This is a genomic window from Blautia sp. OF09-25XD (assembly GCF_003482095.1).
Lineage (GTDB): Bacteria > Bacillota > Clostridia > Lachnospirales > Lachnospiraceae > Fusicatenibacter > Fusicatenibacter saccharivorans.
The window spans coordinates 57,672-114,537 of the sequence record NZ_QUMG01000010.1 but is presented as its reverse complement, the minus strand read 5'-3'; the positions used below and the strand labels follow the sequence as shown (position 1 = coordinate 114,537).

Genomic DNA, 56,866 nt, shown 5'->3' with positions numbered 1-56,866 from the left:
ACGGCTCAGAGCACTGAAACAGGCCGTAATCTCCCTGCGTGTAAAACAAACGGTTTTTATCAAATCCGGCTTTCTGGAAGCAGTGGTCTACATTTGTGGTGATGACAAAATAGCTCTTATTTTTCATCAGGCTGAGCAGTTTCTGGTAAACCGGTTTTGGCGCGTCCTGATAACGGTTGATGTAAATGTATCTGCTCCAGTACGCCCAGTATTCTTCCAGCGTATCGTAAGGGTAGAAGCCGCCAGAATACATATCGTGGAAACCGTATTTCTGTTCAAAATCTGCAAAATATTTCCGGAACCGCTCACCGCTGTAGGTAAATCCGGCCGATGTCGAAAGCCCAGCCCCGGCTCCTATTAAAATCGTGTTTTTTTCCTGCAGTGCGGTGCGAAAACGCTCCATCTTTTTTTCAAATTCTCTTTCTTTCCAACTTTCAAACATCACAAATTCACCTCTTCTTTTCTTTCTGCTTTTGTTCCCCATTCTTCAGCGATTACTTTTCTCCCAGCAGCTCCTCATAAATCTCCCGGTCGCGGTCCTTGAACACGTTGAAAATGACCTTCTCCACGCTCGTCTCTTTCTGCGCCAGAAACTCTTTCACCGTCGCAACGGCAATCTCCGCTGCTTTCTCGTTCGGAAAATGAAATTCTCCAGTGGAAATGCAGCAGAACGCCACGCTTTTCAGTCCGTTCTCCGCCGCAAGTGACAGGCACGACCGATAGCAGTCCGCCAGCTGCCGGCAGTGTGTTTCCGTCAGATGGCCGCCCACAATCGGTCCAACCGTGTGGAGCACATAGCGGCACGGCAGATTATACGCCGGCGTGATTTTCGCCTGCCCCGTCGGCTCCGCATGGCCCTGCGCTTCCATCATCTCCTCGCAGTACAGCCGAAGCTGCACACCCGCAAACGTATGGATGCAGTTGTCAATGCACCGGTGATTCGGCACGTAACAGCCAGTCATCCCGCTGTTCGCCGCATTCACAATCGCATCGCACCGGAGCGCGGTGATATCGCCCTGCCAGAGATACAGCCCCTGCTGCACCGGCGTAAGGTCGTCGACATTCGTCACGCCCTTTTTTGCCGTCTCCTCCTGCAGATACGCATCCTGAATGTTCAGAAATTCTGCACTGCTCTTTTTCACCATGCGCACATTCATCAGCCCCCGCAGAAGCTGTCTCTGCCCGGTGCTGTCAGACGGAATCTGCATTCCGCGGTACTCCCGGCTCTCTTCCAGCAATGACTGGATCAGAAAATTTCTTCGTTCACTCTGGTTCATGTTATTCCCTCATTTCCATCGTTTCTATAGACTTTATCTTATCACTATTCCCATAAAATCTGTAGCTAAAATAAGGGGACTACTGCCCTCTTTTGCGAATCGTTCCTCTCGGACACGTCTCCGCGCATCGGCCGCAGTGCAGGCACTGGTGCTGGTCGATGACGGCCGGGATGCGGGTGATGTCGATGCATTTCTGCGGACAGACTGAAAAACAGAGCTTGCAGCCAATGCATTCGTTTCCCACCTCGTACCCAGCCATCGACTGCTCTGCGCCGCCGATCAGGATCGTGTCCCGCACGATATGCGACGGATCGCTGATGTCGAAGTATTCTCCCTCGGCCTCGTACACGCGGAACACCTCAAGTGCCGCGCGTGTATCGCCGGGATAAATTTTCTGCATGTATGGATTTTTTCCGAAAATTTCATCCAGCTTTTCACTGTGGATGTTCTGGATTCTGCCGCGGAGAGAGACTGCTTTTTTATCTTTCGTCGCAGAAATTGCCACATAGCCCTGCTCCATGAGCTGTGCATAAAAGGCTTTTCCTTTTGCCGTCAGAAAATACACTCCTTTCTTGTCCCACAGCATCATATCGATCACACGGGTCTGTGGATGACCGTCTGCACCGATCGTCGCCATCGTGGTTGAGTGCATCTCCTCTACTAACATCTTCAGATAATCATTTCTCTCCATAGCGGCAGATTCCTTTCTCTTTTTACTTCAAATTCATAGCGACAGATTAAAACTCGTACGGCGGGTTTCCGGAAAAGTCTGCGATTACACCGTGTGCATTGTTCAGATAGAATACCTCGAAAATCGGGTTGTCAGCGGTTTGGTACTGGCCTTTTACAATCGGATTTCCCATGCACATTTCTTTTGCAGCCATATTGTTTTCAAATACAGCTTTTCCGTTCAGACGGATCCATGCATAGGATGGGCTGGAAGTGGAAATTTCAATTTCCGGATTTGCCAGCATATCTTTATAAACATCTTTTGTGTTGTTGGTACAAAACCACAGTTTTCCTTCCATTTCGCCAATAAACATAAACGGACGGCATTTTGCTTTTCCATCGCGTCCTACAGTTGCTAAATACTGTACTGGGTTTTCTTTTAAGAATTCTACTACTTTACTCATGATGATGTCCTCCATTTTCGTTTTTTGATTTTGTTTTTGAGCTTGTTTCTTATGATTTGGTTTCGGCCTTTTTCGAATGCGCTCCAGACCTTTTTTCTCGAAAGGATTGCTTTTTTCTTTCGATGGCTTTATAATAAGCCCAAAGCGTCTTAACGTAAAGTAAGCACAATATTATGCTGTAGTTACCAAAAGGAAACTATTGTGTAAATACAAGGTTTTCCGTGCTTACTTTTACAAGAAAATCTTTATGAAATGGAGGTTTTTTATGTCAGTTTCTGAAAAAAACGCAATATCTTTAGCCGATCTCCCGGCCTGCCCGGTAGAGACTACCTTAACCTTAATCAGTGATAAATGGAAAGTCCTGATTCTCCGTGATCTGATGCCGGGCACCAAACGTTTTGGCGAACTAAAAAAATCCATCGGTCACGTTTCCCAGAAGGTTCTGACGAGCCAGCTCCGTCAGATGGAACAGAGCGGGCTCGTCAGCCGTAAAGTTTATGCAGAAGTTCCGCCGCGGGTAGAATATACCCTCACCGACCTGGGCTACAGCCTACAGCCAATCATGGATGCCATGTGGAGCTGGGGAGAAAATTATAAGAAAAAACTCTCCGCCGAAGAATCCGAAACCGCCTGATATTCGTTTGTTTTTTGCAAAAAAAATGTCTCAAAACCAGTCTTTTGTTTTGAGACATTTTTATTTTCTATTTTTCCCGGAAATTCGGACTGTTTTCTTTCAGCACCACTGTTTCCCAGCTTCCGATTGTTCCATCATACTGTCCGTTCCACACCGGATACTGTTCGACCGGAAGTTTGATTTCCACGGCATTCCGATTAAAGTTCTGTACGAACACATACCGGATTCCATTCTTTTCGCGCGTTGTAACCTCCACGCCATCCGGAATCTCTTTCACCACCGATGTGACACCTGCTTCTTCTGCCAGTTTTCCGCAGAGCTCATCGTACAGACCCTGTTCAAAACCGGCACAGATCTGATATGCTTTTCCTGCGCCATACTGGTTTTCTGTCAGTGCAGGCATTCCTGCATAAAAATCTTTTCCATAAGTCATCAGCACTTCTGCTGTCGATGGTTTCACCAGTTCACAGAGATTGCTGCACCGGTACGTCCGGGTCAGATGCAGACGGTTTTGCGGGACCGGAACTCCTTCGTTCCATTCCCCATCGTACAGGCCGTCAATCTCCATGCTCCGAAGTCCCATTACATCCAGCAGTCCGTGCGGCGTTCCGCCAAGGAAACAAAGATCCGTCTCATCTACAATTCCGGACCAGTACGTTGCCAGGAAAGTGCCGCCTCCGGCCACAAACTGCCGTACTTTTTCCACCCATCCTTCCCGCTGCAGATAAACCACAGGCGCTGCCACGATCTGATAGTCCGAAAGACCCTGCGTTTCATCGATGACATCAACATCCAGGCCGAGTCTGCGGAAGGCGCGGTATGATTTTTCCACGGTTTCTTTGTAAAACAGGCCCTGATTCCGTGGCCCTGCCGCATCTTCCAGTGCCCACCGGTTTTCGGTGTCATAAATCACAGCCACTTTCGGACTGCAGATGGCACCGGAAAGTTCCTGCATCTGCGCCAGGGTTTCTCCTACCTTTGTCACTTCCCGGAATACACGGGTGTCATCTCCTCCATAATGGTCTATCACCGCTCCATGAAACTTTTCGGAAGCTCCACGGCTCTGGCGCATCTGGAAATACAGGACGCTGTCTGATCCGTGCGCCACGGCCTGCATGGATGCGGCGTGCAGCATGCCCGGCTTTTTCAGTTTGCTGACCGGCTGCCAGTTTGTTGCGGACGGACAGCTCTCCATCAGATAAAACGGCTTTTTCTGGATACTGCGCATGATATCATGCTGCATCGCCGTATCTGCTGCCGTAACTGCTTCCGCTTCTTTGTGCCAGGTCGGATAATTGTCCCAGGAAACAAAATCAACAATGTCGGCAAACTTGTGATAATCCAGTCCCTTGAAATCATACATCATATTGATGGTCGTAGGCTGTTTGGCACCGGCATCCCGCAGCGCGCTGATCTCCCATTTCACAAAATCGGCTGTCTGATCTGTTACAAATCGTTTCCAGTCCAGATTCAGTCCGTGCAGCGATGCGTCTCCTTTTGGCGACGGACTCTCCACCTGATCAAAACTCTGGTATGTATGACTCCAGAACGCCGTGTTCCATGCATGGTTTAAGGCCTGTAAACTGCCATATTTTCGTTTTACCCAGTTCCGAAATGCCTCCTGGCAGAGCGGACAATGGCACTCTCCGCCTAGTTCATTCGAAATATGCCATGCAATGACACCTGGATGATCCCTGAACGCTTCTGCCAGTTTTGTATTGATCTTTCTCGTTTTTTCCCGGTACACCGGCGAGGTATAGCAATGGTTATGACGCTCTCCGTACAGATTTCTCTGCCGCATCGCATCCATGCGGAGTACTTCCGGATATTTCTGTGCCATCCAGCGCGGTCTTGCCGCTGTCGGTGTAGCCATCATGACAGAAATTCCATTTTCATACAGGCGGTCTACCATTTTTTTGAGCCATTCCAGATCAAACACGCCTTCTTCCGGCTCCAGGAATGCCCAGGAAAAGATGCCGAGGGAAACTTCATTTATTTTCGCTTTTTTGAAATACGCAAGATCCTGTTCCAGAATTTCCGGATATTCCAGCCATTGTTCCGGATTGTAATCTCCGCCATGCAGAAGTTTTCCAAAATTTATATTCTGTCTCATGAAAATCTCCTTTTATTCTCAAATGCCTCGGAATGTAAAGGTAAATTCCAGTTGATATTTCACATATTTTAGGAAATTTAATAACTGTTATATTTGATTATCAAATTCTTCGCAAACCCTTGAAAATACTAAGTTTGTAGCAAGTGAACTTTCCCTTACTCTTTCCCTTGTGTTACATTTTCCCATTGCTTTTCATGAACCTTAATATGGGAAAAATTAAGGGAAAGAAAATTTCATAACACAATATAACATATAACAATAACGACATGGTGAACTGATTGAAATGTTTTCGATATTTAACTCTGTAACTGATTATCAAAAGAAAATGGAGATAAGATACGATGAGAACAATTTATGCAGAATATAATATAAACCACGATAGTATTGATGTTTACACAAGTGCTGGATATATGCTTCGCATTGATTGCTGGGAAGCTGAAAAAAATTTAAAAACCACATATGGATCAGAATGTGCGCTTACTTCATTGGCTGTGGATGAGCCTTTGGAATATGCAAGATTATATCTTGATGGCAATTTACAGATGTGGGTGGATACAGAAGATTCATTAGAACTTTATTAAGCAAGAAGTGAGATAGTGTTGTAGGGAGTTTCCTGTAGTTAAAGATACCACACCCGATATGATGAACCCACGCTTATACACTACCAGCTATGATAAAAGAAAGGACAGCAATTTGACACTGCTGTCCTTTCTTTTATAAAATTGCAGTACACAGAAAAAAGCTGTAAAATGAAAAATATATTTGTCCTTGTAACAATTCTCGGACATTTGCCTGTTATACTATCTGCAAAAAGAAAAGGAAGTGATAATATGAAGCATATTTTAATTGTCGAAGATGATAATCTTTTGAATAAAACGCTTACTTATAATTTGGAATTGGACGGTTACACAATAACTTCTGTTCTGAATGCAAGGACAGCCGCTGAATCATTAAAAACAAACATTTTTGATTTGGTATTGCTGGATATAAATTTACCAGACGGAAATGGTTATGACCTATGCCGTCTTATCAAGCCAGAGCATCCTGATACAGTAGTTATATTTCTAACTGCCAACGATCAGGAAAGCAATCAGATACGGGGATATGAAGCTGGTGCAGTGGATTATATCACGAAACCTTTTTCGATTAGTGCTTTGCAGCGAAAAATCAAAGCCATGTTCGCTATGTTGGAGCATCACAAACCAGCTAAGGATATTTACGAGGATGGTAGCTTGTTTCTGGATTTTTCGGAACAATTTGCAAGTTTGAACGGGAAACCATTAGCACTTTCTGCGATGGAATATAAAATGTTGAACCTATTTCTTAAAAATCCGAAGCAGGTACTTACTCGCCAACAATTTTTAGAAAAACTGTGGGATGTTGATGAAAAATATGTAGATGAACATACCCTTACTACTTCTATCAGCCGTATTCGCAGTAAGATTGAAGCGGATGGCGACACATATATCAAAACGGTTTATGGTATGGGGTATCAATGGACAGGAGGCGAAAAGAAATGAATCTGAATAACCTTTCTGCTAAGAAAATTTGTAGACTGGTTAGTGCTGGCATGGTTTTCTCTATGCTGGTAATTACCGGTATTTTCGGCGGTATAATGCAGGATATACGAATTTTTATAGTGGGTGGAACATTGACACTCTGTGCGTTTTTCTGGATTTGGCTATTGGTGCTGATTTTTGGAAAACGCCTTTCTCATTTTACTTCTAATTTGTGCCGGACGCTGGACAACATGATTGATGGAAACGAGGAATTACAAAAGTCAAATGATAGTGAAACTCTTTTTGCCCGTATCAACCACCGCTTAATTCGGTTGTATGAGATTATGCAGAAAAACCGGCACAAGGTAGACATGGAACGACAGGAGCTTCAAATGCTGATTTCTGATATTTCACATCAAGTTAAAACGCCTGTCAGCAATTTGCAAATGGTAACGGACACACTTTTAACAAAGCCTGTTTCAGAAGAAGAACGGATGGACTTTTTACAAGGCATACGTAGTCAGACTGATAAACTGGATTTTCTGTTCCAAGCACTGGTTAAAACGTCCCGGTTGGAAACCGGAGCAATACGATTAGAAAAGAAAGACAGCAGCTTATTCCATACGCTTGCACAAGCCATGAGCAGTATTGTATATGCCGCAGAGAAAAAAGAAATTGCTGTATCCGTGGATTGCCCGGAAAATTTGATAATCTCCCATGACAGCAAGTGGACAAGCGAAGCCCTTTTCAATCTGCTGGACAATGCAGTAAAATACACTCCGTCAGGTGGAAAGATTTCTGTATCAGTGGTTCAGTGGGAAATGTACGTAGAGGTCAAAGTGACCGACACCGGCAAGGGCATTTCAGAAAGCAATCAGGCTGCCATCTTCCGGCGCTTCTATCGTGAGGAAGAAGTACACGATCAACAGGGTGTGGGAATAGGTTTGTATTTGGCTCGTGAGATTGTAACAAGGCAAGGGGGCTATATCAAGGTTGTTTCAGAGCTGAGGCAAGGCTCAGAATTTTCTATTATGCTTCCTGTAAGGTAAGATATAACCACTTTTTTTGAAATGTCCGAGCGTTGTAACATTTCACTCTGATTTTCGATAAAAATTTTTTCTATCTCGGACATTTGTGTAACATTTGTGGTTTACAATGGCTTTATCAACAGATAGAAAGCCTTGAAAGGAGCATTTGAATATGAGCATTTTACAAACAATCGACTTAAAGAAGTATTACGGCACAGAACCAAATATTACTCGTGCCCTTAATGGTGTAAATTTTACTGTGGAACAGGGAGAATTTGTTGCCGTAGTTGGAACTTCCGGCAGCGGTAAGTCTACATTGCTTCACATGATGGGAGGACTTGATACCCCCACTTCCGGCAGCGTGATTGTACGGGGAGAAGAACTCGCAAAAAAGAATGATGATGAATTGACAATTTTCCGCCGTCGTAACATCGGATTTATCTTCCAAAATTATAATCTGGTTCCGATTTTGAATGTATATGAAAATATCGTCCTGCCTGTGGAACTGGATGGCGATACAGTAGACCAGAAATTTATGGACGAAGTTGTGTATATGTTGGCTTTAGAAGATAAACTGGAAAATATGCCGAACAATCTTTCAGGCGGTCAACAGCAACGTGTAGCGATTGCACGAGCTTTAATTACGAAGCCTGCGATTATCCTTGCTGATGAACCGACCGGAAATCTTGATAGCAAGACCAGTGCAGATGTGTTAGGGCTTTTGAAGCATACCAGCGGAGAATTTAATCAGACCATTGTAATGATTACTCACAACAACGAGATCGCTCAACTCGCAGACCGCATTGTACGGATTGAAGATGGTAAAATTGTTGGCTAAAGGAGGTGGGAATTATGAATTATCCTTTTGAAAATGATACCAGTGCAGTAATTAAAAAATTAGCACGAAAAAGTGTGCGTTTTGATAAGAAGAAAAACTTATTTTGCCTTTCGGCAATTATTGTAGCCGTTGCTATGATAATGATGTCGTTGCTCACAGTGCAAAATATCATTTATCAAAATCAGAAAGAAATCGAAGGATTACATCAAGGGATTTTCTTTGACATTACGCAGGACAGTAAAGAAAAGTTGTTAGCAAACGAAGAAGTAAAAAGTGTAGGACTTTCCTGTAATATCAAAACAGTGAAAGAAAATTCTAAAGAACTGTCTCTGATTTATTATGATGATGACATGCTTAGTTTGATTCCTGCCTTTGACGGAAAATATCCAGAGAAAGCAAGTGAAATTGCTGTTACAGATGCCTTTTTTGCCAGTGAAAATAAGTCTCCGGAAATCAACGCCATAGTTCAGTTGAATCTGGATGGTACTTTGAAGAATTATACTATTGTTGGTATTTATCATGATAAAACTTCTACCGCTTATCCTGTTTTTGTTTCACTTGAAAAATGCCGGGAATTACGTGGAAATAACCTGCTTAATGGATATGTTTGGCTTGAAAATGCAGATACCCTTACAAAAGACGAAGCAACAGAAATATTATCTCAAATTTCAGAGGAGACTGGACTGAATAATTGGACAGTCAGCAGTTACTATGATTATGTAAATACAACTTTGTCCTTCAGTAATTATGCGGTATATGGTGTAGTTGCTGCCATTTTGTTTTTAGCTGCCGCACTTGTAATTTACAGCATTTTCTATATTTCGGTTGGACAAAAAGTTGCTGAGTTCGGACAGCTTCGGACAATAGGGGCAAGTAAAAAGCAAATTTATAAAATAGTTCTTAAACAGGGTTATATGCTTGCAGTTCCGGGGATTTTAATTGGTAGTATCATGGGAACGATCATCAGCTATTGTCTGCAATCAAAAGGCTGGTCAGTATTTGCATTTATTGTTTCTCTATGTGGCGCATGCCTTTTTGGAATACTGCTTGTTTATATTAGTGTTCGTAAACCAGCAAAAATTGCAGCGAATACTTCTCCAATTTCCGCCCTGAAAAATCCAGTGGGAATTGTAAATTACCGCACTCACAAAAGACATCGTATTACGCCTGTATATTTAGCGAAAATCAGCTTTTCCAGAAACAGAAAAAAATCTCTATTGACCATTTTATCATTGGGACTGTGCGGAGTTATATTTTTCCTTGCAGCAAGTTATCAGAGTTCTTTTAATGCCGAGAGTATGGCTCGTTATTGGGATATGAAGTACGGAGATTTCAAAATCAGCATTGATTTAGAAAACGAAAGTGAAAATTTGGATGCTCTCTTGCAGAAAGAATATTTTTCTGATTATGTAAAGCGTGTTGGAGATATAGAGGGAGTTAGCAATATATTTACTTATGCTACCGTACCAGTTGATTTCTCAACAGACAATGATATTTCAGATAGCACCTTGATGCTCGGCTATAATGAAAAGGATTTGGCGTCGCTAAATGCAGCGGTTTTGTCTGGAAATATTACTGATGATACAGAATTAGTTGTAAGTGATCCCGAACGTATTTATGATGTTTACCATTGGAAACCTCAAATTGGGGATACTGTGACCTTTAATTTCAAAAATCATAGTGGTAAAACAATAACAAAAGCATTCAAAATTGGTGCAATCACTTCCAGCAATGATGGAATGGGTGGCTATATTTTCAGAATGCCGGAAAATATGCTCAAAGAACTTGCAGGTTATGACTGTACATACGCAATCGAAATACAAGCAGAAGCTGAATATCAGGAGATAATCGAGCAAGAACTCAAATTACTCGTTTCTGACAATAGGGATGTTCGCTTACAAACCCTTCAAGATTTTATTGTAGAACACCAATCAGACAATCGTGCAGGTTTTACATTAGCTTATGCGATTGCAGCCATCTTGTGGATATTTGCGGTCATCAATCAAATCAATCTTACTGTGACAAATCTTTTATCACAGAAACAGGAAATGGGCACACTAAAATCTATTGGTATGACAAATAAGCAGTTGAAGCAAGCATTTATGATGGAAGGTCTTTTTACTACTTTGATTGCATTGCTTATAACTGCTGTTGTTGGAATCCCCGGCGGATATGCAATCGGTATATTTTTGAAAAATGCAGGCATGTCTACGGGATTTGTATTTCCGGTTGTTGCTTTTACTCTTTTTGCTGTTGCTATGTTTATGCTTGAAAGTTTGATGACAATATTGCTTATTCATTCATGGAAGAAGCAATCTGTTATTGCAATAATGCGAAATTGATGATAGAAAGCTTTTCATATCTCGGTCAGCTCCACAATTACATTACTCTGCTGATACAGCCAGTCCGTAAATTCTTTCGGGCTGGCTGTTCCTGTTTTTACAGCCTTTTTTTCTCTGTAATACTTCTTTTCATACAGTAAATTTTCACTAGGCTGGTATGGAGTAATTTTACTGTCTATACAGTAAGTTGAAAATACTAATATGGTCTTTTTTCTAACCAAACTTTAAGATAACATCTAATTCCAACATATGCGCCCTGCGAAAGTACGAAAAGCAATAGAAGATTTACTGACAGTACTTTTTTGATTGATTCTCCAAAATAAATGACAATAGCAACACTTGTCAGTATCATTAGTAGAGTAATAACATCCCAACAGTTTTTCTTATATAATTCTATAACCTTTATTTCTATCAGTATCGCCAGCATCCCTGTTCCTGCCATACATATTCCTACAATCAATATTAGCAATAACCAATATACCATTCCGGCTATAAAAGCATTTGGAATTTTTGTACTAATCTGTGCCGCAGAATGCCCGGCATCAATCGTCCATCCGACAAAGGTTTGTATGAATGATGCTAAATCATTGAAGAATGATTTACAATCGACAAGGAACATATCTGACTGTACTGCCTGAAAAAGAGTGGTTGTCAACGAATACCATGCAAGAAGGAACAAGGTTGTTTGGAACATTACCGTTTTTGCTTTATACTGTCCTGCAAGTCGCTCTTTTTGTGTTTCGTATTTTGCTTTTGCATTCTGATAGGCTGTCCGGTTACAGGCTTCACATTTTTCATAGAGTACCGGCTTTTCTACCGGTATTTCTACGATTTTCTGATGTGTCCGGGCATAATCCCGTTCCTGTGTTAAATAGCATATTTTATCTTGACATTCCTCTATCATGACGTTTGCGCTTCGCAACTTCTCTTTCTCGATCCGCAATGCTCTGTCTGCCAGCTTCAAGTCGTTCTTTAATGCTTGAATATTCCCGGCTCTGTTCTCTTTGTTTAATTTCTCGTTCAAGGTCAGAGATTCGCTGAGCTGCGTCTTCAGTTCCACGATAAGCTGTTCTTTCTGTTCTAGTTCTTCTTGTATCTCCTCGGTCAAGAGCAGAAGTTCTTCCAACTGTTCGGCGTTCTTTGATTCTCTGGATTCGTTCATCTATATCACGTCCTTTCTCTATCTGCTGTTCCAGTTCAGCAATTCGGTGTTCTGTTTCAGTAATAAACTGTTTTCGCTGTTCAGCTTCTGTGCCAATTTCTGCCATTGCTGATTTTCGTTTTCCAAAAGCTCTATCTTCGTTTTCTGTTCTTCCATCTTGGAAAGCAGTTCCTCGGTATTTGGCAAAATGTTGAGCAGCTCGGATAACTCGTTGTTTAATTTTTGTAATTTCTGATTCTGTTTTTGCATAAGAGAGAGTTGAGTGTCCCGGTTCTGCATTTCCAGAATCATTTCTGCCATTAGGTTCTGCTGTTCTTCGATTTGACCAATCATGGATTCCATTAAGGGTATAATTTCCCGGCTTTCTTCTAATGTCATTTAATCGCTCCTTCCATAATGATAATGCACCCGATACTTTCCCAAAGGTGTTTAGTATCTTTTGCAATAACGTGTTTTGTTGTTTTATGATTTGATTTTCCGCTACTTTCCACGAGCCTTTTATTTCCTGCCCGGCAAGAAATTTTTGTTCAATCTTTCTTGCGTCAGCACCTTCATGGATGGTAGGAATCTGGAGTTTTCCCTGTTTTTCATAAGAACGGTGATCAACCTGATTATGCAAAGGAAGATGTTCATTACACACCTTTGCCCACTCACTCCGCCACAGCTCACAATTTTTGGGATTGTTCCATCCAGTAGCATCGGTCAGCACCCGTTTCCATTGCAGGCGGTTTCTTGCACCAATCTTCTGGATTCCGTTTTCGTCTAATACAGGGATACGGATTCCATGACGGTCAGGGTTTTTCTTATCCTGCCACCAGTCCGGGTGGGATTCGTCAATCACGATATTTCCGCTTTTATCTCTGACAAAATCCCAATCCTTGACTTCTTTCTTTCCCCAAGAATGATCCGGGTTAAAAGGTCGCATCGTCAGAAGCAGGTGGACATGGGGGTTGCCATCCCCTTTGTCGTGGATACTCCAATCAGCACACATTCCCTTATCCACAAATGTTTTTTGGATATAGTCGGCTGTATATTGAATCTGTTCCTGTCTGCTCCATTCTTTTGGGAGGGCAAATTCAAATGACCTGCCAAGTTGGGCATCCGCACTTTTTTCAATCTTCAATACCTCATTCCATAATCTTTGTTTCTGAAATGTGATTTTGAATTTTTCTAAAGCAGCTTCTTTATCTTCTGACCTTTTGTAGCGGACAGATTTTTGAAAGCGTTTTATATTTTCTTCTGGTACTATCTGCCATTCAGGAGGTGCGTTTTCACACATCATCAAACTGGTGTAGACCACTTCTTTTTTAGAAGTGTAATAACTGATTCTCCCGGTTTCCTCGTTTTTCATCACATCCCCATTGAGATATGCGGAAGCGGAGATAACAGATTTCCCTTTACTTCGTCCGACTATTTTGATTGTGTAATGAAAAATCGCCATATCTGGATTCCTCCTTTCTGCACATCCGGTATAGATTTCCGGCAACATTGCTTTCGATTTTAGAAAAGGCAGCATTGCCAGAACGCCCTCTGCGTAAGAGTGCCCTGCGCATAGCAGCCTGCATGGAATGCGCCTCTCTGGCGAAGAGTGCCTCCTGTGGCATGAGCAGGTCTGGCTGAAAGCCCCGCCGACGGAACGAGCCCGGCAAGCGTGAGCGCAGACCGGTTGCCACTTGTGGCAAACTTATTGGGACGACCTCTGGTTGTCCATAAGTGCGCCCTTCATGAAAAAGCAATGAAGGGAATGAAAAACTCATCCCCTCCGCCATTACACTTCCTCCATATCGGTATTTGTTTCTTTCTGCATTGCCTTTGAGAAAAATTTCCCATTGGCTTCCTGCTTTTTCAGAAAACCAATCAGCTTTGGGATGTCTTCCTCCTCAATAGTCGCACCAAGAACGGATTCCACCGCACCGCCAACCTGACAGAGCCTATGGGTTCGTTTTTTACTTTCTTCGGCTTTCTTTCGTTTTAGAAGTTCTTTCTTCTGTGCTGCATATCGTTTTGCTTTTTCAAGGCTTTCCTGTTCCTTCTTTTCCATTTCAAGCATTCGTTCTTCATAACTTTTTGTTGATTTTGCCATTCTTACATTCTCCTTTCCTTCACAAACATAAGTTCTCGGTTGCGTATCAGAAGAAGCACATGGTATAATCTTCTTGCGTGTAGGTATATCATGGCTTCGGTCTGATAGAACCTTTGGCGGTTTCTTCGGAAGCCGCCTTTTTAATTTGCCGCAGTTCTTGTTACGGCTTTTACATTTCCTCTATCCCTCAAATCACGACCTTCATTAGCTTCCATAAACATTTCCAGAATATCGGTTTTAATCAGGACTTTGCGACCAACCTTTAATACTGGAAGTTTCTTCCATTCTACAAGCTGTCTTAAGGTATTTCTGCCGATTCCCGTATAGTCAGCAGCTTCTTCGATGGATAATGCAATTTTTCTTTGCGTCATATAATCACCTCCTTATAAATTGCATTATGCAATTCTTGTGATGTAAGTATATCCTTTTCATATCTTTTTGTCAAGCGTTACGAAATATCAAAAACAAACTTTATGTTGCATATTGCAATTTTAGAAAAACAATGCTATAATTCATACATACCGAAAAAGGAGGCAGTCAGCATGAAAGATAAAGAACTACGCAAGCTGATAGGCAGCAGAGTAAAACAGCGCCGTCTGGAATTGAATCTGACACAGCCTTATGTCGCAGAAAAGATGGGGGTTACCGCTTCTACAATCCTGCGTTATGAGAATGGTTCGATTGACAATACGAAAAAAATGGTGCTGGAAGGTCTTTCGGAAGCACTCCATGTATCTGTGGAATGGCTCAAAGGGGAAACAGATGAATATGAAACCGACATTACGGATAAGAGAGAGTTACAGATTCGTGATGCGATGGGAGATATTCTGGAACAGTTACCGCTTGCCCTTACCAAAGAAGAAGATGCTTTTTCAAAAGATTTATTACTGCTGATGTTAAAACAATATGGTCTGTTTTTGGATTCCTTCCAGTTCGCCTGCAAAAATTTCAAGGGGAATGCTGGTCAGACGGATATTGCCAAAACAATAGGGTTTGAATCGAATGAGGAATATAATGAGATTATGTTCTTAAGGGAAATCACTCCTACCATCAATGCTCTTAATGAGATGGCAGACGTTGTAAGGCTCTATTCCAAGAAACCAAAAACAGCAGAACAAAGGCTTGCAAATCTTTTATCAGAAGTCTTATACGAAGATTCCGAATCGGTATAGTAAGACAACCGGAGTTATGATATACTTACACGCACGAAGCATTTCATCAGTTCCGATTGTCTAATATCGAAAGGAGATATACGATTATGGCAAAAGGATCTGTAAGAAAAAAAGGAAAGAAATGGTACTACCGCTTCTATGTAGAGGACGCAAGCGGCAATCTTGTTCAAAAAGAATGCGTTGGAACAGAAAGCAAAAGTGAAACTGAAAAGCTGCTCCGTCAGGCAATGGATGATTATGAAAAAAAGAAATTTGTTGCCAAAGCGGAAAATCTCACAGTCGGACAACTTCTGGATGTGTGGGCAGAGGAGGAATTAAAAACAGGTACGCTCAGCAATGGTACTGTGGAGAATTACCTCGGAACAATCCGAAATATCAAGAAACACCCATTGGCAGAACGGAAATTAAAAAATGTAACCTCTGAGCATTTGCAATCCTTCTTTGATTTGCTTTCCTTTGGGGGAGTTCATCCCGATGGAAAAGAGAAAAAGGGTTACAGCAAAGATTACATCCATTCTTTTTCCGCAGTCATGCAGCAGTCCTTCCGCTTTGCAGTATTTCCAAAACAGTATATTACGTTCAATCCCATGCAGTATATTAAACTGCGGTATCAGACGGACGAAGTTGATTTGTTTTCGGATGAGGACATGGACGGAAATATCCAACCAATTTCACGAGAAGATTATGAAAGACTGCTTACGTATCTTCAAAAAAAGAACCCAGCCGCAATACTTCCAATCCAGATAGCCTATTATGCCGGGCTTCGTATTGGAGAAGCCTGTGGTTTGGCATGGCAGGACGTAAATCTGGAAGAACAATGCCTTACCATAAGACGCAGCATCCGATATGATGGCTCAAAACGCAAATATATCATCGGACCAACCAAGCGGAAAAAAGTGAGGATTGTTGATTTTGGAGATACGCTGGTAGAGATTTTCCGTAATGCCCGGAAAGAGCAGTTAAAAAATCGAATGCAGTATGGAGAACTTTATCACACGAACTACTACAAAGAGGTCAAAGAGAAAAACAGAGTGTACTACGAGTATTATTGCTTAGACAGAACAGAGGAAGTCCCGGCAGATTATAAAGAAATTTCTTTCGTCTGCTTAAGACCTGATGGCTGTCTGGAACTTCCGACTACTTTGGGAACGGTATGCAGAAAGGTAGCAAAAACATTAGAGGGATTTGAAGGCTTTCATTTCCACCAGTTACGTCACACCTATGCAAGCAACCTTTTAGCAAATGGAGCTGCCCCAAAAGATGTGCAGGAATTGTTAGGACACTCAGATGTCAGTACCACAATGAACGTCTATGCTCACTCCACAAGAGATGCGAAACGAAAATCGGTTCGGCTTCTTGATAAAGTGGTAGGCAATGACTAAAAAATTTCCCTTATTTCCCTTGTGATTATCTCATAAGGGCAAAAATAAGGGAAACTACATATCATTTCACTAATGGACAGGCGGGAAAGCCTATAAAATGGGGAAAGTTAGAGAGATAATTATATAAATTCCAGTTTCTGGTCAACCGGAATCAGGTATTCCGGATGGGTCTGTGCACCCCAGCTGTCGTCTCCTCCGACACCCATCTGCTGTTTTGCCACGCGCACAACGGTGTAATGTACCTGCGGCAGTTCATACGGATGCATCGCATTTTCCAGCTCGTGCGGTGTGTACGGCAGTGCGGAAAATTCCATCTTGTCGCCGCTGAACATCATACCACGGCCCTTGCGGTTCGTCACGGTTGCCCAGCGTACACCAACCTTGTTGCCGCACTCCTGCGGAACGAGATATTTCGCCATATTGTCTTCGACTTTATTCTTATAAACGCCAAGCTTTGCTCCGGCGCAGCGGTCCACATACGTCTCCTCCGGTCCCATGCCATACCAGGTAACGTGGTCGTAATCGGCATCCAGCTTGAACATCACGCCGAATTCCGGCATATCGCCGAGCTCTTTCACCGGATCATACGTCAGCGTCGTCTGAATGCTTCCATCGCCGAAGACACGGTAGGTCAGACGGCACTCACTCGCCGGTGTGGTCGGCATTACATAGCGGTAGCTGACTTCTGCGCAGTCCTCGTGTACTTCGATTTCCGGTGCATACAGTCCCGGATAATGGCTGCCGTTCGGATATTTGTGGGACAGATACATCGAAGCAATCTTCCACTGGCTGTAACGCATCGGCATCAGGCTTCCGCAGTCATTGTCGATCGGCGCACGCCAGAAGTTCGGTTTCGGAATCATTTTGATCATCTCAACGCCGCCGTAACGGTACGATACGAGTCCGCCGTTCAGATCGGAGAACATTACATCGAAATTCTCGCCGCGCACACCAAAATCATGGTTGGAACGGATCACTTCAAATTTCGCCGGTTTTTCTGCTTTCGCCGGTGCTTCCACTTCATAAACGCCCTGTCCAAATGCAACTTCATGGCCGCGCTTGCCCCATACGGTATCTTCTTTCAGGCGGAAGGAAACGGTCACCGCATACTCTCCCGGAAGTGTCTGTACCGCGATCGGCAGCTCCACCGTTTTTTCCGAAAGCGGCTCCACCGAAACTTCCATCGGCACTTCTTTCAGTTTCTTTCCTTCTTTTTCGAGAAGTACTACGCATGCAAATGTATCGGTATTCACAAACAGGTTTTTATTTTTTACAACCGCCTTGTCTTTCTGCACGTCAATGGAAATATTCTGATAGCAGAATTTTACTTCCTGCATCTTCGGAGACGCGTCGCGCTCGCCGCCGTATACGATACCATTTCCACTGAAGTTATAATCACACGGATGGTCGTCAAAATCACCGCCATACGCCTGGAACTCTTTTCCGTAGCGGTCTTTTTTATAAATCGACTGATCGATATAGTCCCAGATAAAACCGCTCTGGAACATTGGCTCTTCCTCGGTCAGATCCATATATTTCTTCATCGCGCCGCAGGAATTTCCCATGGCATGGGCATACTCACAGCAGACGTACGGTTTTCTGCGGTCTTTCGCTAAAAATTCCCGGATCTCGTTGACCGTGGTGTACATCCGGCTTTCCATATCGCTGGTGTCGTTGTATCTGCGGTCATCGTTCACTCCCTCATAATGGACAAGGCGGTTCGGATCCATCTTCCGGTATAACTGAGACATTTCAAAAATAACCTTTCCGCCGAACGATTCATTTCCGCAGGACCAGATCAGAATCGCCGGATGGTTTTTGTCTCTCTGATACATTGAGTTGACACGGTCCAGCATGCAGTCCATCCACTCCGGGCGGTCGCATGGTACAACACCGGAGAAATCTCCGTTTCGTACCGCATCCGTATCTCTCGTTCCATGGGACTCCATGTTGCACTCCGCGATCATGTAAAGACCGTATTCATCGCACAGATCATAAATGCCGACCGCATCCGGATAATGGCAGGTACGGATTGCATTGATGTTGTTCTGTTTCATCGTTGTCAGGTCTTTGATCAGCTCTTCTCTCGAAACGACACGGCCGGATACGGAGCTGAACTCGTGGCGGTTGACGCCTTTAAAGACAATGCGTTTTCCATTCAGCATCATGATGTGGTCTTTCATCTCAAAGCGGCGGAATCCGACTCTCTGCGGAATCAGTTCCTGCACCGTTCCATCCTCTGCGGTGACTTCCAGCAGAAGATCATACAGCACCGGTGTCTCTGCGGACCACAGTTCCGGGTGATCGACTTTCAGAACAAACTGTGTTTCCCCATCCAGCACACCTTCGGTGCTCTGCAGTGCCGTTCCGTCTTTTGACAGGGTAATTTTCACTTTTCCTTTTCCGATCGTTTTCGTATCAATGACCAGATCTGCCTTCGTAAACGTATCATCCAGCAGCGTCTGTACTTTCAGATCCGAAACGTGAACCTCCGGAATCGTGTACAGATACACATCACGGTAAATACCGGAGAAACGGAAGAAATCCTGATCCTCGCACCAGCTTCCGCTCGTCCATTTGAAAACCTGCGCAGCCAGTTTATTTTCGCCCTCTTTCAGATACGGGGTCAGTTCAAACTCGGACGGAGTAAACGTATCCTCGCTGTAGCCAAGGAACGTTCCGTTCAGCCATACGGCAATACCGCTCTCTGCTCCCTGGAAGGAAACAAAAAGCCGTTTTCCTTTCATCTGATCCGGCACTTCAAAATATTTCACATAGGAAGCCGTCGGATTGAACCGCTCCGGAATCTCGCCCGGCTGGATTTCTTCTCTTCCTTCCCACGGATACTGCACATTGGCATACTGCGGTGCGTCGTATCCCTCCATCTGGATATGCGCCGGCACGCGGATATCATCCCATTTTGTGCAGTCATACTCCGGTGTCTCAAATCCCGGAATCGTGCTCTCGTAGTTCTTTGCATAGTGGAATTTCCACAGTCCATTCAGACTGTGACGGAAGTTTTCCACATGCTGCTCCATTTCTTCCACCGATCCATAATACCTGTGATCGGAATGCGCCGGTACCCGGTTCTCTCCATAATACGTCGGGTCCTTCACTTTTTCATACTGAAATACACCCATTTTTATTTTCCTCCTTCTGGAATTTTATTTTCTTTGATCTTTTGAAAAAAGGTGGATATTCATCCAAATATCCACCTTTTCTGTTCGATTCTTTTTCTTATTTTACAGCACCTGTGATACCTTCTGTGAAGCTCTTCTGGAAGCAGAAGAAAATGATTGCTGTCGGGATCGTACAGATGAATACGCCGAGCATCAGCACGCCATAATCTACAGTGTAGCCGCCGAGCAGGTTCGCTACCAGCATCGGCATGGTAATGGAATCATTGTTCTGTAAGATAACCTTTGGCCACAGATAGTTGTTCCATGCATTCATGAAGGTGATGATCGTTGCTGCCGCATAGGTCGATTTCATGGTCGGCATATACATGCGGAAGAAAATTCCTGTCTCGCTTAAACCATCCAGTCTTGCCGCTTCGATGATATCGTGCGGGAAAGAACGGGAAGCCTGACGGAACATCATAATCATAAACGGAGTGGAAATCGAAGGAAGCATAAATGCTGCCATCGTGTTGACCATTTTTAACTGTGAAAACATACGGAACATCGGGATCATGATTGCTGCGAACGGGATCATCATCGCAGTCAGAAGCACGGTAAATACCGCATCTTTCGCTTTGTCATGATAAATTTCAAATCCATAACCTGCGATTGAGCAGACCAGAAGACAAAGGACCGTCAGTACCGTTGCATTCCGGAACGAGTTCCACAGTGCAAGACGCAGGTTCTGCTGCGCAATCAGTGACTTGAAGTTTTCCATCAGATAAGTACCCGGAATCAGTTTTCCGGCAATAACATCAATACTTCTGTTCGTAGACGCGCAGAACATATAGTACAGCGGAAATACAGAAAGGAGGGATGCTACCGTTAAAACCAGATACATGAAGAATTTCTTTGTTTTTCCCATTATCGCTCGTCACCTACTTTCATCTGAATCAGTGCCAGAATGGCAACCATAATCAGGATCAGGATCGACATTGCTGCCGCATAGCCGAAGTTTGGACTCTGTACAAAGGACATGTTGTAAATGTAATGAGACATGGTCATGGTCGATTTTCCAGGACCTCCGTTTGTCAGGTTCAGGGACTCATCGAACAGCTGCAGCGTACCATTGGTAGAGGTAATCGTGGTCAGCAGGATCATCGGCTTTAACAGCGGAACGGTGATCTTGAAGAAGGTCTGCAGCGGCTTGCGCCGTCAATTTTTGCTGCTTCGTAGATTGAGTATTCAATGTTCTGCATACCGGAGAGGTAGAATACCATATTGTATCCCGTCCATCTCCAGACCAATGCGATGATGATAACGGCACGGGCTGTCCAGGCATTGGAGAACCACATGATCGGATGCATGCCAAGTCCACGCAGAACGGTGTTGATAAATCCATCGTTTGCAAACAGGGAACGGAAAATCATTGCGTAAGATACCAGCGATGTTGCGCACGGCAGGAAAATACAGGTACGGAACAGTCCCTTGAAACGCAGATCTTTGTTGTTCAGCATCGATGCAAACATCAGACCAAGGATCAGCATGATCGGCACCTGAATAATCAGGTAGAGGAAGGTGTTACTTAAAGTCTGTTTAAAAGTCGGGTCTTTTAAAATACGCGCATAGTTTGCAAATCCGTTGAATTTCAGGTTAATGCCCATACCGGTCTGCAAAGACAGGATAAATGCCTGAATCATCGGATAAAAGCTCATCCATGCGATCAGAATCGTTGCCGGAAGCAGAAAAACCCATCCGGTAAAATTCTGTTTTCTTTCCAAGTTCATTCCTTTTTTCTTCTGGCTGCTCATGGAATCTTCCTTTCTTTTTTCGCTGCGAGGTACGCTTGAAAAAATCTTTTTGCAGACAACATCGCATGTTCTCCTGCAGAAATCATTTTTCAAGCCCACCCCGGGGCAGATACAGAACGGGCCTGCTTCTGTCTGTCTAGAAGCAGACCCGTTTCTTATCGTCCTACTTTTTTACAATATGAGAAATCTTAGTTACCCATGTTGAACTCTACGGTTTCCTGTGCAGTCTGGAGTTCGCTGTCCATATCTGCTCCTGTCTGGATGATATTGGAAAGTGCGGTTCCGACAGCATCGCGTGCATCGTAGTAGAATGCTCCAGTGATGTTGGATGGAGTCTTGGTTGCGAAATCAACGATTTTTGCATAAACCGGATCATCGCTGAAGAATGCAACTGGCTGTGCATATGCTTCGGAATCTCCTGCCGGTGCCCAGGTTGCCAGAGCGCCTTTTGCGATGATGTCATCGTAAAGAGCTGTGCTGCCTGCGAAGGTAGATTTCATAAAGTCAATGGCAAGATCGGTTTTCTTGCAGTTGGAAGAAATTGCCCAGGAAGAACCACCGTTGTTGGAGTAGTTGGTTGCTCCGTCGATGCCGTCCAGTTTTGGCATATTGGTGAGCGCCCATTTACCGGACTGATCGTCATTTGCTGTGATGGAAGCCATGATCCAGCATCCGTTGATAACGCCTGCTGTGGTTCCGTTGTTGATGGATGCAATATACTGATCCCAGTCGGTAACTTCTACCAGAGTACCATCTTTTACCATCTGGCTGTAGATCTCAAGGATTGGTTTTAATGCTTTGTTGTCTACAATATTTACGGATCCGTCCTCGTTGAACAGGGACTCACCGCAGGACTGCAGCATTTCCATAACAAGGTCCGGAGATCCGGCCTGAGATGTCAGGATTGGCTGGCCTGTTTTCTCTTTGACAACTTTTGCTTTTTCCATAAAGTCATTCCAGGTAATGTCTGTGAAATCATCTACGGTAAAGCCTGCCTCTTCCAGCATATCGGTACGCAGGCACTCGATCACAGCGCCATTGTCAAACGGAATTCCGTAGTTCTTTCCATCCAGTGTAGAGTAAGCAACTTTTGCGGATGAGAATTCACCAAAGTCGATACCGGAATCGGTCAGATCTGTGAAAATGTCCGGGTAGTTGGTTGCATATTTCTGGAAGGAGTTGTCCTGCATCAGGAAGATATCCGGCAGAGTACTTAAGTCTCCTGCAGAAACTGCTGTGGTCAGGCGGGTTTCAATGTCATCGGACTGTACTTCGCTGACTTCTACTTTAAAGCCTTCGTGATCCTGTGCGTAAATCTCAGCTGCTTTCTGGATCGCATAAACGTTGAAGTTCGGGTCCCAGGTCCATACGGTTAAGGTGTTGTCATCATCTGAACCACCTTCTACTACGTCGCTGCTCTCTGATTTTGCAGTGGTGTCATCTGCTGCTGATGCATCGTTTCCGCCGTTGCTGGAGCTTGTTGTAGTTCCTCCGCTGGATCCGCATGCAGCCAGTCCAAGTACCATTGCTGATGCCATTACGATTGATACAATTTTTCTTCTCATATTGCACATCCTCCTTAAGATGTTATTTTACAACCTGACTTTTTCACATATATCGCTTAAAAGTCTTTTGGTTGTTTTGTACATTTTTTAGGTTTTTATACCCTCAACATGCACAAATTATAACAACATTCTTTCGTCTGTTGTGCGCATATTCGACTCTATCCTATGCATTTTCAACTATCTATAGATATTTTCACTTTGTTTCACCATCCTTCCTGTGTTTTTATGTCAAATTTCAACAAATTCTGCTCGTAATGTTCCGGTGCCCTCCGCCATTGCTGGGGCGAAACGCCGAGAATCTTTCGAAAATTACGATTAAAAGTGGATATTGTTGTGAATCCGCAGTGCAGTGCAATGTCACTTACGGAGGCATTTGTCTTTCTCAGCTCTTTGCACGCTGCCCGGATCCGAACCCAGTTGATATATTCCACCGGCGGCATCCGCATGGATTCCTGAAAAATACGGCGCAGATGTGTCTCACTGATGTGGCACACATCCGCAAGTTCTTCAATCCGGATGCTCTCGTGGAAATTTTCCCCGATATAATTGAGCGCAGGAAGAATCAGGGCAATGCTGGCATCATCCAGAATGGCATTCTTTTCCTGCGTCTCATCTTTTTCATTCCATCTCGCAATCTGCATCAGAAGCGCCCGCGTCAGCCCCTTTACTTCTTCCAGATAAAATTCCTCTTTTTCATCCATGCATTTAATAATCAGTTTGATCAGCTCCGCCACCTCAGGTCTGTCCTCATTTTTCGAGTAATGAGCCCTCTGGTTGATGCGGGAAATCAGCTTCTGTGCCATACGCGAATTATCCTTATACAGTTTTGTGATAAAGCCTTCCACATCAATAAACAGCCATGCCCAGGAGCACAGACTGTTTTCCTTTGAGTTTGTCGTATGTGGAAAGTTCTTTGGTACTACCGTAAATGCCCCCCGTCGTACGGAATTTCTTTATCTTCCAGGACAATTGTCCCCTCACCGTAATAGCAGACGCCGATCTCCATCATATTATGAAAATGCAGGTAATCAATCTGGTAACCGTAATTCTGCACCCACTTTTCTCCCAGAAGTGCCAGCACCGGACATTTTTCCGGCACTTCATAAAAGCGGTACTCCATTTTCATCTTTTTCTTTCTGCTCATACAGCCACCCCCTCGAAATAGTAACTCCATCATACCATGTACTGTTTTTTCCTACAAGCAAACCTGCAGAACCTGCCACTCATCTGTTCCCTTCGTATGCATGGAAACAAAAAAACTGCCGAAAAAGCTTCTCTTTCAAAATCTCTTTCGACAGTTTCCTTTCCTCTGACAGAATTTTTTATCATGCTTCTTTTTTCTGAATCATCGCCAGAAATACCAGCGGCTCGTCTCCTTTGCAGGAAATCGCATGCCCGTTTCCGTCCTCGCAGAAGGTCGTCATTTCTGCCTCCACCGGATACGTCTTGTCGTTGTCCTGGTACAGACCCTCTCCTGATAAAATGTGATATACTTCCGTCTCACCGTGATGCTCATGATAGGAAAGCTCATCCCCCGGCAAAATCGTCACTTTTGCAAATAAGGTTACTTTTCCCGAAAGGCGGTCGCCCTCCAGGAGTTTTTCTGTTGTGTGTTTGTCTGCCATAATTTTTTCCTCGCTTCATTTTGTATTTCCATTCACTTAATTCATCTCATCACCTGCAGAGATGTGAGAATCCTTGCTGTAAGCCCCTTCTAAGAACGCTTTCTCATCCACCCCTGCCAGATATCTTTTCAGCAAAAAAGCACAAAAATACGGAAACGTATAAATCTGCTCTCCGTATCCCATGTTACTGCCTGTAAATTTAATTCCGCAGTGGATGTCCGCATACTTTTTCCCGCTGATTAAAGTTCGTATGGATTTTGCCATTCCATTCTGTGCTTTAACCTCGACCGGAATCAGCGCATTTGCTGTCCGGACAAAAAAATCCTGCTCCAGTGAAGAATCGTCCCGTTTATAATAATACAGCCGGTAACCTGATTTTACCAATGCTTCTCCGACAACATTCTCATAAAGCGCACCTTTGTATACACCAAGATTTTTATTGCTTCTTAAATTCACCTGGGCTTCTTCATCAAGCATGGCTACCAGCAAACCACTGTCTGCGAAGTAAAGCTTGTATTTCGTTTCATCATAATTTCCCTGCAATGGTAATTCCGGAAAATTCATACAATAGCATACATTGACCATTCCCGCATCATGCAGCCATTCGATACAGCCGCGGTAATCACGGAATCTCGCTCCTGATGCCACTTTTGAAATCTGAAACTTTTTGTTATCCTTGGCAAGCTGCACCGGAATATGGTTGAATACATTTAAAATTCTGGTCTGATCCATTCCTTCCGCATATTTGCGAATGTCCTCTTTATAGTCTGCAATCAGCTGTCTCTGTACTTCCAGTGAGCCCTCAAATGTTCCCTTTTCGACAAATTCCCGCACAACAGCCGGCATTCCGCCCAGAATACAGTAGTCTAAAAAGAGTTCACTGTACACCGCCATCTCTACTTCATTAAACGGCTTCAGCGTCCGCATATGTTCCAGCATATCCTCTACCGTGCTGTCATCATATCCTTTCGCCCACAAAAATTCTTCAAAATCCAGAGAAAACATTTCATAATCGGATTTATAGCCAACACTGTTGCTTTCAATTTTCCGGTAATTGTTCCCAATCATAGAGCCACTGCAGATCACGTCGAATCTGCCATCGATTTTAAAGAATTTCAGTGCAGTTGCAATCTCCGGAAATTCCTGCAGCTCGTCAAAAAAGAGCAGGGTCTCGCCTTCTATAAAACGTTTTGACGGATCAATCCTGGAAATATTTTTGATAATACCTTCCGCTTTGTATCCATCCGTTGTAATCATTTTATACTTTGGTTCTTCTACAAAATTAATACTGATCACACTTTTATAGTTTTGCTCTCCAAACCGCCGGATGGATTCGGTTTTCCCACCTGCCGCGGTCCTTTTACAATCAACGGTTTCCGGTCCGGATTGCTTTTCCATGCACTCAGAAAAAAATCGATTTTTCGTTTTAAATAAAGCATCTCTTTCGCGCACCTCCTCTGCTTATTCTGATGCTTTTATTATATTCTTAACCGCAAAGGAAAACAACTTTTTTCACAAAATCAGAGGGAATTTTTCTATCTTATTCACATTTTCTGAGCGACTTTACACCATTTCTTCACATTTTCCTTTTTTAGTTTATCGCGCATCAAAAGAGCCCGTCCGGATATGCCAATCGGATATTCCAAACGGGCTCTTTCTATTTTTCAATTTTTACGGATCTGCTATGCCACAACATCCTCAAACTGCGAGTTATACAGATTTGCATAGAATCCATTTGCCGCGAGCAGCTCTTCGTGATTTCCCTGCTCGATGATATCGCCGTCTTTCATAACAAGGATCAGAATCTTGTTGTCTGCCAGAATGGCACGCGCAATCGCCAGACGCTGTTTCTGACCGCCGGAGACGTTGCTTCCGCCCTGGGCGATCGGCGTTTCGTATTTGTCATCTTTTGCTTCGATGAACTCAGTTGCCTGCGCAATTTCCGCTGCTTTTGCAATCTCTTCATCTGACGCATCATCTTTTCCAAAACGGAGGTTGGATGCGATCGTTCCGGAGAACAGAACACCTTTCTGCGGTACAAAACCGATTTCATCCCGCAGATCTTTCATTGTGATCCTGCGGATATCTTTTCCATCCAGTGTGATGGATCCGCCCGTTACATCGTAAAGACGCGGAATCAGGTTGACCAGTGTAGATTTTCTACAGCCGGTACTTCCGATGATCGCGGTTGTCTTTCCAGATTCTGCCACAAAGTCGATGTCATGAAGCACATCTTCCTCGGCACCCGGATATCGGAAGTTGACATGTTCGAAACGAACCACACCGTTTTTGACTTCCACTTTTCCCGGATTTTCTGCAGCTTCAATCGAGGACTTGGTCTGAATGACTTCGTCAATTCGTCCGGCAGCATGGACACCACATTCAGCTTTTTAAACTGATGCAATGCACGAAACAGTTCTTCAAAACTCTCTGTCACTCTTTTTCCCTTCTTCTTCCGCAAATATTTAATATCGTTATCTATTTACTAGTGTTAAATAATAACACCGGCAAGTTTCTCTGCCAAGAAAAATGCCGGTGTTTCTACTTTTTTTATAAATACGCAAGTTTTATTTTATACTATACTTCGTGTTGCGTCCCTTACCTTCCACAGTTATGATCCCTTTTTCCTCCATCTCTTTCAAAAGCTTTGTCGTTTTTGATCTTCCAAATGAAACATATGGTGCAATTTCCCCCATAGATTTCAACCTGTTTTTGCTTAATATCCCGTATATCATTTTCTCATCTTCTGTCAAATCCAGATTGCTTTCCCAGACCGGAAGTACAATCTGAATCGCATTTTCTGACACTTCAAACTCCGGTTTTCTTAAGCTTTTTTCGTAAAGTTGTCTGATTCTCATAATTCCCGTTCCAAAGATCTCAACAAATCCCAACCGGTAAAAAACATTTGCCAGATTTCTATTTCTTAAAACAGAAAGTTTTCCGGACAAATATTCCTCTTTTGTAATACCTGCCGGCAGACCTCCCGGAGAAACTACTTCGATTCGATCCTCAAACATCAGAACTCTGATTTGCGATTCCACATCCCAGATCCTGTGAATCAAACCATTGGCGATCGCCTCTCGAAATGCAGCTTCTGGTATTTTTTCTATTTTTTTTCTGTCCGCACCTTTAATTTCCTCATATTGATAGTAATCTCTGAAAATTTCAATCGCTTTCTCATACACCTCTAAAATCGATCTGTTTTCAAATGTTACTCTTTTCTGGATAATACTGATGTTTTCGCCGAATCTGACCATGTCGATTCCCGGAAAGTGGTTCTGATCTGCCAAAAGACCAGCGGCATTATTGTATCCATTGGCATTGTCGTATAGATTCAAGGTTTTCAGCGTGTCCTGGCTAAAGGTTTCGATCTGAATATGTTCTTTCAGCTTTCGCTGTAAAATCTGAAAGGTCAGATTCTGGTCTTTGCATGGCAGTTCTTCAAATCGGATATTTTTTCCTTCCAGAACAAGCCTGGAAAATTCCTGTGTATCTACTTCTATCGTCGCGGTATCATTTCGTTTATATGCTTTTGACCTATATAAATACGGCTTCTGCGCACCGCTTTGTACGGTAAGTTTGATAATTTTATCATTATTTTGTGTTTCCAGTTTATAATCTGGCTGTGGAGAAATACTGTCATTAATTTTATTTTCTATATCCAGGCATGACTGTTTTACATCCGATAAGCCTTTACTGTTTCCCTCGTCATCGACTCCAAACAGAATAACTCCACCGTCATAATTCGAAAAAGCACTTACTGTTTTCAGAAATGTATTGGTAATCGTTTCTTTAAATTCCATGATCCGTGTTTCTCGCATTCTGTTCACATCCTTTCCACTTTTTCATGCTTTTATTATACGCAAAACACGCAAAAAATCAATCGTATTTTTTTGCGATTGCTTTTTTGCGTGTTTTCAATCAATAAACTCGCGAATCAATTGTTTGTTTGCTTATTTCCATTCAAAAAATATTCGCAATCTGATTCGTTTAAAATTTTCAGCGTTCTGCCTCCTGCTGCCGGTTCCACCAGAGCGCCAAACAGTCCTTCCTTGTCCCGGAACCGGGAATAAATAGAACCCGTGGTTGTCTCTGCTTTTGCCGCAATTGTGCGAAGCGATGCATCCGCATATCCTTTTTCCAGAAACCCCTCCTTTGCACAGGATAAAATTCGCTCTGAAACGCCTTCGATTGGTTTTGTCAAGTTAACCTTCCTTCTTATAACAGTGTTATATAACGCTGTTATAAATATAAATCGTTTTCTTTTTGTTGTCAAATACGGTAATTGTCAAGGTCGGTTTTTCAAATACGCTTTCTGTTTCCATCTTGAATGGATTCCTGCTCCATGTTAGAATAAACACACAATGAAATTTCTATCTTAATCAGACTTTAGCAAAAACAAGAGTTTTTATGGGATGAAATAAATCAACCTTATCTGAACAAACTTATCAGATTCTGCGAGACGATATTTTAACGCAGAAGATCAAATGCGGAGAAAAGCTGAAAGCCGAAGTGACCTCTATTTTTGCCAAAGGGCGCGAAGCCGCAAAATGCGGGGACATAAAAACCTGGAACGACTGCTCCGATGATTTTCACCTGGTCTTCTACCGCTATTGCAACAATTCCCGACTCACCGAGTCTGCCAAACGCCTCAAAAGCGGCATTTCCATTTTTTCCAACCAGTACAGCCAGGAAACCGCCATCCAGACGAGCATTGATGCCGAACATGAAGCAATTTTCGCTGCTTACCAGAACGGTGAAACAGAAAAAGCCGTCCAGATGATGAAAACTCATCTAAACGACTCTCATGCCCTCCTGCTGAAATACTCCGGCCCTGCTGCAGCTTATTGCGCTTCATCCGGCACACACTTTATTTTCTTTATTTCTCCATCAAAAAGCATCAGAATCCGGTCGCAGACATTTGCTACCAGCGCCAGATCATGGGAAATAAAAAGCATGGCCATATGCTCTTCTTGTTGAATCTCTTTCAGAAGATCCACGATTTCCTTCTGCACCGAAACATCCAGCGCGCTTGTTGCTTCATCGCAAATCAACAGCGCCGGATGCCGCAGCAGTGCTCTGGCAATACAGACTCTCTGGCATTCCCCTCCGCTGATCTGCGATGGATATTTGGCGAGATAGCTCACCGGAAGGTGCACACGTTCCAAAATCTCTTCACACTGCCTTTTTCTTTCTGTTTTCGGAATTTTTCTGTAATAAAGCAATGCGTCATCCAGATTCTGCCCAATCGTCATCTTCGGATTCAGGGAAGATTTCGGATTCTGAAAAATCATCTGCACTTTTTTTCCAATTTCTTTTTGCGTCCTTTTTCCGGAAATCTGTTTTCCTTCCAGGTAAATGCATCCTTTCGTTGCCGTCGTAATGCCTGTCAGGATCTTTACGATTGTACTTTTACCGCTTCCGCTGTTTCCAATCAGCCCCAGACACTCTCCCGGCATCATTTCAAAACTGATGTCTTTTAATACATAAGTTCCATCTGAATTTCTGTGAAACTGTTTTTTTAAATGTTCCACCCGAAGCAGTGCTTCCATACCATTTCCGTACCTTTCTCTATCCCTCATCGAGTACAAGTTTCACCGGCTGCGGAATTGCCGCAATCAGTTTTTTCGTATAATCCTCTTTTGGGTCGTTCCATATTTCTTCCGGCAAACCCGATTCTATGATCCGGCCCTGATACATAACGCCGATTTCATCGGCAAGTCTTCTTGCAACTTCCATATTATGTGTCACCAGCAGAATCGAAAGATCTGTCTTTTTCCGCAGTGCGAGCAGCGTCTCGATCGTCATATCCTGTGAGGCGACATCCAGCGCACTGGTCGGTTCATCTGCCAGTAAAAGGGACGGCTGATTCATAATCGCAAGCGCAATTGCAACACGCTGACACATTCCTCCGCTTAATTCAAATGGATATGATTTTAAAACGCGCTGCGGGTTTTCAAATCGAAGCTCTTTTAAAAGCTCTTCCGCATCCTCTAAAATCTCTTTTTTGCTTTTTTTCCCCGCTGTTTTTGCATGCATATTTTGGCATTCCACAAACTGTTTCCCGATTTTGGCAAGCGGGCTTAATGACTGTTCCGGGTTCTGAAAAATATAACCCATTTTGTTTCCATGGACTTCACACCATTCCTTCTCTGAAAGCTGTATCAGATTCTGTTCTCCCATCCAGATATCTCCGGAAACAATTTTTCCCTCTTTTGTCAGGAGTCCTCCGATTGTACGAAGCAGAGTCGATTTTCCAGAACCACTCTCGCCGACAATAACGTAAATTTTCCCGGGAGAAAGAGAAAAGCTGACACCGTCAACTGCCAGCTTTTCTCCATATGTTACCGTTAAACGATCCACAATCAGATTTTTCTCTATTTGATTTTTCTCTGCCAGATGTTTGTCTGTCTTATTCTCTTCTATCCTGTTTTTTTTCATCTTTTGCGATCCGTTTCGTCTTTCGCCGTTGTTCCGGCTTTTGTTTCCTGTGCTTCTTTATTTATTCTTCCACAGACAGAGTATTGGTTACCAGATAATATTCCGTCGGATTGATCTGTACTCCTTTTACTTTGTTGGAGTATACAAAGATCAGCTGCTGATCTGCCACAAATGCAAATGGCATATCATCCAGTACCTGCTGCTCCAGTTCTCTGGTAAGAGAAACCACTTTGTCGTTATCCGATGTGGTACCAATTTCCGCTGCCAGCGCGTCTACTTTTTCGTTGGAATATCCACCATAATTGTTGCTGGCTCCCGTCGTAAACAACATATTGATAAAGTACGACGGAGTTCCAATCGGCGCCATGGCATAGTTTAAAATAGCAAGATCGAAATCACCCGATGCAAGAGGATCATCCAGCACATCCTGTGTCTCAATGGAAAGCTCAATTCCAATCTGGGACAGTTCTGCCTGAAGCATATCAGCAAGCTGGATGCAGTTGTCATTGTAGCTGTAAGTCAGCACTTTGAACGAAAGATTCACGCCGTCTTTGTCGAGGATACCATCTCCATCGGTATCCTGGTATCCTGCATCTGCAAGAATTTCTTTTGCTTTATCCGCATCGTAGGAATCGACGGTCAGATTTAATCCGTCTGTACCGCCAAATGCCAGGTTGTCCGGATAAATTCCATAGCACGGAGTTGCAAATCCCTGATAAACAACATCTGCATAGCCTTCACGGTCAATACAGTAATTGATTGCCTGACGTACTGCCAGATCGTCCAGTCCTTCTGTTTTCAGATTGAAGCTTAAAAAGTTTGCTCTTGTTGTCGTCACGGTATCGGTTGTATATTTCGAAGTATCTGTGAACTTTGATGCTCCGTTTGCTGTTTCCTGTGCGATCAGGTCAATCTCTCCGTTAGCAAGTGCCATATCCAGCGCATCCTGATCGTCGATAATTTTCAGCTCTACGGTGTCTGCCTTCGGAGCGCCGCCCCAGTAATTTTCGTTGGCACGCATTTTGACATCCGTCATAGCGGTAAACGAAGTTGCAACGTAAGGTCCTGTGCAGGAAACACCAAGCTCCTCATCCGGTTCTTCTGTTGCATCATAAATACCGAGAAGCGGATCACACAGATCATTTAACAGTGTTGGATTTGGTTCCGGCGTTACAATTGTAAATTTCATGCCGTCTGCTTCCATGGATTTGATTTTTAAGGTCGAATCTGCTCTCTCATTTTTCTCATAGGTACGCTCAAAGCATGCTTTTACTGCTTTTGCATCTACCGTTTTTCCGTTTGAGAACGTTACGCCATCACGAATGGTGAAAACCCAAGTATTTTCATCCGGTGTCTCTACCGATTCTGCGATCCATGGCTGCGGCTCAATATTTTCATCCAGACGGTACAGATTTTCGCTGATTCCATAGATGGACATGATCCAGCCATCCCAGTTATACGCAACGTCCAGACTTTCTGCACCAAAGAAACCGGTAGTAGCTCCAAGAACGAGATCTGCTCTTTCTCCATCTGTAGTCGTTTCCCCGGACTTTGAAACTGCGCCTGCTGCTTCCTCGGATGCTGAAGTCACACTTGCTGCTTCCGAACCTGATTTGGAAGATGTTTCACTCTCATTTGCCGTGCCGCATCCCGTTGCAAGAGATGCGAACAGGCAGGCTGCCATCATGACACTTACAATCTCTTTTTTCATTTGATTTTTCTCCTCTTTTTTGGTTTTTCCCGTCTTTCAGACGATCTTTTTTATGGATCATCTGTCCGCCTTTTCGCGTTGCAGGTGGTTTCATCTTGAATTTAATTTTCTGTTCTTGCTTCTTTCTTATGTACAAACTCGCTCAGTCGGTCTCCGAACAGCTGAAAAACTGTCACAACCAGAAACAGGGCCAGACCATTAAAAACGATAATCCATGGTGCTTTCTGCAGATAATCTCTCGCCTCGCTCATAACGGCTCCCCACTCTGCGGTAGGACGCGCAGCACCGAGTCCCAGAAACGAAAGTCCTGCCATACTGAGGATTACACTTCCAATATCCATAGCCGCTGTTACAATAAGGCTTCCCATCATATTGGGCAGAATATAGGCTGTTATCATGCGATAAAGCGGTACACCGTTCATTCTTGCGGCATATATATAATTTTCCTGTTTCATGGAAACCACAAGACTCCGGGAAAGCCGTGCATACGTTGTCCAGTACACGGCGCTTAAGGCAAGCACGCCGTTCCACAGGCCGACACCTAAAATTCCCGCAATCGCAATCGACAGTACAAAAGCAGGAAAAGCCTGGAAAACCAGCGTGATTTTCATCAGAATCTCATCCAGAACCCCGCCTGCAAATCCGGCCAGAATTCCAACCAGTGTTCCCACCAGAAATACGATTCCGACAATCAGAAGTGCTGTATAAATCGATGTCCTGCTTCCCGCCAGAATACGGCAGAACACGCACCGCCCCAGATTGTCCGTTCCAAACAAATATTCTTTGCACGGCGATAAGAATGCATTTCTTACATTCACCGCATACGGATCGTGGCGGATCAGATGCGGACCGATTACCGGGATGATTAAGATAACTGCGAGAAACAACAGACTGATTTTAAATTTTCCATCCATTTTTTTCATCGTGCACTCTTTTCCCTTCTGACTCTTGGAACCAGAATCTGACACAAAAACTCTACTGCAGCATTTATCAGCAGGTAAATCATTGCCATCCAGACAACATAAGCCTGAATCACCGGATAATCCCGCGCGCTGATGGATGTCACAGCAAGTCTTCCGACTCCCGGCCAGGAAAAAATAGTTTCCACAATGGCAGAACCGCCAAGCAGAGTTCCAAATGACATGCCAAGCAACGTAACAATCGGAAGCATACAATTTTTCAGCACGTGGAAAAAGAGAATCCGGTTCTCCGAAGCTCCTCTTGACTTTAAACCATCGACATACTCCTGTTCCAGCTCCTGAAGCACAATGCCGCGAATCTGGCGGATATACCAGGCAGACAGTGTCAGCGCCAGGACAAGAGCCGGCATAATAATTCCTTTTCCACTTACCGATCCTATGACCGGCAGAAGCTGCAGTTTCATGGACAGTACATACATCATCAGCAGCGCCAGGAAAAAGGATGGAAGGGAGGACAGAAAATAAGTGACGAAACGAATCATATTGTCAAACCCTCTGCCTTATACTTCGCACACAGTACTCCGATCGGAAAGGAAATCAGGATCGTAAGCGCGAGCGCTGCCACTGTCAGAAGCAGAGTCGCCGGAATCGTTTTCTTTAACTCGCCGGCCACGGCTTTTCCTGTTTTATAGGATTCTCCCAGATCTCCGTGGAAGAATTCATTCAGCCATCTTCCATACTGCACGGCAAAGGGATCATTCAGGCCAAGCTCTTCCCGTTTTAATTCCAGTGCCTTTTCCGAAACACGCATACCGGATTTTTTCAGTGCCACCATTGCCGGATCTCCCGGCGAATGATAAACCAGTAAAAAAGAAAGGAACGTAATTCCGATCAGCAGAAGTATTGTTTTTCCGATCACTGTTAACCATTTTTTTATCATGCTATTCCTCTACTTTACCGCGCGGAGCATAAAAAGCGGGGTCGATGCAAAATTAATTTTTTCTACATCATCCCAGACTTTTTTCCAGACCTCCCTGTCTGCCGTTGCTTCGCAAAAACCAGCCCGACGAATCATCCTCAGATCTTCTGTCGGACGCGCGCATCTGCTCAGAATCAGATTTCTGGCGATTTCTTCCATCTTATACGCTTCATCATATGCATTGAAATCAAAAACTTCTGCATCCTCTACATTTCTGTGATCCTCTTCGAATGCATTCTTCTGTTTGTCATCAAAAAGATAGTTATACCATCCTGCATCAAAATTTAAAAGAATGCCTCCTTTTTTCAGAACACGGCACCATTCCTGATATGCCTTCTGCGGTTCTTCCAGATTCCAGGTGAGATTTCTTGTTACAATTACATCAAAACTTCCGTCCTGTATGTTTTCTAGATTCTGCACATCTCCTCTCATCCATGTGATCCTGGAAGCATACGTTCCCGCATTCTGCATAGCATGGTTCAGCATTTCCTGCGTATAATCTACCGCGGTCACATCATACCCTCTTTTTGCCAGGCTAATGGCGAAAAATCCAGGACCAGTTCCCATATCGGCTATTTTTATCTTTTTATCCTCTGGAATTTCTTTCAATATGACATCCATCCAGCTCTTTTCATTGCTGTGATTCAGTTCATGACAGACAACATCCGAATAGCTCTCTGCCCGGCGTGTCCAATATTCTTCTACTTCTTTTAACATTTTCATAGTCTGCCTGTTCTTTTCTATCTGTAATTAAAGTCAAAATCCTCTTGCAGGTCTGCTGCAAAAGGATTTTGGAATTGATTTGCAGGAAGCAGAGGAAAACGCCCCGAAGCGGAGGAATGGCGGCGATTTACAGCTGTTCCCGCATCCTGCGCGTCAAAAAGTGCGGAACTTTCTGACGTTACAGGATCAAAAATTTTTGACGTAAGCATAATAACATAAAAAAAAACGCTAAAATAAGCCCCTCTGGGGGATATTTTTCGCGTTTTTTCAAATTTTTTTTTAATACAACCACTATTTTGCCCATCTCAATTACTTGCGTAAATTCGATGGACACGTCTTATATCCCCATAGCTAAAGCCTTAACTTGACCCATATTTATACAAGATAATTTCGATAAGCAAGCAATGAATATAGTACATCCAGTCCTTGCCAGATAGAACGTACTCCGGGCATACCATCGCTCGGAGCACCTTTCGTCCCTCCAAGAACTCCCAGATCATAAATTGCTTCTTTAAGTGAATACGCTTCAGGAATTTCCTTGCTTTTTCTTGCGCAACAACATAATACTTTCCATTCCTCTTCAGCAAATACGATCCCACTTGAAATTTCCGGACATATTTTCCCAAGATAAGTCAGATTTAATATCTGCATTGCAATGACAGAATATAATAACGTCAGAAAGCTTAATCTCCCATATTCCCTTGCCTGGTTCTTTTCTATTTTGCATCCACTCTTTAATATAAAATGAAACCGTTCTATCTTCCATCTGTGTGCATAACACTGTACCAGCTTTTTTATTTCTTTTTCGCTCTTTACCGTTACCGTTGTCAGCCGTGACATGTGACAATAGGCGGTAATACATAACGCCAGAGCGTGTCTGAAAAAGGCTTTTCGCAGGCTGCGAGTCCCGTTTGTGGGAGATTTTGTCCGAATGAAGGTAGCGTAGCGTGCTACGGCAACTGAATGAGGGCAAAATGCACCGCAAAGTGGTGCTTGCAACACAGCATGTTCACGCTTGAATCAGGTGCTGAGGAAATAGCAATGAATCGTGTTCCTGGTTTTTGCCGGTCTTGCTATTTTCGTAGGTGGGTGATAAAATGACGATAGATCGTGAGATCAAAAAGGGAGGAATGTTGTGGGACGATTCTTTAATTCGAAGGTCAATGCGTTTCAGGATGTGTTAAACTCCAAAATATATATCGATAAAACAGGATTACTGGAATACACCAACAGTGTGATAGACACAACATCAAAGTTTATCTGCAACAGCCGACCCAGAAGATTTGGAAAATCAATCACGGCGGATATGCTCACTGCGTATTACAGCAGAAGTCTGGATACGGAAGAAATTTTCGAAAAACTTGAGGTCGGAAAAACAGCGGATTTTCGAAAGCATCTGAATCAGTACGACGTGATTCATATTGACATTCAGTGGTGTATTGAGCCGGCCGGAGGTGCAGATCAGGTAATCACTTTTATTAACAAAAATGTGATTGAAGAGCTGCGTGAAACATATGAAAAAGAATTATCGGAGGGAACATCGTCGCTTCCGGATGCGTTGTCACAGATCAGTGCAAAAACAGGAAAAAAGTTTATTCTGATTCTGGACGAGTGGGATGTACTGATTCGAGATGAGGCGGCAAATCAGAAAATACAGGATGAATATATCAACTTTTTGCGAGGGCTTTTTAAGGGAACGGAACCTTCGAAATATATTCATCTTGCATATCTGACTGGAATCCTGCCGATCAAAAAAATAAGGACACAGTCTGCACTGAACAATTTTTCAGAATTTACAATGCTGGATGCGAAAGTTTTTGCAAAATACACTGGTTTTACAGAAGAAGAAGTGCAGGCGCTCTGTCGGACATACAACAGCGATTTTGAAAAAGTAAAGCGCTGGTATGACGGATATCTGCTGGAAGAGTATCAGGTTTATAATCCAAAAGCAGTTGTAGAGGTTATGACCTGGAATAAATATCAGAGCTACTGGTCAGAAACGGGCACGTATGAATCAATTGTACCGATGATTAACATGAATTTTGATGGTCTGAAAACGGCAATGATTGAACTGCTGGCAGGCGGATCTGTGAAGGTAGATACTTCAACGTTTCAGAATGATATGATAAACTTTTCCGATAAGGATGATGTGCTCACATACCTCATCCATCTGGGGTATCTGGGATATGATCAGCAGCAGGAAACAGCGTTTGTGCCAAATGAAGAAATACGGCTGGAGCTGACGAAGGCGGTAAAAAGAAAAAAATGGAATGAATGGATTTCGTTTCAGAGAGAATCGGATGCACTGCTGGATGCGACACTGGATGGAGATGCGGAAGCGTTGCTGAAAAGATAGAAGAAATTCACATGGCCTATACATCTGTAATTCAGTATCACGATGAAAATTCATTGAGCAGTGTGATTTCGATCGCATATTTAAGTGCTATGCAGTATTATTTCAAACCTGTCCGTGAAATGCCGACAGGAAGAGGATTTGCAGATTTCGTGTTTTTACCGAAACCGGAATATATACAGCAGTACCCGGCGATGGTTGTGGAATTGAAATGGAATAAGAGTGCACAGACAGCGTTGAATCAGATCGCGGATAAAAAATATCCGGAGTCTTTGCGACAGTATACGGGAGAAGTTCTGCTAGTGGGAATCAATTACGACAAGAAAAGTAAAAAACATGAGTGTGGAATTGAGAGCTATGAAAAATAGGAGGAATCTGTATGAAAAGATGTAGTTACTGTGGCAAAAAAATAAACGGAAGTGTTGGATTTTGCAGTGATGCATGCGAAAGCCGCTATAAAAAAGTAATGGAAAAAGATGGACCTAAAGTTAAATATTTTATTTCCGGTATTATTTTAGGATTCCTGGTGATGTTTTATGGAATTATATCAAACAGCAGCTTCCTGATAGGGATGGGAAGCATAGTAATAGGAATTGATGTTGTTTTCTTTCCGTTTACCACGCCGGAAACAACCGCTTTTTTGGGATATCAAAAGGCAAAATTAGTGGGCCGCGTAGCAGGTATATTACTGATAGCAGTTGGAATATGGGTGGGGACTATTCACTGATGAACAGAGATGCAGAAGCTGCCGCATTAACGTGCGGCAGCTTATTTTTACAGCAATTCCGCTTTTTTTTGGATCATTGCCAGAAATACCAGCGGTTCTTTTCCGCTACAGGAAACGGCATGGCCGCTGCCGTCCTCGCAGAACGTCGTCATGCCCGCCTGCATCGGATATGTTTTGTTATTATCCTGATATATTCCCTCCCCGGACAGAATGTGATACACTTCCGTCTCGCCGTGATGCTCATGGTACGGGAGCTCATCGCCCGGTAAAATCGTTACTTTTGCAAAGAGTGTCACCTTTCCGGAAAGGCGTTCGCCTTCCAGCAATTTTTCTGTTGTGTGTCTGTCTGCCATTGTTCACGTCCTCGTTTTCGTAATCTTTCCTCTGTCAATCTCCACCGTCGTATCGCACAGTGCCGCGATGTCTTCCCGGTTGTGGCTGGCCAGAAGAATCGTTTTTCCTTCCTCTTTTAACTTCAAAAACAGCTGCCGCATCTCCTGCACGCCCTGGTTGTCGAGACCGTTCATCGGTTCGTCCAGGATCAGGAGAGAAGGTTCTTCCATAATCGTCTGTGCAATGCCGAGACGCTGGCGCATGCCGAGCGAATACTTGCCGACATGCTTTTTCGCTTCCGGATCCAGTCCGACTTTTCGGATAGCCTCATCGATCTCCTTTTTCCCGATCTTCCTGCGGATGCCGGCGAGAAACTGCAGATTCTGTCTGGCGCTGTATCCCGGAAGAAAGCCCGGCGTCTCGATGATGGCGCCAATACTCTCCGGCGCTTCAATCTCTTTCCCGATCTGTTTTCCATCCACCAAAACCGCTCCATCGTCCACCCGAAGAAATCCACAGATGCATTTGAACAGAACCGTCTTGCCACTTCCGTTTCTTCCGATCATTCCGTGAATTTTTCCTTTTTCAAAACTCAGGCTGATCCCGTCCAGCGCCGCGTAGCTGCCAAACTTTTTTGTCACGTTTTCTATTCTTATCTTTTCTTCCATTCTTTCAGATTTCCTCCACAAAGTTCAGATCCTTTTTCCGAATCCCGAGATACGAGAGGATCGTGCATGCGCCGATGACAATCGCAAAGACACTGTAAACATATGCCATCGACGGCCCGTTTCCATACCCCTGCCACTTGTAGCTCGCAATGTTCATCCAAAGCGGCGGTGCGCAGTAATAGCCGATTGTGATGTTGGAAAATTTGCTGAGCAGAAGCGCGGTGAGTGCGATGCCGCAGTTGATGACGATTCCAAATCCCCTGTGTACCAGAAAATTTCCGGCATAACTCACAACGCCTGTCATAACCGACAGGCACCAGATTGCAAGCATTGTGAGCCCCATTGCCTCCTGCGGCGAAAATCGCGAAAGGATCAGATAATCCAACGGTTCCTGGTCAAAGGTATATGCCGCATTCGTCTGAGCCAGCGTACTGATCACCTTCCCCCATCCGGTTTCCCACCCTACATTCGGAAACACAAGCAGTACCGGAATCATACTTAAGCATATGGTGTAAAAAAAGGAAACAACCACAATGTATAGCATGTTTCCCCAAAACCAGCTTTTCCGCCCGGCCCGCAGAATCTGCCACCCGCTGTTCGGTTCCAGAAACGGAGCATCACAGAAAAGCAGCAGAGCCCCAAGAACGATGATAATCTGGTCTCCATTATATCTGGTCATAAACGGCAGCATCCAAAAAGTCACATCAACTCCGGTCTGCTCGCAGAAGCCTCGAATACCCGCCGTCATTACATGAAAAAGGATCGCAATCCACAACAGCGCAACATAAAACCGTGGTGTTGTGAATGTTTTCCGCAAACGTATCTGACATACCCGAAGGCTCATCCGTATTCTATCCATTCTGCGCCCTCCTCTTTACCACTCGCACGAAAATTACACCTTCCATTCCTGTCAGAATAAGGAAATAACCAGCTATCACAAAAAAATCCTTAAAATTCCGGATACTTCCCCCATGGAGCTGGTACCATCTCATCTGGCCCGGCAGCTGCAGCGCTTCTGCTACAAGCTGGCTTGCATAATAAAAAAAGAGCCGGTGTGCTGACCAGCACAAACAGATTTTTTATTTTTCCCGATATCATAAGCGCAAAAACTGCCATAAATGCATACTTGACAGCCTCAACTCCAAATCTTGCGGCAAGGTAAAACGGCAGAACGAGTCCATTTCCATAGCTTAAACTGCCTGTTAATGTTTCAAGCTCTTCTTTTTTTATCCACGGTATTTTTAATGCCAAAACGCCATAAACAACTGCCATTCCCAGAAAAATACTGATCACAGAACCGAAAAAGGCAACCACCAGATGCGACCAGCATATGCTGTTCTCCCTATGCGTGTCTCAATGCATCTAAGATAGCCATTTCTGCTGTCTTCCCAATAGCTCAGCGCAAACGGCAGCACAGCCAGCACAGAAAACACTTCAAAAAATGCACCCACACCATGGCTGCTGACAACCAGGTAATATACCGATACATTCCACCGGCTCTGCATTGCTTCCTGACTGATGTTCAACACGGTAACCAGCATCGCACCTGCAATGGCAAAATAAAATTTTCCTGATAAAAACATTCTTTTAAAATCCATTTTTATCATTCGAAAAAACTTCATGAAAGATCACCTTCTTTCTGTTTTGATTTTCGAGATGGTTTTACCGGTTGGTACATTCCCTCTCTCGAAACTTCTCTTCGCCTCTATAAAAGATGTGACCCCGCTTAGCCCGGAGCCACATCTTTCACAAAAATAATTTATTCTTTGAGTAAATCATAAAGCTCAGACAAACTCACCCTGCAATTTCCCGTCCATCCAGTGCATTGATGTAAACATACTGTTCGATCTCATCTTCTATAAATCGAAACTGCCACGCAGGAATCATATCGCACATCCAATGCCCCGTTTCATTTCTTCCCGTTGTCATCGGGTAATAAATCAGTTTCATCTGATCCAGCGTAATCGGCTCAGCAATTGCCAAATCATACTTATTTCTCAGCGTTTCCAAGATAATATCTTTTTCCGCAAGAGATACCGGTTCCTTTTCCCGGATAGCATAGTGATTAACTGCTTGAAGATATTGAATCCCGCCCTCCGTTATAACAGCCTGTATTTTAGATGACGGAATATAAAGATCATCCTGCCGGTTAATTTCATTGCATAATACAGGAACCCCATTCAGATAACCCTGAAAAAGCACCAGGAAACAATCATCTGCTTTTGACCACTCATATTTCTGAATCTTCTGAGGCTTTAGCAATTCTCCATTCTCGATTGCCTGTTCCATTAATTCCTGCTGTTTTTCCATCTGTTCATACGAAAAACTGTATTTACTGGTCAATTCAACTTTTTCCCAGTCTCCAATCCATCTAACAAACTCTTTTCCTTCCTCTATCAGCTTTTCTTCGTCTTCCAATGAAATTTTCTGCTCATTGTCTCTGACCAAAATCCCTTCACCATAGGCTGATGTAATATATTCAACAGGTAAATTATAATAAACTTTTTTTCCTTCTTCCGTTTCCACTCCTAATATATTGCTGACAGACACCGTTCCATTTTGATTTTTTAATTGTTCGCCAAGTATTCCCTCATACGAATAACAAACATCTGGCTCTCCCATGTCTCCTTTTCTTGTTTCCAATCCACTTTCCGGAAGTTTCCCAAGTATTTTATTGAACACACTTTCTCCTTGAAATCCATCCACTTCTATCATACATTTTTCAAACTCGTTCCATTTTTTGTCCGGCATGTCAACAACCGCATCAATTTTTGCCTGGCTGCCAAGCTGAAAACGGATGTGCTCACCATTGCTTAATTCCTGATCCTTTTCATGTGTCACATTTGTTTCCGTTTCATCATTGCTGATAGAACTATTCCGTTCTTCTCCATTTTCCTGTTTTTCTACCTGCTGCAAATTTTCTGCCTCATTCCCCATATTCTGACAACCCGTAAGAATCAACAATATCGTCAGAACTCCCAACACTTTCTTTCCCATATATCCCCTCTTTTCAAAATTTCGTTCTTTCTCTTCTGTTACTCGAAGCATAACGAAAATTTTCTCCATCGTCAACGGATCTGGGATATCATGCTCTATCTGGGATAATCGGTACAGATAGCAAAAATATAAGACCTTGTTCTTTGAAATCCGCATTCTTTTTGCTTCCTTCATACAAACAAAGTCTTTTTTATTACGTTTTATCTTATTTTATCGGAAACACTGCCTCTGCGCAAAACAAATCTCCTGTCTCATAATACTTTAACGCGCCACCTACCTTTTGCATCGTCCGTTTTATACTTTTGTGCCCAATCCCATGGCTGCTTGTATCTTTCTTCGTCGTATTCAAACTTGAATTTTCATTTAAAACAGATTTCTCTATTTTATTTTGAATCTCCAACCGAAGATATCCCATTTTTTCCTCTACAAAAATTATAATTTCTTTCTTCTCTATAACTTTCCGCTCTGCTTCAATCGCATTATCCATGAGATTTCCAAACACAGAGCAAAACTCCAAATCATCAATTCCTTCCATTTTGCTCAGAATCGTACACTTCACATCTACTTTTTCACTTCTCGCAAGAGTAATTTTTGTATTAATCATAGAATCCACATAACTGTTTCCGGTCTGAATCAATGTCTGTACATCTTCAATTTTCTGATTAATTTTTTCCCATACCTTTGCCATTTCCGACTGCGGCATGGTCTCCATTGCCTCTTGCAGAGGTAAAAGATAATTTTTCAAATCATGTTTAAATTCTCGTAATTCTTCATTACTTCTTTTAATAATTTCCATACTTTCCTTTGAATATTTCTCTTTTTCTTTCATCAGTTCATATTCTAGCTTTGTCTGATTATCTTTGCTCATTTGCTGTACTACAAAGTACATAATCAAGCACATCAGCCAAATACAGGACACGCACAGCAGCATTAATTTCTGTTCCTGCATCTGGATTCCCGGAAAATCTCTGGACAAGGTAATCAATGTCTTTCCCGCAACGGTTGAAAATACAAGACTGCATCCTATAACAATCCACTGCCAATTCACCAGATTTTTTCTTTCAAAAAGAAGGCCGTTTAAAATTTTGCCCACAAAAAAATATAAGATTTTCGTCAAAAGAACAGTAGCAATTCTCGCGATATCCTGTTGTTGAATAAAAGATGCTACACTCTCTTGTAGAAGTAAACTGCATCCAAAAAGAACTGCTGTATTCACAAACGTCGTTAATTCCCTCGCAACTACTGCAGCAATGATTTTTCGAAGAATACTGCCCCGCGTACTCACTGCCAGATATCCAAACAGCCAGAGCAATGTAAGCCATAATTCCCATCGATCATAAATCGCCGGATACTTTTCCAGCGCCGGAAAAATCATTCCGACCAGCACCGCGAACAACCATAAAAATTTCCCCCGTTTTCCTTTCGGCCGCTGCTGCATGAAATCCATACAAAACCCCAGCAGAAGCATATTTTCCAAAACAGAAATTGCAAGTTCAAAAACCTTCCAAAATGTTGCACTCATTCCATCACCACTCCCATAATTTTCATTCGAACCTGATTCAGATAATTTCTGCTGACAGGAATGCTTTTCCCGTTCAATAGCAGAAGTTCTTTTTCGCGCAACCGATATACATAGTTCATGTTAACCAAATATCCTTTATGTGTCCTTACAAATTTATGCGCTTCCAGTTTTTTCTCCGCTTCTGACATTTTCATTCTTACACGAATCGCCTCGTCCCTCGTATCTTTTTCCCGATAAAAAAGCAGATAGTTCTTCTCGCTCTCCACAAACCAGATATCACGCAATGCAAGTTTTACACTCTGACGCCCTGTCTGCAGTTCTATTTGCGGAACTTTCTTTCCTGCCTTTTTCTGCAGTTCCAGCAACTGCGGCTCCAATTCCTCGTCCAGATGTGCCTTGCGGATAAAAAAGAATGGATGATACACCAATGACTGAAACACCAGATCATCCTTATTTGATACAAACACAATACAACATTCCCTGTTCCACTTTTTCAGATACGATGCAACCTCAAATCCATTCACTTCCGGCATATCGATATCAATAAAAAAAACAGAAATCTCATCAAGATTTTTGATTCCTTCCAGCATCTCCTTCGCGGACGTATAGCTCTCCATTTCCACCGCGATCCCATGCTCCTGGCACAGACCGCGGATTCTGATTTCCAGTTTATCTAAAAATGCTTTATCATCATCACATAAAATTAAATTCATTATTTTCCCCCATACTCTTCTTATCGAAGATTCTACTTCTCACCAGCATACCAAATTTTTTCTTTTCTCTCAAGCAATCTGGGACAACCCGCAGTATCTGGGATAAACCACAAACTGAAAACAGCACCTGCATCGTTTGGCTGATGCAGGTGCTGAAATGTATGGATTCTTTTTTCTATGTTACGCAACGACATCCTCAAACTGCGAATTGTAAAGGTTTGCATAGAACCCATTCTTCGCAAGCAGTTCTTCATGGTTGCCCTGCTCGATGATATCTCCGTCCTTCATGACAAGAATCAGATCCGCATCGCGAATCGTAGACAGCCGATGGGCGATGACAAAGCTCGTTCTGCCCTTCATCAGGTTATCCATTGCTTTCTGGATCTCGATCTCTGTTCTGGTATCAACGGATGAGGTCGCCTCATCGAGAATCAGGATCTTATTGTCCGCAAGAATTGCTCTTGCAATCGTCAGAAGCTGTTTCTGTCCCTGGGATACATTGCTTGCATCCTCATTCAGCTCCATCTGGTAGCCGCCCGGCAGGGTCTGAATGAAATGGTGTGCTCTTGCAGCCTTCGCCGCTGCAATAACCTCCTCATCCGTGGCATCGAGCCGGCCGTAGCGGATATTTTCCATGATACTGCCTTTGAACAGCCACGTATCCTGCAGCACCATACCAAAGGCATCGCGAAGCTCTCTGCGGTTGAAATCCCTGATATTGTGGTCATCCAGAAGAATGGCTCCGCTGTTTACATCATAATAACGCATCAGCAGCTTAACCATCGTCGTTTTTCCTGCTCCGGTCGGGCCGACAATGGCAATTTTCTGACCCGGTTTTACCTTCGCGCAGAAATCATGAATGATGATCTGGTCCGGATTGTATCCGAACTGTACATGATCAAAGGTTACTGCTCCTGTTACCGTCCCAATATCGGCCGGATTTTCCGTGGTCTGATCCTCTTCCTCTTCATTCAGGAATTCGAAGACACGCTCGGATGCCGCCGACATCGACTGTACCATGTTGATCACCTGCGCAATCTGCTGGATTGGCTGGGTAAAGTTTTTTACATACTGGATGAATGCCTGGATATCACCGATTGTAACCACGTTTCGGATCGCCAGCAGGCCTCCGGTCAGCGCCACACAGGCGTAGCCCAAATTCCCGACAAACATCATAATCGGCTGCATCATACCGGATAAAAACTGCGATTTCCATGCGGAATCATAGAGAATGCTGTTGGTTTTCTCAAACTCCTCAATGGTATCCTTTTCACGGTTAAATGCCTTAATTACAAGATGGCCGCCGTAAACCTCCTCAACCTGTCCATTGATGTGACCCAGATATTCCTGCTGGTCACGGAAGAATTTCTGGGATTTTTTCGTCACCAGTCCGATCAGCCCCATAGAAATTGGCAGGATCACAAGTGCGATCAGCGTCATCAGCGGAGAGATACTCAGCATCATGATCAGAACGCCGACCAGCGTTGCCACGGATGTGATGATTGTGGTAATGCTCTGGTTCAGTCCCTGACCCAGTGTGTCGACATCGTTGGTAATACGCGAGAGCACTTCGCCATAGGTGCGGCTCTCAAAATATTTCATCGGCATGCGGTTGATTTTCTCCGAAATTTCCTTCCGGAGCCGATAGCATACCTTCTGGGTAACGCCCGTCATAATCCAGCCCTGGATGAAGCTGAACAGGGCGCTCATCAGATACAGGCCAAGGGTAAACAGCAGAATTTTTCCGATTTTCGTAAAATCAATGCTGCCTGTCCCTCTGATTTTTTCCATCAGTCCCTCAGACAATGCTGTTGTTGCTTTTCCGAGGATTTTTGGTCCCGCAACGTTGAACACGGTCGAACATGCTGCACAGAGCATAACGACAAAAATCGCAATTTTATACTTTCCGATGTACTGTGCAAGCTGTTTGATTGATTTTTTCAGGTTCTTCGGCTTCTCGCCCGGCTGCATGCCGCGGCCCATGCCTCCCATCGGTCCTCCTTTGCGCGGCTGCTGATTTCTCCTGTCACTCATGGTCAGCCACCTCACTTTCTATTCCAAGCTCCTTCGCCGAGAGCTGGGATTTTGCAATCTCCTGATAAACCTTACAGTTCTTCAGCAGTTCTTCATGTGTACCTTTTCCGACTACCTTTCCGTCATCGAGCACCAGAATCTGCTCCGCATGGAGAATTGTACTGATTCGCTGTGCCACAATGATCACGGTGCTGTCTTTGACATTCTCCGCCAGTGCTTTTCGAAGCGCCGCATCCGTTTTCAGATCAAGTGCAGAAAAGCTGTCATCGAAAATAAAGATTTTCGGATCCTTTGCAATCGCACGCGCAATCGCCAGACGCTGTTTCTGTCCGCCGGACACATTCGTTCCGCCCTGGGAAATCGCGGTCTCATATTTATCGTCTTTTGCTTCAATAAACTCTGTTGCCTGCGCAATCGCGGCTGCTTTTTCGATCTCGGCATCGGTTGCATTTTCTTTTCCGAAGCGCAGGTTCGATGCGATCGTTCCCGAGAACAGCACACCTTTCTGCGGTACAAAGCCAATCTCGTCTCGCAGCTCCTTCATGGTAATGTTTCGGATATCCTTCCCATCCAGGGTAATCTGTCCGCCCGTCACATCGTAAAGACGCGGAATCAGGTTTACCAGCGTTGATTTTCCGCAGCCGGTACTGCCGATAATTGCCGTTGTCTTTCCCGGCTCCGCCACGAAATCAATATCATGCAATACATCCTCTTCCGCTCCCGGATACCGGAAATTGACATGGCAAAAGCGGACAACACCATTGTGTACGTCTAATTTTTCCGGCGTTTTAGCATCCTGAATCGAAAGCTCTGTCCGGATAACCTCATCGATACGACCTGCGGCAACCGCAGCACGCGGCAGCATGATAGACATCATCGTCAGCATCAGGAAGGACATAACAATCATCATGGCATACGTAATGAACGCTGTCATTGCGCCGACCTGCATCGTACCCTCATCGATTCTGTGTGCACCAAACCAGACAATTCCTACGGTCAGTACATTCATAATCATCATCATGCCGGGCATCATAAAGGTCATGACACGGTTGGTAAACAGTGTCGTCCCGGTCAGCTCCCGGTTTGCCGTATCAAAGCGCTCTTCTTCTTTATCCTCTCTTCCGAATGCACGGATAACGGAAAGTCCGGTCAGGATCTCACGGGAAACCAGGTTGATGTTATCGACCAGCTTCTGCATCTTTTTGAATTTCGGCATTGTAATAGATACAAGCAGCATGACATAGCTGATAATCACAATAATTGCCAGCACGATAATCCAGCCCATGCCGGCGCCCGTTTTTACCACCTTGATGACACCGCCAATACCAAGAATCGGCGCATACGCAATCATGCGCAGCAGCAGCACCGATACCATCTGGATCTGCTGGATATCATTTGTACTTCTCGTAATCAGGGATGCTGTGGAAAATTGATCCATTTCCGCATTGGAAAATCCGACAACCTTTTTGAATACCTGATCTCTCAGATCGCGACCGATTCCGGCAGCAACACGGGAGGCAAACAGTCCGACAAAAACCGTTACCACACCCATCAGAAGTGCCATGCCGACCATCTTAAGACCCGCCGTCAGAAGATACGACTTCTGAATCCGGTCGATATCAAGTCCCGCCGCTTTATCTGCGGAAACCGCATAGGCAATTCCCATCGATTTTACCAGCGAGCTTCCCATCGTGTCGAGCGTTTTTTCCATGCCATCGCGCATCGAAAGCACGTCATCTTTCTCCATTTGTCCACTCTCGAGCATGGATGCAAAAATCGGACGGACATCTACACAGGTCACTTCTGCCTTGTTTCCATCCTCATCTTCCTTTTCCTGCCGGAAGCTCTTCAGCTCCACATGCATCATCTCGCCGATCTGCTCTATCGTCATGTTTTCAAACACGGAAGCATCCTGACTGGTCTGCTGCGCCATGAGCTGTTTGAAGGCAGTTTCCTCCATCGCACCCATCTGGTAATTCATAAGGAGTGCAACGGTCAGCGTTTCATCCGCTGTATCTAGTTCTTTTTCGGAAGCTTTGTTCCGTTCGTAATAGCCGTCCTTTTTCGTATAAAGGCTTTCCACAAGTCTGCCTCATCATCCGTCATGATGAACTTTGCTGTCTGAAATTCTTCCTCTGTGATCCTTTTTGGCGTAACGTGCTCAACACCGCTGTTCTGAATGCCCACATCGATGATATCAGATGTGTACGACGGGAGCGACAGGTCGCACCACGCCTGGACAAACAAAAGCATAAGAATCACAAGAATCGATTTCCAGTACGGGAGCATATTCTTGAAAATCTTACTCATTTTTTCCCCTTTCTGTCTTTCTCGTACATCGTTTTCGGGTTTCAATTTCTTTTTCTGCAATCTCATAGATACGATCCAGATAAGCAACCAGCTGATCTACATCCTCTTCCTTTAACTGTGACATCACAGAGCAGCCAAAATCCTGCATTCTGTCCCGTACCTCTTCCCCCTTTTTCCAGCCCTTCTCTGTCAGACTGATATACGTATTTCTGCGGTCTTTTTTGTCAACGCTCCGCTCTACATATCCTTTTTCTTCCAGTCCGCGCAGTGTGCGCGACACAGCCGGCGGAAGCGTTTTGGTCTTTGCTGCCAGCTCTGAGCTTGTAATTTTTCCGTTTTCTCCCATTTGCAAAATCGCACCCATAACGGAAAATTCGGAACTGCTGAGTCCCGGAATCAGGTCTGATACGTTCAGTTTTTTAAACTGGTGCACCGCACGAAACAGTTTTTCAAATGCATCTTTCATATTATCCCCCTCCTTTTTGCGCAAATACTTAACAGTGTTATTTATTTACGCATGTTAAATAATAACACCGGCAAATTTCCATGTCAAGAAATTTGCCGGTGTTTATGTTTTTTTTAGAATTTACGCTACTCAAATAGAATTTGACAAACGCTGCCATTTTGTTTAGATTAGAAGCAAATACGAAAGGACATCTTCATTCCCATGCCAGGTTTTATTTTACATCTCACCGCAGCCCAAATGCTGTTAAAGCACCTCCCGTCCCACCCGGATTTTCCATATCCGATTTCATCGGTAAATGATTTTCTAATCGGAAATCTTCTGCCGGATGCGACGCAGCAGAAAGAATCCTCCCATTTCCGCGATCCGCTTTACCGCGAAAAAATGATGGTATTCCCGGATCTTACACGGTTTACAGCGAAATACCGTTCACTTCTGCCAGATTCGAGCGCACTGGGATATTATTTTCATCTTTATATTGACCGGAAATTTTTTAAGGATTTCATTCCTCAGATTGTGGAATTTTATAATGCGGATGGGGAAATTACAGATATGAGAGATGAGATTGCAACGGTTTATATCAAAAAATCGCGGACATCCATTCCTTTTTCCAGATATCTCACGGAGGAGTATTATTACGGGGACTATACACGAATGAATACATATCTTGTCAACCGCTATTGCATCCCGCTCGATCTCAATCCTAACGTCACGAACCCTGGAATCACAGAAATTCCGTATGAGAACGTCCAACAGGTACTTGACCTCCTCCATCACTTCCTCTCCGTCCCGCCGGAAGCCGCGCAGGATCTGAAGGTCTTTCCGCTTGAAGAGCTGCTTGCGGCACTGGAGCAATATGTAGAAGAGTTTTTGGCTGTGCCGAATAAGTATATTCCATAATTTTCCATTTAAAAAGGAGCAGAACCCACACCGGATTCCGCTCCTTTTTCAGAATGTAATTTTTCCGTTTTCTCTTACACTACCTCTTGAACGATCCCTTCTCTGTCATCCGTATCCATTTGTTTTTTTCTTCGATATTCCGTCGGTGTCCTCCCATAATATTTCTTAAATGTTTTGCAAAAATAATCCATATTTTCAAATCCCGTCTCGCCGGAAATTACAGTTATCTTTTTCTCCGTCGTGGCCAGAAGCTTTGCAGCCTCCTGCAGACGATACTTCACCAGATAATGCACCGGCGTATCGTGAAGATATCTTCGGAACAGATTCAATGCCGTACTTTTGCTCACCATAGCCTGCCCGGCGATATCCTCCAATGTAAGATTTTGTCGGAAATTTTGATGAATATATTGCATCATCAGCTGTGTTCTTCCCTGTGAGGATGCCGTATTTTCTCTTTTTTTCTGCAGCACTTCCGAATCCATGTGCAAATAAAGCAAGTGCCACAATTCCTGCGTCAGAAATAAAGTAACCAGTTCCCGGTCTTTGTCTGATTCCTGCGCTTTGAGAATTTTCTGCATGAGCTCCAGTGCTTCTGCCTGCCATTTTATTTCCCTGCAAAAGACAATGCAGTCCACCTTACACGCCTGTATCGGTGCAATGTATTTTTTGTAAATCAGGCTGTCTGCCGAAGCGAGAAATGTCGGTTTCAGAACGAAATTTGGCACAATCGCATGGCCTTCAGAAAAATAGCGATGCAAAATCTTTGAGTTAATAAAAATGCCCGTTCCCTGTCCCAGTGAAAGCTGCTTTTCGCCAACCCAGAAGGTTGCTGTTCCCTCCTGTACAAAAACAAACTCAAACTCCACATGCCAGTGCCATTCTACACAATGAAAATCAAACAACGCAAGATCGTCGTAATACAATTGAAACGGATATTCACTATTTCCATGCTGTATCGTTTCCATCATGGTTTCATCCGTTTGGATCTTGTTATAAAATGTATTAAACTCCATCTTTCCCCGCCTCCGTTTTTCAGGCACGACCCTCTCTATTTTGCGATATTATACAATAAACAGACGATATATTCCAGTGAAAGCGACACTATTTTACGTTATTATACAAAAAGAATCGTTGTCGCTCCATGGAACACGGTGAACGGCAACGAAACGAACACTACGGCCGCAGCAGTTCTGCCATTTTAAAAAACGGAGTATATCATCATGAAAAAGAACTACCACAAAACCTTAATTGCCTGTTATCTTGGATTTATCACGCAGGCAATTTCTGCAAATTTTGCACCTTTACTATTTCTTACCTTTCACAGAACTTACCATATTTCTCTTGGAAAAATTGCGTTTATCTCGACAGTATTCTTTTTCACACAACTTCTTGTCGATTTGTTCTGTGCCAGATATGTCGATAAAATCGGTTATCGCAGGTGTGTCGTTGCTTCTGAGATTCTTTCCGCCTGCGGCCTGATTGGACTTGCCTTTCTGCCCAATATTCTGCCAAATGCCTATGCAGGAATTTTGCTCAGTGCCATGATCTATGCCGCCGGAAGCGGACTGATTGAGGTTCTTGTCAGCCCAATCGTAGAAGCTTGTCCGTTTGACAATAAGGACAGCGTTATGAGTCTGCTTCACTCCTTTTACTGCTGGGGGTCTGTAGGCGTCATCCTACTCTCCACTGCTTTTCTGGCAGTTTTTGGTATGGAACGCTGGCCGATCCTCGCATGTATCTGGGCTGTACTTCCACTGTACAATACGTTTAATTTTCTTTCCTGCCCGATTGAATCACTGACCGGAAGCGAAGAAGGACTTACCATTCGTCAGCTGTGCCGTCTTCCCATTTTCTGGATTTCCCTTGTTCTTATGGTCTGCGCCGGAGCAAGCGAGATTTCGATGGCGCAATGGGCTTCCGCTTATGCCGAGTCTGCATTAGGTCTCTCAAAAAGCATTGGAGACATTGCAGGACCGTGCCTGTTTGCTGTGATGATGGGCATCAGCAGAACCTTCTATGGTAAATACGGGGAAAAAATTGACTTAACAAAATTTATGATCGCATCCGGTACACTTTGCCTGATCTGTTATCTGGCTGCAGCTCTCGCACCTTATCCTCTTTTAAATCTTACAGGCTGCGTTGTGTGTGGTTTCTCCGTAGGAATTATGTGGCCGGGAACCATCAGTATTTCATCCTCTAAAATTCCACTCGGCGGAACTGCACTGTTCGCACTTCTCGCCATGGCCGGAGATATGGGTGGTTCCATTGGCCCATTTGTTATTGGATTTGTCACACAAAACACCGGCGACGATCTGAAGGCAGGTATGCTGGCCGGCTGCATTTTCCCTGCTGTACTGATTTTGTCTGTTTTTCTGCTCCGACAAAGGAACGCAGAGCAAAAATAAGCACCGAAGAGATACTGTAACGTGTCTCAGACACACTTCTTAGAAAGGAGATAGGATGATGGATTTTTCCTGGTTAAATGAAAGCGAATTAAAAAGAGAGGAAGAAGGCAAGCTTGTCATCTTTGCACCGGCTGGGACAGATTTCTTCTGCAACAACGGCACTGTTTCGGAAGAAGGCATTACGCCGGAATCACTGCACAATGCACCCTATTATTATACGGAAATCGAAGGCGATTTTGTTCTGACTGTCAAAGTTTCTCATGACTTCAAAGACATCTATGACTCTTCTTCTCTTATGGTCATGGAAGATCTGGACAACTGGGCAAAAAGCTGCTTTGAAAAAACCGATTTCGGAACTCATGCCGCTGTCAGCGTTGTGACGAAACAAGGTTATTCTGACGATGCCAACGGAAGTAATATTTCCGGAAATACCGCATGGCTGAAAATTTGCAGAGTGAAAAATTCCTTTGCTTTCCATTATTCTGAAGACGGCATTCATTATTTTATGACAAGATTTTTTAATCTTTCCGGTAAAAAGACCGTAAAAGTAGGGCTTCTTGCCCAGGCGCCGCAGGGAAATGGTGGCAACCGGATTTATGAAGATTTGCATATTGAGAAGAAAACAGTAAAGAATATCCGCTTCGGAGAATGAAATACCCTGAGTTCTTCTATTTTAAAAGGAGTCGGACAGTCCGACTCCTTTTTTCACTTCCCGTCGATATTTCTTACAACTCCCGAGAACAACAGCGATCCGTCCTGCCCCGTAACAAGAAACAGGAATGGACGATCCAGTACGAAATCGATTTCGTCGTCCGGGATTTCTGCTGCGGTTTCTGAAACGCCAAGTTCTGTATAGGCTGCTCCGGTTACTCCGTTTTCATCAATTTCGAGCATGGCGGCGTGGTCTGCTTTGCTCAGGTATAAGCCATTCCTGTTCTCTGTTAATGGACTGAAATCCGCCAGATCCGCATCCAGTGCATCCGTTACACCAAGTGCACGCACCGTTTCGATCAGGTCTGTTTTCTCCGATACTTTAAATTTAGGAACAGACAGATTCACCATAGGGGAATACCAGTTATCACTGCTTTCATCCCGCCGTATAACCTTCATCAGATCCGGCGATGATACCAGTTCACTTACATCTGCATTTTCATCCGGAAGCAGGAAATACATAGAGCCGCTGTCCTGAAGGCTAAGACCGATTGCCGTAAATTGTTCTCCCTGGTAGACATCCATCCGTTCCGTTTTTTTCATCATATCCACATCGGTGTCTCCCGCAGTTCCGTGGAACGTTTCCTTCTCTGTATTCACTTCCCAGAAATTTTCCCTCCACATCGCCTTATAATAGATGGTAGATACAAGCTCAAACACGGTATCCGGTGCGATCGCCATGTCTTTCGTATATTCCTTCAAAAGCCCGCCGGTATTATTATCCGTCCAGGTCTGCAATGCCTGATCCATTTCTTTTGATCCTGGCGTTCCTCTGAATGTCGATGCATAGTACTGCTCCGCCAGCCGCTGCAGCGTTGCGTCATTGTATGATTCCTCACTATCGAGCCACAGCGAATTTGCCAGCACACTTTTCAGCGCGGGCGTGTCTGCATAATTGCTTTCCCAGAGTGAAGAAACATTTTCCCGTAAGGTGTCCATGTCCTGCGCACCAAGCATATCCAGAATCTGCTGCCGCGTATTTCCATCCGAAGTTTCCGCCAGCATTGCAAACGCGATATACAGATTGATCGGCGAGCAGACGGTATTTTCATCTTCTGAAACCAGCATTTGTTTCATCAGGTTCTGATAATATGCATCCATTCCCGACTGCAGTTCTGCTGATTTTGCTGTCAACTCCCGGTACGAATCCCACCAGTCCCAGTGTGCATCGCTTTCCATGAATTTCTGTGCATCCATTGTCCGCTCCACAGATGCCGGATAAGCCGCCAGAACCGTCGTTACCCCCGACGGATAACGGACTGCAGAACCCTCCCGACCGTTTCTCCATGTCGCAACCCCCAGCACAGCTCCGCCGATGATCACCGCGCAGGCTGCGGCGGCCGTCCATTTTTTCCATACGCCTCTCCGCGGGTGGCGATCACTCCGTGCTTTTTCCACCATACCAGGCTCCAGATTTCCCAGCACTTCAAACAATTCTTCTTTCTTCATAATTCGAACCCCCTTTCCGTCAAGTGTGTATGCAATTTTCCACGGATCCGGTTTAATGAAACTGAAATATAATTTTCACTTCTTCCCAGCCGCTCCGCGATTTCACCGATGCTGTCTACATACCAGTACCGCAGGACAAACATGCATCGTTTTTCCTCCGGCAGCTTCTGCAGAAACTGATTGATCTCCGCGATCAGTTCTTTCATCTCCCACTGCCGCTCAATATCATCTTTCCCCGAAACACATTCTTCCAGCTCGTCCAATACCGCATCCATCTGACTTTCTCCGCGTTTTTTGCGATGCATTTTTCTATACAGATCAAACGAAAGATTTCTCGTTATTTTTCCAAGAAATGTGGATAGCAGAGACGGCCGGTGCGGCGGCATGGCATTCCACGCGTGAAGCCAGGTGTCGTTGACACATTCTTCTGCATCCGCCGGATTCTGCAGAATATTCTGTGCAATCGAAGTACAGTATGTACCATATTTCACCGCAGACTCGCTGATCGCTGTTTCGTTCCTGTCCCAGTACATTTGGACAATATGAGTATCCTCCATATGGAAATCCCCCCTTTCATCTATCATCACGCCATTTTGCAGAAAATCTTACACTTTTCAAAAGAAATTTCGGTTCAAAAAAGGGCGTGACCAAAGCCACGCCCTTCCATTCTTTTATTTTCTTTATGCCAAAATCGGTTTCAAAGCCTCTGCGAGTTTTTCTTTCTCTGCTTCTGCCTCTGCCAGATCCTTGCCAAGTGTTGTGTAATATACCTTGATCTTCGGCTCTGTACCGGACGGGCGGACGATGACGGTTTCACCATTTGCCAGTTTGTAGATCAGAACGTTTGCGGATGGGAGTCCTGTTTCTTCCGGTTTCTCGTAATCGGTTACTTTGACAACAGCGGAACCTGCGATCTCGGTCAGCGGCTCTTTTCGAAGGCCATCCATAATACCGGCCATCTTGTCCATTCCGCTAAGTCCCGGGAACTCGAAGCTGTCTACTTTGTTCAGGTAACGGCCATACTCGGCATAGATCTCTTCCAGTCTCTGTTTCAGGGAGCTTCCGATGCTTCTGTAATAAGCTGCCATCTCGCAGATCAGCATGGAGCCGATGACTGCGTCTTTATCTCTTACATACGGACCGGCCAGGTATCCGTAGCTCTCCTCGAATCCGAAGATGAAGCGGTCTACTTCGCCGTCTGCCTCAAGGTTTGCAATCTGATCACCGATCCATTTGAATCCGGTCAGAACGCTGCGGAGCTCTACGCCGTAGTGCTCTGCAACTGCATCTGCCAGCGGTGTGGACACGATGGATTTTACAGCAACTGGTTTCTCCGGCATGGTGCCTTTCTCGATGCGGCCTGCGCAGATGTAGTCGAGAAGCAGAACGCCGACTTCATTTCCGGTTACCAGCTCATAGCTTCCATCCGGGCATTTCATGGCGATACCAACGCGGTCTGCATCCGGGTCGGTTGCCAGCATCAGGTCTGCGCCGGTCTCTTTTGCAAGATCCAGGCCTTTTTCCAGTGCAGCAAAGATTTCCGGGTTCGGATAGCTGCAGGTGGTGAAGTATCCGTTCGGATACTCCTGCTCCGGAACGATGGTGATATCAGTGATGCCGATGTCTTTTAATACACGGGTGACCGGTACAAGACCAGATCCGTTCAGCGGGCTGTAAACGAGTTTCAGTCCAGCGGTCTTGCAGAGGCCTGGACGAACCTGACG

56 protein-coding genes and 5 pseudogenes (2 of these 61 only partly in view) are annotated in these 56,866 nt (G+C 44.1%); 14 read left to right on the top strand and 47 right to left on the bottom strand.

Annotated features, from left to right (window positions below):
• The 4 genes from DXA93_RS10050 to DXA93_RS10035 all read right to left on the bottom strand — a co-directional run.
• Positions 1 to 442: the 5' end (the start) of an SIR2 family NAD-dependent protein deacylase gene (locus tag DXA93_RS10050; protein WP_226906349.1), read on the bottom strand. 464 nt of this gene lie to the left of the window's left edge; the window shows 442 of its 906 coding nt (coding positions 1–442); it begins with the start codon at positions 440 to 442; its stop codon lies off the left edge, out of view.
• Between the two features lie 52 nt (positions 443 to 494).
• On the bottom strand, positions 495 to 1,277 hold the full coding sequence (locus tag DXA93_RS10045; RefSeq protein WP_118601282.1) for a protein-ADP-ribose hydrolase: 783 nt from the start codon (positions 1,275 to 1,277) through the stop codon (positions 495 to 497).
• Between the two features lie 79 nt (positions 1,278 to 1,356).
• Positions 1,357 to 1,968: a pyridoxamine 5'-phosphate oxidase family protein gene (locus DXA93_RS10040; RefSeq protein ID WP_117801883.1), complete on the bottom strand. Its 612-nt coding sequence runs from the start codon at positions 1,966 to 1,968 to the stop codon at positions 1,357 to 1,359.
• 46 nt (positions 1,969 to 2,014) lie between these two features.
• Positions 2,015 to 2,410 (bottom strand): pyridoxamine 5'-phosphate oxidase family protein, encoded by a 396-nt coding sequence (locus DXA93_RS10035; RefSeq protein ID WP_117801882.1) that lies wholly within the window; start codon positions 2,408 to 2,410, stop codon positions 2,015 to 2,017.
• Positions 2,411 to 2,675: 265 nt separating this feature from the next.
• On the opposite strand from DXA93_RS10035, the gene DXA93_RS10030 reads away from it, so the two are divergent.
• Positions 2,676 to 3,044, top strand: coding sequence for a winged helix-turn-helix transcriptional regulator (locus DXA93_RS10030; protein WP_117801881.1), 369 nt, complete (start codon positions 2,676 to 2,678; stop codon positions 3,042 to 3,044).
• A 67-nt stretch (positions 3,045 to 3,111) separates the two neighbouring features.
• Here the strand turns inward: DXA93_RS10030 and DXA93_RS10025 are convergent, their stop codons facing one another.
• Entirely contained in the window at positions 3,112 to 5,157 is a 2,046-nt protein-coding gene (locus DXA93_RS10025) for a beta-galactosidase (RefSeq protein WP_119208203.1), read from the bottom strand.
• A 341-nt stretch (positions 5,158 to 5,498) separates the two neighbouring features.
• On the opposite strand from DXA93_RS10025, the gene DXA93_RS10020 reads away from it, so the two are divergent.
• The 5 genes from DXA93_RS10020 to DXA93_RS10000 all read left to right on the top strand — a co-directional run bounded on the left by DXA93_RS10020 (position 5,499) and on the right by DXA93_RS10000 (position 10,864).
• Positions 5,499 to 5,738: a DUF6061 family protein gene (locus tag DXA93_RS10020; protein ID WP_006859036.1), complete on the top strand. Its 240-nt coding sequence runs from the start codon at positions 5,499 to 5,501 to the stop codon at positions 5,736 to 5,738.
• Positions 5,739 to 5,987: 249 nt separating this feature from the next.
• Positions 5,988 to 6,677 (top strand): response regulator transcription factor, encoded by a 690-nt coding sequence (locus tag DXA93_RS10015; RefSeq protein WP_009265522.1) that lies wholly within the window; start codon positions 5,988 to 5,990, stop codon positions 6,675 to 6,677.
• A complete protein-coding gene (locus DXA93_RS10010) occupies positions 6,674 to 7,705 on the top strand; it encodes a sensor histidine kinase (protein WP_006859034.1) in 1,032 nt (343 codons plus the stop codon). The genes DXA93_RS10015 and DXA93_RS10010 overlap by 4 nt, the downstream gene beginning before the upstream one ends.
• Positions 7,706 to 7,856: 151 nt before the next feature.
• On the top strand, positions 7,857 to 8,522 hold the full coding sequence (locus tag DXA93_RS10005; protein ID WP_006859033.1) for an ABC transporter ATP-binding protein: 666 nt from the start codon (positions 7,857 to 7,859) through the stop codon (positions 8,520 to 8,522).
• Positions 8,523 to 8,536: 14 nt separating this feature from the next.
• A complete protein-coding gene (locus DXA93_RS10000) occupies positions 8,537 to 10,864 on the top strand; it encodes an ABC transporter permease (RefSeq protein WP_006859032.1) in 2,328 nt (775 codons plus the stop codon).
• 196 nt (positions 10,865 to 11,060) lie between these two features.
• Here DXA93_RS10000 and DXA93_RS09990 read toward each other — a convergent pair whose 3' ends face one another.
• From DXA93_RS09990 to DXA93_RS09970, 5 genes are all read right to left on the bottom strand, one after another.
• Positions 11,061 to 11,768 (bottom strand): DUF6040 family protein, encoded by a 708-nt coding sequence (locus tag DXA93_RS09990; RefSeq protein WP_008394183.1) that lies wholly within the window; start codon positions 11,766 to 11,768, stop codon positions 11,061 to 11,063.
• Positions 11,746 to 13,467 carry a MobA/MobL family protein gene (locus DXA93_RS09985; protein WP_119208198.1) on the bottom strand — a complete coding sequence of 574 codons (1,722 nt, stop codon included), beginning with the start codon at positions 13,465 to 13,467 and terminating at the stop codon, positions 11,746 to 11,748. Before DXA93_RS09985 ends, DXA93_RS09990 begins: the two co-directional genes overlap by 23 nt.
• Entirely contained in the window at positions 13,424 to 13,795 is a 372-nt protein-coding gene (locus tag DXA93_RS09980) for a hypothetical protein (protein WP_016304809.1), read from the bottom strand. Before DXA93_RS09980 ends, DXA93_RS09985 begins: the two co-directional genes overlap by 44 nt.
• Positions 13,795 to 14,109, bottom strand: a complete 315-nt coding sequence (locus DXA93_RS09975) for a hypothetical protein (RefSeq protein ID WP_008394181.1) — start codon at positions 14,107 to 14,109, stop codon at positions 13,795 to 13,797. The genes DXA93_RS09980 and DXA93_RS09975 overlap by 1 nt, the downstream gene beginning before the upstream one ends.
• Positions 14,110 to 14,249: 140 nt before the next feature.
• A complete protein-coding gene (locus tag DXA93_RS09970) occupies positions 14,250 to 14,480 on the bottom strand; it encodes a helix-turn-helix domain-containing protein (RefSeq protein ID WP_004843519.1) in 231 nt (76 codons plus the stop codon).
• A 171-nt stretch (positions 14,481 to 14,651) separates the two neighbouring features.
• Between DXA93_RS09970 and DXA93_RS09965 the strand changes: the two genes are divergently transcribed.
• Positions 14,652 to 15,281: a helix-turn-helix domain-containing protein gene (locus DXA93_RS09965; protein WP_015530715.1), complete on the top strand. Its 630-nt coding sequence runs from the start codon at positions 14,652 to 14,654 to the stop codon at positions 15,279 to 15,281.
• Positions 15,282 to 15,367: 86 nt separating this feature from the next.
• Complete coding sequence (locus tag DXA93_RS09960; RefSeq protein WP_008394179.1) at positions 15,368 to 16,663, top strand: tyrosine-type recombinase/integrase; 1,296 nt, start codon at positions 15,368 to 15,370, stop codon at positions 16,661 to 16,663.
• Positions 16,664 to 16,782: 119 nt separating this feature from the next.
• On the opposite strand, the gene DXA93_RS09955 is transcribed toward DXA93_RS09960, so the two are convergent.
• From DXA93_RS09955 to DXA93_RS09910, 12 genes and pseudogenes are all read right to left on the bottom strand, one after another.
• Positions 16,783 to 19,803 carry a glycoside hydrolase family 2 TIM barrel-domain containing protein gene (locus DXA93_RS09955; RefSeq protein ID WP_119208196.1) on the bottom strand — a complete coding sequence of 1,007 codons (3,021 nt, stop codon included), beginning with the start codon at positions 19,801 to 19,803 and terminating at the stop codon, positions 16,783 to 16,785.
• 97 nt (positions 19,804 to 19,900) lie between these two features.
• Entirely contained in the window at positions 19,901 to 20,707 is an 807-nt protein-coding gene (locus tag DXA93_RS09950) for a carbohydrate ABC transporter permease (protein WP_226906346.1), read from the bottom strand.
• Positions 20,707 to 21,569: pseudogene (locus DXA93_RS09945) on the bottom strand (carbohydrate ABC transporter permease). Before DXA93_RS09945 ends, DXA93_RS09950 begins: the two are co-directional and overlap by 1 nt.
• A 212-nt stretch (positions 21,570 to 21,781) precedes the next feature.
• Positions 21,782 to 23,158: an ABC transporter substrate-binding protein gene (locus DXA93_RS09940; RefSeq protein WP_118750109.1), complete on the bottom strand. Its 1,377-nt coding sequence runs from the start codon at positions 23,156 to 23,158 to the stop codon at positions 21,782 to 21,784.
• 203 nt (positions 23,159 to 23,361) lie between these two features.
• Positions 23,362 to 23,961, bottom strand: coding sequence for a helix-turn-helix domain-containing protein (locus DXA93_RS09935; RefSeq protein WP_226906344.1), 600 nt, complete (start codon positions 23,959 to 23,961; stop codon positions 23,362 to 23,364).
• 116 nt (positions 23,962 to 24,077) lie between these two features.
• A complete protein-coding gene (locus DXA93_RS18505; protein WP_226906343.1) occupies positions 24,078 to 24,302 on the bottom strand; it encodes a hypothetical protein in 225 nt (74 codons plus the stop codon).
• A gap of 181 nt (positions 24,303 to 24,483) precedes the next feature.
• Entirely contained in the window at positions 24,484 to 24,783 is a 300-nt protein-coding gene (locus DXA93_RS09930; protein WP_118719868.1) for a cupin domain-containing protein, read from the bottom strand.
• Between the two features lie 36 nt (positions 24,784 to 24,819).
• Entirely contained in the window at positions 24,820 to 26,079 is a 1,260-nt protein-coding gene (locus DXA93_RS09925) for an ATP-binding protein (protein ID WP_243109200.1), read from the bottom strand.
• On the bottom strand, positions 26,076 to 26,222 hold the full coding sequence (locus DXA93_RS18500; RefSeq protein ID WP_243109199.1) for a hypothetical protein: 147 nt from the start codon (positions 26,220 to 26,222) through the stop codon (positions 26,076 to 26,078). Before DXA93_RS18500 ends, DXA93_RS09925 begins: the two co-directional genes overlap by 4 nt.
• 243 nt (positions 26,223 to 26,465) lie before the next feature.
• Positions 26,466 to 27,152, bottom strand: a pseudogene (locus tag DXA93_RS09920) (ABC transporter ATP-binding protein); the annotation flags it as partial.
• Positions 27,153 to 27,350: 198 nt separating this feature from the next.
• Positions 27,351 to 28,604 carry an ATP-binding protein gene (locus DXA93_RS09915; protein WP_119208194.1) on the bottom strand — a complete coding sequence of 418 codons (1,254 nt, stop codon included), beginning with the start codon at positions 28,602 to 28,604 and terminating at the stop codon, positions 27,351 to 27,353.
• A 116-nt stretch (positions 28,605 to 28,720) separates the two neighbouring features.
• Entirely contained in the window at positions 28,721 to 28,987 is a 267-nt protein-coding gene (locus tag DXA93_RS09910; protein ID WP_118601292.1) for a TetR/AcrR family transcriptional regulator, read from the bottom strand.
• 308 nt (positions 28,988 to 29,295) lie between these two features.
• On the opposite strand from DXA93_RS09910, the pseudogene DXA93_RS20925 reads away from it, so the two are divergent.
• A pseudogene (locus DXA93_RS20925) lies at positions 29,296 to 29,523 on the top strand (FCD domain-containing protein); the annotation flags it as partial.
• A gap of 104 nt (positions 29,524 to 29,627) precedes the next feature.
• On the opposite strand, the gene DXA93_RS18490 reads toward DXA93_RS20925, so the two are convergent.
• The 9 genes and pseudogenes from DXA93_RS18490 to DXA93_RS20920 form a co-directional block, all read right to left on the bottom strand.
• The gene (locus DXA93_RS18490) at positions 29,628 to 30,365 is read right to left on the bottom strand and encodes an ABC transporter ATP-binding protein (protein WP_118601294.1); all 738 of its coding nucleotides are present in this window, start codon (positions 30,363 to 30,365) and stop codon (positions 29,628 to 29,630) included.
• Positions 30,355 to 31,224 (bottom strand): ABC transporter ATP-binding protein, encoded by an 870-nt coding sequence (locus DXA93_RS09895; protein WP_118699742.1) that lies wholly within the window; start codon positions 31,222 to 31,224, stop codon positions 30,355 to 30,357. Before DXA93_RS09895 ends, DXA93_RS18490 begins: the two co-directional genes overlap by 11 nt.
• Before the next feature lie 61 nt (positions 31,225 to 31,285).
• Entirely contained in the window at positions 31,286 to 32,935 is a 1,650-nt protein-coding gene (locus DXA93_RS09890) for an ABC transporter substrate-binding protein (RefSeq protein ID WP_118601296.1), read from the bottom strand.
• Positions 32,936 to 33,036: 101 nt separating this feature from the next.
• On the bottom strand, positions 33,037 to 33,858 hold the full coding sequence (locus tag DXA93_RS09885; protein ID WP_118601297.1) for an ABC transporter permease: 822 nt from the start codon (positions 33,856 to 33,858) through the stop codon (positions 33,037 to 33,039).
• Positions 33,855 to 34,397, bottom strand: coding sequence for an ABC transporter permease (locus DXA93_RS18485; protein WP_243109198.1), 543 nt, complete (start codon positions 34,395 to 34,397; stop codon positions 33,855 to 33,857). The genes DXA93_RS09885 and DXA93_RS18485 overlap by 4 nt, the downstream gene beginning before the upstream one ends.
• Positions 34,394 to 34,795 carry a hypothetical protein gene (locus tag DXA93_RS18480; protein ID WP_243109197.1) on the bottom strand — a complete coding sequence of 134 codons (402 nt, stop codon included), beginning with the start codon at positions 34,793 to 34,795 and terminating at the stop codon, positions 34,394 to 34,396. The genes DXA93_RS18485 and DXA93_RS18480 overlap by 4 nt, the downstream gene beginning before the upstream one ends.
• Positions 34,796 to 34,804: 9 nt before the next feature.
• A complete protein-coding gene (locus tag DXA93_RS09875; protein ID WP_158580598.1) occupies positions 34,805 to 35,551 on the bottom strand; it encodes a class I SAM-dependent methyltransferase in 747 nt (248 codons plus the stop codon).
• A gap of 381 nt (positions 35,552 to 35,932) precedes the next feature.
• Entirely contained in the window at positions 35,933 to 36,427 is a 495-nt protein-coding gene (locus DXA93_RS20590; protein WP_416388127.1) for an IS4 family transposase, read from the bottom strand.
• A 51-nt stretch (positions 36,428 to 36,478) separates the two neighbouring features.
• Positions 36,479 to 36,565, bottom strand: a pseudogene (locus DXA93_RS20920) (DUF6783 domain-containing protein); the annotation flags it as partial.
• Positions 36,566 to 36,692: 127 nt separating this feature from the next.
• On the opposite strand from DXA93_RS20920, the pseudogene DXA93_RS09865 reads away from it, so the two are divergent.
• Both DXA93_RS09865 and DXA93_RS09860 read left to right on the top strand, forming a co-directional pair.
• A pseudogene (locus DXA93_RS09865) lies at positions 36,693 to 38,278 on the top strand (AAA family ATPase).
• Between the two features lie 11 nt (positions 38,279 to 38,289).
• A complete protein-coding gene (locus tag DXA93_RS09860; protein ID WP_118601301.1) occupies positions 38,290 to 38,637 on the top strand; it encodes a DUF2116 family Zn-ribbon domain-containing protein in 348 nt (115 codons plus the stop codon).
• A 47-nt stretch (positions 38,638 to 38,684) separates the two neighbouring features.
• Here the strand turns inward: DXA93_RS09860 and DXA93_RS09855 are convergent, their stop codons facing one another.
• The 12 genes from DXA93_RS09855 to DXA93_RS09805 all read right to left on the bottom strand — a co-directional run bounded on the left by DXA93_RS09855 (position 38,685) and on the right by DXA93_RS09805 (position 49,680).
• Positions 38,685 to 38,990 carry a cupin domain-containing protein gene (locus DXA93_RS09855; RefSeq protein WP_118601302.1) on the bottom strand — a complete coding sequence of 102 codons (306 nt, stop codon included), beginning with the start codon at positions 38,988 to 38,990 and terminating at the stop codon, positions 38,685 to 38,687.
• 3 nt (positions 38,991 to 38,993) lie between these two features.
• Positions 38,994 to 39,638 carry an ABC transporter ATP-binding protein gene (locus tag DXA93_RS09850; protein ID WP_118601303.1) on the bottom strand — a complete coding sequence of 215 codons (645 nt, stop codon included), beginning with the start codon at positions 39,636 to 39,638 and terminating at the stop codon, positions 38,994 to 38,996.
• A 4-nt stretch (positions 39,639 to 39,642) separates the two neighbouring features.
• Positions 39,643 to 40,497 carry a hypothetical protein gene (locus DXA93_RS09845; RefSeq protein ID WP_147399545.1) on the bottom strand — a complete coding sequence of 285 codons (855 nt, stop codon included), beginning with the start codon at positions 40,495 to 40,497 and terminating at the stop codon, positions 39,643 to 39,645.
• A gap of 89 nt (positions 40,498 to 40,586) precedes the next feature.
• Complete coding sequence (locus DXA93_RS09840) at positions 40,587 to 40,910, bottom strand: hypothetical protein (RefSeq protein WP_147399544.1); 324 nt, start codon at positions 40,908 to 40,910, stop codon at positions 40,587 to 40,589.
• Between the two features lie 17 nt (positions 40,911 to 40,927).
• Positions 40,928 to 41,260, bottom strand: a complete 333-nt coding sequence (locus tag DXA93_RS09835; RefSeq protein WP_119208188.1) for a hypothetical protein — start codon at positions 41,258 to 41,260, stop codon at positions 40,928 to 40,930.
• A gap of 172 nt (positions 41,261 to 41,432) precedes the next feature.
• Positions 41,433 to 42,389, bottom strand: coding sequence for a hypothetical protein (locus DXA93_RS09830; RefSeq protein WP_147399543.1), 957 nt, complete (start codon positions 42,387 to 42,389; stop codon positions 41,433 to 41,435).
• Between the two features lie 451 nt (positions 42,390 to 42,840).
• Positions 42,841 to 44,157, bottom strand: coding sequence for a GHKL domain-containing protein (locus tag DXA93_RS09825; RefSeq protein WP_119208183.1), 1,317 nt, complete (start codon positions 44,155 to 44,157; stop codon positions 42,841 to 42,843).
• A complete protein-coding gene (locus DXA93_RS09820; RefSeq protein ID WP_119208181.1) occupies positions 44,154 to 44,870 on the bottom strand; it encodes a LytR/AlgR family response regulator transcription factor in 717 nt (238 codons plus the stop codon). Before DXA93_RS09820 ends, DXA93_RS09825 begins: the two co-directional genes overlap by 4 nt.
• 180 nt (positions 44,871 to 45,050) lie before the next feature.
• Complete coding sequence (locus tag DXA93_RS09815) at positions 45,051 to 46,904, bottom strand: ABC transporter ATP-binding protein (RefSeq protein ID WP_119208179.1); 1,854 nt, start codon at positions 46,902 to 46,904, stop codon at positions 45,051 to 45,053.
• A complete protein-coding gene (locus tag DXA93_RS09810; RefSeq protein ID WP_243109196.1) occupies positions 46,897 to 48,987 on the bottom strand; it encodes an ABC transporter ATP-binding protein in 2,091 nt (696 codons plus the stop codon). Before DXA93_RS09810 ends, DXA93_RS09815 begins: the two co-directional genes overlap by 8 nt.
• Positions 48,921 to 49,214: a hypothetical protein gene (locus DXA93_RS18475; protein WP_243036283.1), complete on the bottom strand. Its 294-nt coding sequence runs from the start codon at positions 49,212 to 49,214 to the stop codon at positions 48,921 to 48,923. The genes DXA93_RS09810 and DXA93_RS18475 overlap by 67 nt, the downstream gene beginning before the upstream one ends.
• Entirely contained in the window at positions 49,207 to 49,680 is a 474-nt protein-coding gene (locus DXA93_RS09805) for a MarR family winged helix-turn-helix transcriptional regulator (protein ID WP_118719888.1), read from the bottom strand. The genes DXA93_RS18475 and DXA93_RS09805 overlap by 8 nt, the downstream gene beginning before the upstream one ends.
• A gap of 201 nt (positions 49,681 to 49,881) precedes the next feature.
• On the opposite strand from DXA93_RS09805, the gene DXA93_RS09800 reads away from it, so the two are divergent.
• The gene (locus tag DXA93_RS09800) at positions 49,882 to 50,577 is read left to right on the top strand and encodes a hypothetical protein (RefSeq protein WP_117801872.1); all 696 of its coding nucleotides are present in this window, start codon (positions 49,882 to 49,884) and stop codon (positions 50,575 to 50,577) included.
• Positions 50,578 to 50,651: 74 nt separating this feature from the next.
• Here DXA93_RS09800 and DXA93_RS09795 read toward each other — a convergent pair whose 3' ends face one another.
• Positions 50,652 to 51,590, bottom strand: coding sequence for an AraC family transcriptional regulator (locus DXA93_RS09795; RefSeq protein WP_119208177.1), 939 nt, complete (start codon positions 51,588 to 51,590; stop codon positions 50,652 to 50,654).
• A gap of 207 nt (positions 51,591 to 51,797) precedes the next feature.
• On the opposite strand from DXA93_RS09795, the gene DXA93_RS09790 reads away from it, so the two are divergent.
• Complete coding sequence (locus DXA93_RS09790) at positions 51,798 to 52,982, top strand: MFS transporter (RefSeq protein WP_117804438.1); 1,185 nt, start codon at positions 51,798 to 51,800, stop codon at positions 52,980 to 52,982.
• Positions 52,983 to 53,040: 58 nt separating this feature from the next.
• A complete protein-coding gene (locus DXA93_RS09785) occupies positions 53,041 to 53,634 on the top strand; it encodes a DUF1349 domain-containing protein (protein ID WP_055218940.1) in 594 nt (197 codons plus the stop codon).
• A gap of 53 nt (positions 53,635 to 53,687) precedes the next feature.
• Here the strand turns inward: DXA93_RS09785 and DXA93_RS09780 are convergent, their stop codons facing one another.
• The 3 genes from DXA93_RS09780 to DXA93_RS09770 all read right to left on the bottom strand — a co-directional run.
• Positions 53,688 to 55,142 (bottom strand): serpin family protein, encoded by a 1,455-nt coding sequence (locus DXA93_RS09780; RefSeq protein WP_118750123.1) that lies wholly within the window; start codon positions 55,140 to 55,142, stop codon positions 53,688 to 53,690.
• A complete protein-coding gene (locus DXA93_RS09775) occupies positions 55,139 to 55,699 on the bottom strand; it encodes an RNA polymerase sigma factor (RefSeq protein ID WP_118750124.1) in 561 nt (186 codons plus the stop codon). The genes DXA93_RS09780 and DXA93_RS09775 overlap by 4 nt, the downstream gene beginning before the upstream one ends.
• 123 nt (positions 55,700 to 55,822) lie before the next feature.
• Positions 55,823 to 56,866, bottom strand: the 3' portion of a protein-coding gene (locus DXA93_RS09770) for a phospho-sugar mutase (protein WP_055218946.1). The gene runs 639 nt beyond the window's last position; the window shows 1,044 of its 1,683 coding nt (coding positions 640–1,683); its start codon lies beyond the right edge, outside the window; it ends in the stop codon at positions 55,823 to 55,825.

What these genes read in the sequence shown, in the direction of transcription:
- DXA93_RS10045 (WP_118601282.1), bottom strand. Translation starts at nt 1,277, where the DNA reads ATGAACCAGAGTGAACGAAGAAATTTTCTGATCCAGTCATTGCTGGAA.
- DXA93_RS10040 (WP_117801883.1), bottom strand. Translation starts at nt 1,968, where the DNA reads ATGGAGAGAAATGATTATCTGAAGATGTTAGTAGAGGAGATGCACTCA.
- DXA93_RS10035 (WP_117801882.1), bottom strand. Translation starts at nt 2,410, where the DNA reads ATGAGTAAAGTAGTAGAATTCTTAAAAGAAAACCCAGTACAGTATTTA.
- DXA93_RS10030 (WP_117801881.1), top strand. Translation starts at nt 2,676, where the DNA reads ATGTCAGTTTCTGAAAAAAACGCAATATCTTTAGCCGATCTCCCGGCC.
- DXA93_RS10025 (WP_119208203.1), bottom strand. Translation starts at nt 5,157, where the DNA reads ATGAGACAGAATATAAATTTTGGAAAACTTCTGCATGGCGGAGATTAC.
- DXA93_RS10020 (WP_006859036.1), top strand. Translation starts at nt 5,499, where the DNA reads ATGAGAACAATTTATGCAGAATATAATATAAACCACGATAGTATTGAT.
- DXA93_RS10015 (WP_009265522.1), top strand. Translation starts at nt 5,988, where the DNA reads ATGAAGCATATTTTAATTGTCGAAGATGATAATCTTTTGAATAAAACG.
- DXA93_RS10010 (WP_006859034.1), top strand. Translation starts at nt 6,674, where the DNA reads ATGAATCTGAATAACCTTTCTGCTAAGAAAATTTGTAGACTGGTTAGT.
- DXA93_RS10005 (WP_006859033.1), top strand. Translation starts at nt 7,857, where the DNA reads ATGAGCATTTTACAAACAATCGACTTAAAGAAGTATTACGGCACAGAA.
- DXA93_RS10000 (WP_006859032.1), top strand. Translation starts at nt 8,537, where the DNA reads ATGAATTATCCTTTTGAAAATGATACCAGTGCAGTAATTAAAAAATTA.
- DXA93_RS09990 (WP_008394183.1), bottom strand. Translation starts at nt 11,768, where the DNA reads ATGATAGAGGAATGTCAAGATAAAATATGCTATTTAACACAGGAACGG.
- DXA93_RS09985 (WP_119208198.1), bottom strand. Translation starts at nt 13,467, where the DNA reads ATGGCGATTTTTCATTACACAATCAAAATAGTCGGACGAAGTAAAGGG.
- DXA93_RS09980 (WP_016304809.1), bottom strand. Translation starts at nt 13,795, where the DNA reads ATGGCGGAGGGGATGAGTTTTTCATTCCCTTCATTGCTTTTTCATGAA.
- DXA93_RS09975 (WP_008394181.1), bottom strand. Translation starts at nt 14,109, where the DNA reads ATGGCAAAATCAACAAAAAGTTATGAAGAACGAATGCTTGAAATGGAA.
- DXA93_RS09970 (WP_004843519.1), bottom strand. Translation starts at nt 14,480, where the DNA reads ATGACGCAAAGAAAAATTGCATTATCCATCGAAGAAGCTGCTGACTAT.
- DXA93_RS09965 (WP_015530715.1), top strand. Translation starts at nt 14,652, where the DNA reads ATGAAAGATAAAGAACTACGCAAGCTGATAGGCAGCAGAGTAAAACAG.
- DXA93_RS09960 (WP_008394179.1), top strand. Translation starts at nt 15,368, where the DNA reads ATGGCAAAAGGATCTGTAAGAAAAAAAGGAAAGAAATGGTACTACCGC.
- DXA93_RS09955 (WP_119208196.1), bottom strand. Translation starts at nt 19,803, where the DNA reads ATGGGTGTATTTCAGTATGAAAAAGTGAAGGACCCGACGTATTATGGA.
- DXA93_RS09950 (WP_226906346.1), bottom strand. Translation starts at nt 20,707, where the DNA reads ATGGGAAAAACAAAGAAATTCTTCATGTATCTGGTTTTAACGGTAGCA.
- DXA93_RS09940 (WP_118750109.1), bottom strand. Translation starts at nt 23,158, where the DNA reads ATGAGAAGAAAAATTGTATCAATCGTAATGGCATCAGCAATGGTACTT.
- DXA93_RS09935 (WP_226906344.1), bottom strand. Translation starts at nt 23,961, where the DNA reads ATGGCACAGAAGCTGATTTCCCGCATCAACCAGAGGGCTCATTACTCG.
- DXA93_RS18505 (WP_226906343.1), bottom strand. Translation starts at nt 24,302, where the DNA reads ATGAGCAGAAAGAAAAAGATGAAAATGGAGTACCGCTTTTATGAAGTG.
- DXA93_RS09930 (WP_118719868.1), bottom strand. Translation starts at nt 24,783, where the DNA reads ATGGCAGACAAACACACAACAGAAAAACTCCTGGAGGGCGACCGCCTT.
- DXA93_RS18500 (WP_243109199.1), bottom strand. Translation starts at nt 26,222, where the DNA reads ATGCTTTATTTAAAACGAAAAATCGATTTTTTTCTGAGTGCATGGAAA.
- DXA93_RS09915 (WP_119208194.1), bottom strand. Translation starts at nt 28,604, where the DNA reads ATGCGAGAAACACGGATCATGGAATTTAAAGAAACGATTACCAATACA.
- DXA93_RS18490 (WP_118601294.1), bottom strand. Translation starts at nt 30,365, where the DNA reads ATGAGGGATAGAGAAAGGTACGGAAATGGTATGGAAGCACTGCTTCGG.
- DXA93_RS09895 (WP_118699742.1), bottom strand. Translation starts at nt 31,224, where the DNA reads ATGAAAAAAAACAGGATAGAAGAGAATAAGACAGACAAACATCTGGCA.
- DXA93_RS09890 (WP_118601296.1), bottom strand. Translation starts at nt 32,935, where the DNA reads ATGAAAAAAGAGATTGTAAGTGTCATGATGGCAGCCTGCCTGTTCGCA.
- DXA93_RS09885 (WP_118601297.1), bottom strand. Translation starts at nt 33,858, where the DNA reads ATGAAAAAAATGGATGGAAAATTTAAAATCAGTCTGTTGTTTCTCGCA.
- DXA93_RS18485 (WP_243109198.1), bottom strand. Translation starts at nt 34,397, where the DNA reads ATGATTCGTTTCGTCACTTATTTTCTGTCCTCCCTTCCATCCTTTTTC.
- DXA93_RS18480 (WP_243109197.1), bottom strand. Translation starts at nt 34,795, where the DNA reads ATGATAAAAAAATGGTTAACAGTGATCGGAAAAACAATACTTCTGCTG.
- DXA93_RS09875 (WP_158580598.1), bottom strand. Translation starts at nt 35,551, where the DNA reads ATGTTAAAAGAAGTAGAAGAATATTGGACACGCCGGGCAGAGAGCTAT.
- DXA93_RS09860 (WP_118601301.1), top strand. Translation starts at nt 38,290, where the DNA reads ATGAAAAGATGTAGTTACTGTGGCAAAAAAATAAACGGAAGTGTTGGA.
- DXA93_RS09855 (WP_118601302.1), bottom strand. Translation starts at nt 38,990, where the DNA reads ATGGCAGACAGACACACAACAGAAAAATTGCTGGAAGGCGAACGCCTT.
- DXA93_RS09850 (WP_118601303.1), bottom strand. Translation starts at nt 39,638, where the DNA reads ATGGAAGAAAAGATAAGAATAGAAAACGTGACAAAAAAGTTTGGCAGC.
- DXA93_RS09845 (WP_147399545.1), bottom strand. Translation starts at nt 40,497, where the DNA reads ATGGATAGAATACGGATGAGCCTTCGGGTATGTCAGATACGTTTGCGG.
- DXA93_RS09840 (WP_147399544.1), bottom strand. Translation starts at nt 40,910, where the DNA reads ATGGCAGTTGTTTATGGCGTTTTGGCATTAAAAATACCGTGGATAAAA.
- DXA93_RS09835 (WP_119208188.1), bottom strand. Translation starts at nt 41,260, where the DNA reads ATGAAGTTTTTTCGAATGATAAAAATGGATTTTAAAAGAATGTTTTTA.
- DXA93_RS09830 (WP_147399543.1), bottom strand. Translation starts at nt 42,389, where the DNA reads ATGCCGGACAAAAAATGGAACGAGTTTGAAAAATGTATGATAGAAGTG.
- DXA93_RS09825 (WP_119208183.1), bottom strand. Translation starts at nt 44,157, where the DNA reads ATGAGTGCAACATTTTGGAAGGTTTTTGAACTTGCAATTTCTGTTTTG.
- DXA93_RS09820 (WP_119208181.1), bottom strand. Translation starts at nt 44,870, where the DNA reads ATGAATTTAATTTTATGTGATGATGATAAAGCATTTTTAGATAAACTG.
- DXA93_RS09815 (WP_119208179.1), bottom strand. Translation starts at nt 46,904, where the DNA reads ATGAGTGACAGGAGAAATCAGCAGCCGCGCAAAGGAGGACCGATGGGA.
- DXA93_RS18475 (WP_243036283.1), bottom strand. Translation starts at nt 49,214, where the DNA reads ATGAGTAAGATTTTCAAGAATATGCTCCCGTACTGGAAATCGATTCTT.
- DXA93_RS09805 (WP_118719888.1), bottom strand. Translation starts at nt 49,680, where the DNA reads ATGAAAGATGCATTTGAAAAACTGTTTCGTGCGGTGCACCAGTTTAAA.
- DXA93_RS09800 (WP_117801872.1), top strand. Translation starts at nt 49,882, where the DNA reads ATGCCAGGTTTTATTTTACATCTCACCGCAGCCCAAATGCTGTTAAAG.
- DXA93_RS09795 (WP_119208177.1), bottom strand. Translation starts at nt 51,590, where the DNA reads ATGGAGTTTAATACATTTTATAACAAGATCCAAACGGATGAAACCATG.
- DXA93_RS09790 (WP_117804438.1), top strand. Translation starts at nt 51,798, where the DNA reads ATGAAAAAGAACTACCACAAAACCTTAATTGCCTGTTATCTTGGATTT.
- DXA93_RS09785 (WP_055218940.1), top strand. Translation starts at nt 53,041, where the DNA reads ATGGATTTTTCCTGGTTAAATGAAAGCGAATTAAAAAGAGAGGAAGAA.
- DXA93_RS09780 (WP_118750123.1), bottom strand. Translation starts at nt 55,142, where the DNA reads ATGAAGAAAGAAGAATTGTTTGAAGTGCTGGGAAATCTGGAGCCTGGT.
- DXA93_RS09775 (WP_118750124.1), bottom strand. Translation starts at nt 55,699, where the DNA reads ATGGAGGATACTCATATTGTCCAAATGTACTGGGACAGGAACGAAACA.